39 protein-coding genes and 1 tRNA gene are annotated in these 57,671 nt (G+C 62.0%); 20 read left to right on the forward strand and 20 right to left on the reverse strand.

The features are described 5' to 3' along the window. Together recQ and AAFH49_RS11995 are read right to left on the reverse strand one after the other, a co-directional pair. A partial coding sequence (gene recQ / locus AAFH49_RS11990; RefSeq protein WP_342298378.1) for a DNA helicase RecQ occupies nt 1-1,642 on the reverse strand: 1,642 nt, incomplete at its 3' end. A 57-nt stretch (nt 1,643-1,699) separates the two neighbouring features. Further along, nucleotides 1,700-2,878: a THUMP domain-containing class I SAM-dependent RNA methyltransferase gene (locus AAFH49_RS11995; RefSeq protein WP_342298380.1), complete on the reverse strand. Its 1,179-nt coding sequence runs from the start codon at nt 2,876-2,878 to the stop codon at nt 1,700-1,702. 127 nt (nt 2,879-3,005) lie between these two features. Here AAFH49_RS11995 and AAFH49_RS12000 point away from each other — a divergent pair, with 127 nt between their 5' ends. From AAFH49_RS12000 to AAFH49_RS12025, 6 genes are all read left to right on the forward strand, one after another. Continuing rightward, a complete protein-coding gene (locus tag AAFH49_RS12000) occupies nt 3,006-3,902 on the forward strand; it encodes an aspartyl protease family protein (RefSeq protein ID WP_342298381.1) in 897 nt (298 codons plus the stop codon). A 74-nt stretch (nt 3,903-3,976) separates the two neighbouring features. Then, on the forward strand, nt 3,977-5,380 hold the full coding sequence (locus AAFH49_RS12005; RefSeq protein ID WP_342298382.1) for a sugar MFS transporter: 1,404 nt from the start codon (nt 3,977-3,979) through the stop codon (nt 5,378-5,380). Nucleotides 5,381-5,428: 48 nt separating this feature from the next. Then, nucleotides 5,429-5,989, forward strand: a complete 561-nt coding sequence (locus AAFH49_RS12010; RefSeq protein WP_342298384.1) for a hypothetical protein — start codon at nt 5,429-5,431, stop codon at nt 5,987-5,989. Nucleotides 5,990-6,101: 112 nt separating this feature from the next. After that, nucleotides 6,102-7,142, forward strand: a complete 1,041-nt coding sequence (gene murB / locus AAFH49_RS12015) for a UDP-N-acetylmuramate dehydrogenase (protein ID WP_342298385.1) — start codon at nt 6,102-6,104, stop codon at nt 7,140-7,142. A 116-nt stretch (nt 7,143-7,258) separates the two neighbouring features. After that, nucleotides 7,259-8,260 carry a fibronectin type III domain-containing protein gene (locus tag AAFH49_RS12020; RefSeq protein WP_342298387.1) on the forward strand — a complete coding sequence of 334 codons (1,002 nt, stop codon included), beginning with the start codon at nt 7,259-7,261 and terminating at the stop codon, nt 8,258-8,260. A gap of 123 nt (nt 8,261-8,383) precedes the next feature. Continuing rightward, on the forward strand, nt 8,384-10,762 hold the full coding sequence (locus tag AAFH49_RS12025; RefSeq protein WP_342298388.1) for a phospholipase D-like domain-containing protein: 2,379 nt from the start codon (nt 8,384-8,386) through the stop codon (nt 10,760-10,762). 89 nt (nt 10,763-10,851) lie between these two features. Here the strand turns inward: AAFH49_RS12025 and AAFH49_RS12030 are convergent, their stop codons facing one another. Next, entirely contained in the window at nt 10,852-13,296 is a 2,445-nt protein-coding gene (locus AAFH49_RS12030) for an endonuclease MutS2 (protein ID WP_342298390.1), read from the reverse strand. A gap of 323 nt (nt 13,297-13,619) precedes the next feature. On the opposite strand from AAFH49_RS12030, the gene AAFH49_RS12035 reads away from it, so the two are divergent. Continuing rightward, complete coding sequence (locus AAFH49_RS12035; RefSeq protein ID WP_342298391.1) at nt 13,620-15,902, forward strand: pectate lyase family protein; 2,283 nt, start codon at nt 13,620-13,622, stop codon at nt 15,900-15,902. A 417-nt stretch (nt 15,903-16,319) separates the two neighbouring features. Continuing rightward, nucleotides 16,320-16,739: a hypothetical protein gene (locus AAFH49_RS12040; RefSeq protein ID WP_342298392.1), complete on the forward strand. Its 420-nt coding sequence runs from the start codon at nt 16,320-16,322 to the stop codon at nt 16,737-16,739. Nucleotides 16,740-17,022: 283 nt separating this feature from the next. On the opposite strand, the gene AAFH49_RS12045 is transcribed toward AAFH49_RS12040, so the two are convergent. The 3 genes from AAFH49_RS12045 to AAFH49_RS12055 form a co-directional block, all read right to left on the reverse strand. After that, the gene (locus AAFH49_RS12045) at nt 17,023-17,514 is read right to left on the reverse strand and encodes a hypothetical protein (protein ID WP_342298394.1); all 492 of its coding nucleotides are present in this window, start codon (nt 17,512-17,514) and stop codon (nt 17,023-17,025) included. 102 nt (nt 17,515-17,616) lie between these two features. Next, entirely contained in the window at nt 17,617-18,369 is a 753-nt protein-coding gene (locus AAFH49_RS12050) for a TIGR02757 family protein (protein ID WP_342298395.1), read from the reverse strand. A 151-nt stretch (nt 18,370-18,520) separates the two neighbouring features. After that, a complete protein-coding gene (locus tag AAFH49_RS12055; protein WP_342298397.1) occupies nt 18,521-19,462 on the reverse strand; it encodes a DPBB and LysM peptidoglycan-binding domain-containing protein in 942 nt (313 codons plus the stop codon). 189 nt (nt 19,463-19,651) lie between these two features. On the opposite strand from AAFH49_RS12055, the gene kdsB reads away from it, so the two are divergent. Continuing rightward, nucleotides 19,652-20,401: a 3-deoxy-manno-octulosonate cytidylyltransferase gene (gene kdsB / locus AAFH49_RS12060; RefSeq protein WP_342298399.1), complete on the forward strand. Its 750-nt coding sequence runs from the start codon at nt 19,652-19,654 to the stop codon at nt 20,399-20,401. On the opposite strand, the gene AAFH49_RS12065 is transcribed toward kdsB, so the two are convergent. The 4 genes from AAFH49_RS12065 to gap form a co-directional block, all read right to left on the reverse strand. After that, the gene (locus AAFH49_RS12065) at nt 20,398-20,838 is read right to left on the reverse strand and encodes a DUF1622 domain-containing protein (protein WP_342298401.1); all 441 of its coding nucleotides are present in this window, start codon (nt 20,836-20,838) and stop codon (nt 20,398-20,400) included. The two genes, kdsB and AAFH49_RS12065, sit on opposite strands and share 4 nt — an antisense overlap. 57 nt (nt 20,839-20,895) lie before the next feature. Beyond that, the gene (locus AAFH49_RS12070; protein WP_342298402.1) at nt 20,896-21,237 is read right to left on the reverse strand and encodes a translation initiation factor; all 342 of its coding nucleotides are present in this window, start codon (nt 21,235-21,237) and stop codon (nt 20,896-20,898) included. Nucleotides 21,238-21,264: 27 nt separating this feature from the next. Then, nucleotides 21,265-22,134, reverse strand: coding sequence for a diacylglycerol/lipid kinase family protein (locus AAFH49_RS12075; protein ID WP_342298404.1), 870 nt, complete (start codon nt 22,132-22,134; stop codon nt 21,265-21,267). A 188-nt stretch (nt 22,135-22,322) separates the two neighbouring features. Beyond that, the gene (gene gap / locus AAFH49_RS12080; protein WP_342298406.1) at nt 22,323-23,330 is read right to left on the reverse strand and encodes a type I glyceraldehyde-3-phosphate dehydrogenase; all 1,008 of its coding nucleotides are present in this window, start codon (nt 23,328-23,330) and stop codon (nt 22,323-22,325) included. 315 nt (nt 23,331-23,645) lie between these two features. Here gap and AAFH49_RS12085 point away from each other — a divergent pair. From AAFH49_RS12085 to bglX, 7 genes are all read left to right on the forward strand, one after another. Continuing rightward, nucleotides 23,646-23,717: transfer RNA gene (locus tag AAFH49_RS12085), tRNA-Glu, on the forward strand. A gap of 303 nt (nt 23,718-24,020) precedes the next feature. Further along, nucleotides 24,021-24,632: an RNA polymerase sigma-70 factor gene (locus AAFH49_RS12090; RefSeq protein ID WP_342298409.1), complete on the forward strand. Its 612-nt coding sequence runs from the start codon at nt 24,021-24,023 to the stop codon at nt 24,630-24,632. A gap of 140 nt (nt 24,633-24,772) precedes the next feature. Next, nucleotides 24,773-25,807: a FecR family protein gene (locus AAFH49_RS12095; RefSeq protein WP_342298411.1), complete on the forward strand. Its 1,035-nt coding sequence runs from the start codon at nt 24,773-24,775 to the stop codon at nt 25,805-25,807. 148 nt (nt 25,808-25,955) lie between these two features. Continuing rightward, on the forward strand, nt 25,956-29,297 hold the full coding sequence (locus tag AAFH49_RS12100) for a TonB-dependent receptor (protein ID WP_342298412.1): 3,342 nt from the start codon (nt 25,956-25,958) through the stop codon (nt 29,295-29,297). A 9-nt stretch (nt 29,298-29,306) separates the two neighbouring features. Next, nucleotides 29,307-30,839: a RagB/SusD family nutrient uptake outer membrane protein gene (locus tag AAFH49_RS12105; protein ID WP_342298415.1), complete on the forward strand. Its 1,533-nt coding sequence runs from the start codon at nt 29,307-29,309 to the stop codon at nt 30,837-30,839. 155 nt (nt 30,840-30,994) lie between these two features. Further along, nucleotides 30,995-32,359, forward strand: coding sequence for a glucoamylase family protein (locus tag AAFH49_RS12110; protein ID WP_342298417.1), 1,365 nt, complete (start codon nt 30,995-30,997; stop codon nt 32,357-32,359). 66 nt (nt 32,360-32,425) lie between these two features. Then, entirely contained in the window at nt 32,426-34,732 is a 2,307-nt protein-coding gene (gene bglX, locus AAFH49_RS12115; RefSeq protein WP_342298419.1) for a beta-glucosidase BglX, read from the forward strand. Here the strand turns inward: bglX and AAFH49_RS12120 are convergent. Then, nucleotides 34,729-35,337 carry an efflux RND transporter periplasmic adaptor subunit gene (locus AAFH49_RS12120; RefSeq protein WP_342298422.1) on the reverse strand — a complete coding sequence of 203 codons (609 nt, stop codon included), beginning with the start codon at nt 35,335-35,337 and terminating at the stop codon, nt 34,729-34,731. The two genes, bglX and AAFH49_RS12120, sit on opposite strands and share 4 nt — an antisense overlap. Before the next feature lie 107 nt (nt 35,338-35,444). Then, entirely contained in the window at nt 35,445-38,183 is a 2,739-nt protein-coding gene (locus tag AAFH49_RS12125) for an MGH1-like glycoside hydrolase domain-containing protein (RefSeq protein WP_342298423.1), read from the reverse strand. Between the two features lie 304 nt (nt 38,184-38,487). Between AAFH49_RS12125 and AAFH49_RS12130 the strand changes: the two genes are divergently transcribed. Continuing rightward, entirely contained in the window at nt 38,488-41,784 is a 3,297-nt protein-coding gene (locus AAFH49_RS12130) for a T9SS type A sorting domain-containing protein (protein WP_342298425.1), read from the forward strand. Between the two features lie 105 nt (nt 41,785-41,889). Here AAFH49_RS12130 and AAFH49_RS12135 read toward each other — a convergent pair whose 3' ends face one another. The 5 genes from AAFH49_RS12135 to galK form a co-directional block, all read right to left on the reverse strand. Beyond that, a complete protein-coding gene (locus tag AAFH49_RS12135) occupies nt 41,890-43,803 on the reverse strand; it encodes a DUF294 nucleotidyltransferase-like domain-containing protein (protein ID WP_342298427.1) in 1,914 nt (637 codons plus the stop codon). 165 nt (nt 43,804-43,968) lie between these two features. Then, on the reverse strand, nt 43,969-44,697 hold the full coding sequence (locus AAFH49_RS12140) for a 3'-5' exonuclease (RefSeq protein WP_342298429.1): 729 nt from the start codon (nt 44,695-44,697) through the stop codon (nt 43,969-43,971). A 26-nt stretch (nt 44,698-44,723) separates the two neighbouring features. After that, nucleotides 44,724-45,749 carry a LacI family DNA-binding transcriptional regulator gene (locus AAFH49_RS12145; protein WP_342298431.1) on the reverse strand — a complete coding sequence of 342 codons (1,026 nt, stop codon included), beginning with the start codon at nt 45,747-45,749 and terminating at the stop codon, nt 44,724-44,726. Between the two features lie 107 nt (nt 45,750-45,856). Further along, nucleotides 45,857-46,909 carry a UDP-glucose--hexose-1-phosphate uridylyltransferase gene (locus AAFH49_RS12150; protein ID WP_342298433.1) on the reverse strand — a complete coding sequence of 351 codons (1,053 nt, stop codon included), beginning with the start codon at nt 46,907-46,909 and terminating at the stop codon, nt 45,857-45,859. A gap of 151 nt (nt 46,910-47,060) precedes the next feature. Beyond that, nucleotides 47,061-48,227 carry a galactokinase gene (gene galK / locus AAFH49_RS12155; protein WP_342298435.1) on the reverse strand — a complete coding sequence of 389 codons (1,167 nt, stop codon included), beginning with the start codon at nt 48,225-48,227 and terminating at the stop codon, nt 47,061-47,063. 300 nt (nt 48,228-48,527) lie between these two features. Here galK and AAFH49_RS12160 point away from each other — a divergent pair, with 300 nt between their 5' ends. The 3 genes from AAFH49_RS12160 (at nt 48,528) to AAFH49_RS12170 (ending at nt 54,352) form a co-directional block, all read left to right on the forward strand. Further along, entirely contained in the window at nt 48,528-51,119 is a 2,592-nt protein-coding gene (locus tag AAFH49_RS12160) for a cellulase family glycosylhydrolase (RefSeq protein ID WP_342298437.1), read from the forward strand. A 149-nt stretch (nt 51,120-51,268) separates the two neighbouring features. Then, nucleotides 51,269-53,011 carry a glycosyl hydrolase 53 family protein gene (locus AAFH49_RS12165; RefSeq protein WP_342298438.1) on the forward strand — a complete coding sequence of 581 codons (1,743 nt, stop codon included), beginning with the start codon at nt 51,269-51,271 and terminating at the stop codon, nt 53,009-53,011. A 213-nt stretch (nt 53,012-53,224) separates the two neighbouring features. Further along, a complete protein-coding gene (locus AAFH49_RS12170; protein WP_342298439.1) occupies nt 53,225-54,352 on the forward strand; it encodes a T9SS type A sorting domain-containing protein in 1,128 nt (375 codons plus the stop codon). A 79-nt stretch (nt 54,353-54,431) separates the two neighbouring features. Here AAFH49_RS12170 and AAFH49_RS12175 read toward each other — a convergent pair whose 3' ends face one another. The 3 genes from AAFH49_RS12175 to AAFH49_RS12185 form a co-directional block, all read right to left on the reverse strand. Further along, complete coding sequence (locus AAFH49_RS12175) at nt 54,432-54,647, reverse strand: heavy-metal-associated domain-containing protein (protein WP_342298441.1); 216 nt, start codon at nt 54,645-54,647, stop codon at nt 54,432-54,434. Nucleotides 54,648-54,787: 140 nt separating this feature from the next. Next, complete coding sequence (locus AAFH49_RS12180) at nt 54,788-55,021, reverse strand: heavy metal-binding domain-containing protein (protein ID WP_342298442.1); 234 nt, start codon at nt 55,019-55,021, stop codon at nt 54,788-54,790. Nucleotides 55,022-55,131: 110 nt separating this feature from the next. Further along, entirely contained in the window at nt 55,132-57,618 is a 2,487-nt protein-coding gene (locus AAFH49_RS12185; protein ID WP_342298444.1) for a TonB-dependent receptor, read from the reverse strand. Between the last annotated feature and the right edge of the window lie 53 nt (nt 57,619-57,671).

Genomic DNA, 57,671 nt, shown 5'->3' on the forward strand with positions numbered 1-57,671 from the left:
GCTGAGCTTCGGGCGTGCCGAAGGCGGCTGCGGCAGTGGCATTGGCGGCTTTTTTGCCGGCGCGGGTGGGCTTCTCGGCCTTCTCGCTGGGCTGGAATTTCTTGAGCGGCAGCGTCAGCTCGCCTTTCAGCACCTGGTGGCCGCGCTCGGTGATTTTCAGAGCGTAGCCTTCCTCGTAGGCGATATAGAACAGGCCGTCGTTCAGCATCTGGTGGACGTAGCTGTACCAGTCGAGGTAGGGCAAATCCGAGCCCGCGCCGTATGTTTTAATCTGGTCGTAGCCGCCTTGCAGCACGGCTTGGTTGCGCATGCCGCGCAGGATATCAATTAGCAGATTAATAGCAACTTTCTCCCGGCTGCGGAATACGGCGGAGAGGGCTTTTTGGGCAATGAGCGTGCCGTCGAAAGTCGTGGGCGGGTTGCGGCAGATGTCGCAGTTGCCGCAGTCCTGCGGCAGATTTTCGGAGAAGTAGTTGAGCAGGATTTTGCGGCGGCAGCTGGCGGCTTCGGCAAACTGCTGCATGCGCTCCAGCTTGGCGGTGTTGAGCTGGGCCTGACGCGCGGGCACGTCCTTGGTCACCATCTCGCGCATCTGCATCACATCGGCGAAGCTGTAGAACAGGATGGCGGTGCTGGGTGCGCCGTCGCGCCCGGCGCGGCCGATTTCCTGGTAGTAGCCTTCGATATTTTTCGGCAAATTATAGTGCATCACCCAGCGCACGTTGCTCTTGTCAATGCCCATGCCGAAGGCAATGGTGGCCACAATCACCTGAATATCATCCTGCAAAAAGGCCTCCTGGGCCTTGCCGCGCTGCAAAGGCGTGAGGCCGGCGTGGTAGTGCGCGGCCTTGATGCCCTTGGCGATGAGCTTGGCCGAAATGGTTTCGCAGGTTTTGCGCGAGAGGCAGTAGATGATGCCGGGGTCCTGCGGGTGCCGGGCGATGTAGTCGATGACCGAGCCCACGCGGTCCTGGCCGGGGCGCACGTTGAGGTTGATATTGGGCCGGTCGAAGCTGGAGAGGAACACTTTGGGCTCGTGCAGGTTGAGCTGGGTGATGATGTCGCGCTTCGTCAGCCGGTCGGCCGTGGCCGTGAGGGCGATGATGGGCGTGTTGGGGAAATGGTTCCGCAGCTGGCCCAGTTGGGTGTATTCGGGTCGGAAATCGTGGCCCCAGCTCGAAATACAGTGCGCTTCATCAATAGCAAACAGGCTGATATTAACCCGCGTCAGAAACTGCATAAAGCCGTCACTCAGTAGCTTCTCGGGCGACACGTAGAGCAGCTTAAGGTAGCCGCCGGTGGCGGCGCGGGCGATGTCGTTGGCCTCGCTCTGGCCCACGCTGCTGTTGATGTAGGCGGCGGCTATGCCGTTGGCTTTCAAGGCCTCTACCTGGTCCTTCATCAACGCAATCAGTGGCGAAACCACGATGCAGGTACCTTCCGAAACCACGGCCGGAATCTGGAAGCAGACCGACTTGCCGCCGCCGGTGGGCATAAGCACTACGGTGTCTTTGCCGGCCAGGATGTGCTGGATGATGTCGCCCTGCATGGGGCGGAAATTGTCGTAGCCGTAGTACCGTTTCAGGGCCTGTTGAGCGGCGGGCAGCAGGTTGGGTGGGGCGGTAGTTAAGGTATCAGACATAATGCGGGAGGAATAACTGGTTAAAATAACGAGACGGGGCCGGAAGTTCCAAGCAGATTAGCTTTCGGCCGGAGCCTCGGATGATTTTGGCTCACGGCGTGAGCCCCGGTACAACTCATACTTCAGCAGCCGGCAGTCAATCGGCCCGTTAAACAGCGGCACCCGACGCGCCGGCTTCAGCCCGATGCTCTTCGCCGCTTCCAGATTCCCGGTGAAAACAAAGGCGTTATACCCCTGAAAATTTGCCTTCAGCGAATCCCCAATCGTCTTGTACAACGCCGCCATCTCGGCCTCCTCCCCTATCCGCTCGCCGTAGGGCGGGTTCATAATTACAATGCCGGGCTCCTCCTTAGCGGGGGCGGTGGCATCCTTCACATCGCGCACCGACAAACGGATGAAATCCTCCAAACCTGCGGCCGTAATATTCGCGGCGGCCATATCAATGGTTTTGGGGTCGAGGTCGGAGCCGGCGAGGTAGGCTTGCGGTTCGTCGAGGCGCTGGGCTTTGGCTTCTTCGCGCACCTGGTTCCACAGCTCGGGGTCGAAGTCGTACCAGTTTTCGAAGCCGAACTTGCCCTGGTGGAACAGGCCGGGCGCGATACGCTGGCTGATGAGGCCGGCCTCGGTGAGGATGGTGGCCGAGCCGCACATGGGGTCGATGAGGGGCTTTTTGCCATCCCAACCGGAGAGCATGACCAAGCCGGCGGCCAGCACCTCGTTCAGCGGGGCTTCGTTGGTGTGCTGGCGGTAGCCACGGCGGTGCAGCGAGTCGCCGGCCGCGTCGAGGCTGAGGATGACTTCATTTTCCGTCATGCGCAGGTGCAGGCGGATGTCGGGCTGGCGAGTGTCAATGCTGGGCCGCTCGCCGGTGCGGGCCCGGAACTGGTCCACGATGGCATCCTTGGTGAGCTGGGCCACGAAGAGCGAGTGCTCAAACGTGGAGCGGTTCACCACGGGCGTGATGGCGAACGTCTGGCCGGGACCGATGAAATCCTGCCAGTCGATGCGGCTTACTTCGCGGTAGAGTGCTTTTTCATCGGCGGCATAAAAGGCGGCGAAGGGGCGCAGCAGGCGCATGGACAGCCGGCTCCACAGAGCGGCTTCATACAGCAGGCGGTGGTCGCCGATGAACTCAACGGCGCGGGAGCCGACGTGGGTGATATCGGCCCCGAGGGCGTAGAGCTCGTCGGCGAGCAGTTCTTCCAGGCCGAACTGGGTGGTGGCGGTGAGATGCATAGTCCGGCAAAGGTCGGCAGGAATACGGGAGAAGGAACTACGATTTATTTCGTACTAAACGATATCAAATAGCTAATCCCAGCATACATTTACAGCACATCATCCGAAACTCCTTCCTCTCATCGAAATGAAAACCTTGATTTTCTGCATAATGCTGATTTGGCCGCTGATGCTGGCTGCTCAAACCAAACCGATTGCTACGATTCCGTTCGTACTTGAAAACAACGGCATATACATCTATTGCCAGGTCAACGCTGCCGACAGCCTGAAATTCCTTTTCGATACGGGTGCCAACGGCTCGGTGCTGAGCGAGGCCGCCGCCACCCGCATCAAACTACCGCGCACCGGTACCACGCGCAACGTCGGCTCGAACGGCACCAACACGGTGGGCCAGAGCGCGGGCAACGTCGTTCGCTTCGGCAGCCTCACCAAAAGCGACGTGCTGCTGGCCGTCATTCCGTACAAGGGCTTCAACTTCGACGGCGTATTTGGCACCGACTTTATGAAAGGCTACGTTATCGAGGTGGATTACCATAAGAAAGAGCTGCGGTTTTACGAGCCTGCGGGCTACCACAACGACCTGAGTGCCTACGCCCGCTGCAAGCTGCGCTTCGTAGATGATTACCCCACCATCACGAGCACCATCGTGGCCAACGGCCGCCGCTACACGGGCCGGTTTGGCCTCGACACGGGTGCCGACGACGTGCTGACCGTGGCCGCGCCCTTTGGCCGCAAGCACGGCCTGCCGGGCCGGCTCCCCCGGATTGGCACGGCCACATCGCAGGGCTCCGACGGCTCTACCTACGAGAGCGCTGTGGTACTGGCCCCGGAAATCCGCTTCGGCCAGAAGTGCTTCTACCGCGTGCCGGCTACCCTGCCGCAATCAACCAGCGGCGTCAACGCGACCGAAGACAAGGCCGGCTTCTGGGGCAACGGCTTTTTGAAGCGGTTTAACGCCGTGTGGGATTTCGACCGAAACTACCTCTACCTCAAGCCCAATAAAAACCTGTACACAGAGCTCTAGCCGGTGAGCCCAAGGCGAACCCAACGAGCCGGCCCCACTCAATGGCCGGCTTTTTTTGTACCTTCCGCCCTCATATGGCTACTCCTATTTCTGCTGCTGCGGCGGCCTCCACCACTGCTGCACCCGCCCGCTCCTACGCCGGCCCCATGGTGCTGATGACCACCCTGTTCTTCCTGTTCGGGGCCGTCACCAATTTCAACGACGTGCTGATGCCGTATTTGAAAGACGTGTGCCAACTCACCGATTTGCAGTCCTCGGCAGTGCAGTCGGCCTTTTTCGGCGCGTACTTTCTCATGTCGCTGCCGGCCGGCTGGGTCCTGAAAAAGCTGGGCTACCAGCGCGGCATCGTGGTGGGCCTGCTGGTGATGGCGGGCGGCGCGCTACTCTTCATCCCGGCGGCCGACTCGCGGGCATTTGCGCTGTTTCTCACGGCGCTGGCCACGCTGGGCGCAGGCATCACGCTGCTGCAGGTGGCAGCCAATCCTTACGTGAGCATCCTGGGGCCGGCGCGGGGCGCGGCGGCGCGGGTGAGCGTGGTGGGCGTGGCCAACAACTTCGGCGGAGCCCTTTCGCCGCTGGTGGGCGGGCTGGTGCTGTTCGGCGGCTCGGTGGCGCTCAAGGCCCGGCTGGCGGCGTTGCCGCTGACGGAGCGACTGGCCGAAGAATCGCAATTAGTAAAAGGCCCTTACATCGGCCTGGCCGTGTTTCTGGTGCTGCTGGCGGCGCTGTTTTTCTTCCTCGTGAAGCTGCCCGACATCGAAGGCATTCCTGAAGAAGCCGCCGAAGAAGCGCGGCCCATGGCAGCGGGGCGGACGTCGGCGCTGGCGTTTCCGCACCTAGTGCTGGGCATCGCGGCCATTTTCGTGTACGTGGGCGTGGAGGTCGGGCTGGGCTCCTTCCTCATTCGCTACGGCGAATCGCAGGGGATTCGGCAGCTTTCGGCCTTCACCCAAAGCCTGGTGCAGGGGCTGAACGTGGCCACCAACTACGCGCTGGTGCTGTTCGGCAAAGAGCCGTCGGCCATTGATACCACGGCCGGCTTCACCAAGGCGGTGGGCGCGGTGCTGGTGTCATCGTACTGGTTTGGCTCGCTCATCGGGCGCGTGGTAGGCATTCCGCTACTGCTCAAATTTCACAACCGCATGCTGCTGGTGGCGGTGTGCGCGGCCGGCACGGCGCTGGTGGGCGCGAGCATCCTGAGCACGGGCGAAACGGCCCTCTGGCTCATCGTGCTCTGCGGGCTGATGAACTCCATTATGTGGCCCGTGATTTTCCCGCTGGCCATCACTGGGCTGGGGCCGTTCACCAAGCAGGGCTCTTCTTATTTGATTATGGCCATTGTGGGCGGGGCGCTTATTCCGCCGCTCATGGGATTCATCGCCACGCATGGCGGCGGGCTGCGCGTAGCCTTTGTGGTGCCGGCGCTGTGCTACCTGTACCTCTTGTTTTATGCACTAAGTGGTTATCGGGTGCGTTAGCCCACCCGCCGGTGCCGTCATCACCATCTCCAAACCGGCCCTTGTTTCATGAAAAGAATCATCCCTGTTTCCGCGCTTTTTCTGGTGGTTTTATTGCTGGGCACCGCCAGCTGCAAGAAAGTTCTGGACCTGCTCACCTTCCAGATTAACGACTCCTCTACCTTCCAGCTGCCGGCTACTGGTCCGCTGCCCATCGGCACCACCGGGCCGGTTATTGCGCTGCCGGGCGTCACGGTCAACTCTACCGCCAACAGCACTTTCCAGAACAACAACACGGCGGCCGACTACGTGAAGGACGTGACCCTCGACCGCCTGGCCCTGACCGTAACCGACCCGGCCGACCAGAATTTTGACTTCGTAAAAAGCATCAGCATTTCGATTGCCTCGGATGCGGCCGGCACCAACAAAGTGCCGCTGGCTTCTCTCAACCCCGTGCCCACCGGCCAGACCACCATCGAGCTCACGCCCTCCGGCCAGAAGCTCGACACCTACCTGCGCAGCGGCACCTACACGCTGTTCACCACGGTAGAGATGACTCAGCTCGGCCTGAGCAAAGCCACCACTGTGCGCGCCGACTCGCGCTTCAACGTGAAGGCCGACCCGAAGTAGCACACTGTAGCGTGGACTCTGCGAGTCCGCGCTTTGCAGAACGTTCGCCCACACGCGGACTCGCAGAGTCCACGCTACAGTGTGCTGCGGCGCGGCCGCTACCTTTGCGGCCATGATGCCTACGCTCGAAGAAAACGTCTCCCTCCGCCCCTACAACACCTTTGGCCTCGATGTGCAGGCCCGCTACTTTGCCCGCTTCGCCTCGGCCGATGCGCTGCGCCAATTGCTGAAAATGCCCGAAGTTCAGGCCGCCGATAAGCTCATTCTCGGCGGGGGCTCCAACCTGCTCTTCACCCAGGATTTCCCCGGCGTGGTGCTAAAAAACGAGATTCGTGGGCTGGAAATCATTTCCGAAGACGGCGAAACCGGCACGGCACTCATCCGCGCCGGAGCCGGCGAGAGCTGGCACGGCCTGGTCGAATACGCCCTCGACCAGGGCCTGAGCGGCATCGAAAACCTCTCCCTAATTCCCGGCACGGTGGGCGCGGCCCCGCTCCAGAATATCGGGGCTTACGGGGCCGAGCTGCGCGACACCTTCGACCATCTGGAAGCCGTCGAAATTAATACTGGCGCGGGGCGCGTGTTCACTGCCGGCGAGTGCGGCTTCGGCTACCGCGAAAGTGTGTTCAAGAACGTGCTCAAAGGCCAGTTTGTGGTCACGGCCGTGGTGCTGCGCCTGCACCGCCAGGCCCGCCCCAACGTGCGCTACGGCGCCATCGCCGACACGCTGGCCGAGCTGGGCATCGAAGGCGAGCCCACCCCGCACGACGTGAGCCGCGCCGTGGTCCACATCCGCCGCAGCAAGCTGCCCGACCCGGCCGAAATCGGCAACGCCGGCTCTTTCTTCAAAAACCCCGAAATCTCCCAGGCCAAGTTCGACCATCTCAAAAGCGAGTATCCCGAGCTGCCCGGCTACCCCGTGCCCGGCGGCGTGAAGGTACCCGCCGGCTGGCTCATCGAGCGGGCCGGCTGGAAAGGGCTGCGGCGCGGCCCCGGCGCGGGCACTCACGGCGTGCACGCCCGCCAGGCCCTCGTGCTGGTGAACCACGGCGGGGCCACCGGCAGCGAAGTGCGCCAGCTGGCCGAAGAGATAATCTCGTCCGTCCGCCAGCAGTTCGGCATCGAGCTACACCCGGAAGTTAATATTTTGTGATTGAATAGCACACTGGTCAGCAATCTGTATATATTGCTAAGAATGCCGAATGATGCGTAATTTGTCCCATCATTTGCATCAGTCATTTCTTCGCCGGTCTGCTTATTCTTCAATTTATGAAACGCTCTTTTCTCCTGTTTGCCGCGGTGCTATCCGGCCCGGTCCTGGCGGTTGCGGCTCCCCTTCCCACGCCCCCGGTACTCACCCTGAAGGTGGCCCGCGCCATGGGCCCCGGCAGCACCGTCACGGTGCGGGCCGTGGTGCTGAACGGGGCCGAGATGGGCAACGTCCGCTACGTGCAGGACGGCGAGGCCGGCCTCGCGCTCTACGCCCAAGCTGCCAAGCTGCCCGGCTACGGCGAGCTGCAGGCCGGCGACAGCATCCAGGTTACGGGCCAGCTCAAGGCCTACAACGGCCTGCTGGAAATGGACCCCATTGCCTCGTTTCATAAGCTGGCTGGCGGCCAGCGGCTGCACCCGCTGCGCGTGCCCGTGGCCCAAGTCACGACCGCCTTTGCCGAGGCCAATGAGAGTCGCCTCATCGAAATCAAGGGCGTGACACGCCTGCTCACGCCCACCGGCACCCCGGCCGAGGCCCTGGTTGGCAACGCCAACTACCTCCTCGACGGCACGGCCGGCGCACTACTGCGCGTGGGCTCCACCAGCACCGGCCCCGAGGGCCTCATCGGGGCCACCGCCCCCAGCGGCGAGCCGTTCGACGTGCGCGGCATCATGAGCCAGTACTCGCCGGGCGGCACCGGCGGCTACCAGCTGCTGCCCCGCCTGGCCACCGACTTCGTGCGCGGCAGCGGCCTGCCCCGCCTCACCGAAGAGCCCGTGCCCGTGAACGTGAGCCCCACCGGCTTCACCGTCGTGTTCTCGACCCTGAACGCCGGCGACACCCGCGTGCGCTACGGCCTCGATGCCAAGCAGCTCAAGGAAAGCCGCGTCGATGATGCCCTTACCACCCACCACAGCCTCACCCTGAACGACCTGATTCCGGGCACCACTTACTACGTGGAAGTAAGCTCGCGCAATGCGGCGGGCACCGAAACGGCCACGCCCGTGCCGTTCATCACCACCGGCGGCAAGCGGGTGCGGGCGGGCGGCAAAAATTAAGTTTTCGCAGCCCGGCACTATTGGCGTCCAGCGGCGGTTCGTTTCGCTGAAATTCAGCATCTTTGTATTTCCGTCTCCCACCTAATCTTTAAAATTTAACCGTTTCGTAACTCTGTTTTTTTCATGAAGAAATTTACTCTGCTGGCGCTGCTGGCGGCGGCCACTTCCTGGCACACCGCATCGGCCCAAACTGCGATTACCATTGCGGCCGCCCGGGCCCTGGCCCCCACCACCAACGGCACCGCCGGCCCCACGGTCACGGTGCGCGGCATCGTGACGAACGGGGCCGAGCTGGGCTCCTCGGTCAGCATCATTCGCTACATTCAGGACGGCACGGCGGGTATCGGCGTGTACACCACGGGTGGCACCACGGGGCCACTGGTTTCGGCGCTGGTGCCCGGCGACAGCATTGAGGTAACGGGCGGCCTGAAAATGTTCCGCGGCCTGCTCGAAGTTGACCCCATCACCTCGCTGACCGTGCTGGCCGGCAACCGGCCCATTCCGGCCCCAGTGGTATTTTCGGCGGCCAACGCGGCCAACGCTTTCGCCGAGCAGTACGAAGGAATGCTGGTGCGCATCAACGGCCTGACGTCGATGACGACGGCGCCCACCACCTGCACCACGGCCGGCGTTTCGGTATCGGCTTTCAACGCTAATACCTCGTACCGCCTCAATGGTAACTGCAACTTCGTTACCTACGTGCCCACCAACTCGACGGGGGCCGACGGCCTGATTGGCAAGCCCAGCCCCACGGGCACGTTCGATGCCATTGGCGTGATGAGCCAGTATGCGCCCTCGGCTACGTCCATCACGGGCGGCTATCAGTTGCTCAACCGCAAGTACAGCGACTTCATTCAGGGCCTCACGCCCAACCTGACCACCAGCCCGGTTCCGACGAACATCACCACGACCTCGCTCACCATCAGCTTCAACACCCAGAACACGGGCAACACGCAGCTGGCCTACGCTACTTCGGCGGCGGGCCCTTTCACCACGTTGGCCGGCAATACGGCCCTCACCACGGCCCACAGCCAGGTGCTCACCGGCTTGTCGCCGGCTACTATCTACTACGTGCAGGCCGTTTCGGTAAACAGCGTAGGTCGTTCGGAGTCGCGTGTGGTACCCATGGTGACGGCTTCGCTGTCGTCGGGGGTTATCAAGAACTTCTATAATAATACGGTCGATGCTTCGCTGGCCCTGCCCGGCAACACGGCCGTGACCATGCTCAACGGCGCGGCTCCCGATACGCTGGTGCGTTACATCAACCGCGCCACCCAGACGCTGGACATTGCCATTTATAACTGGAACAACGCCACCATCCTGAACGCGGTAAACGCCGCCTTCACCCGGGGCGTGCGGGTTCGTGTGATTTACGAGGACGACAATGCCAACGTGAGCATCACCAGCCTGAATGCCGGCATTCGCCGCATTTCGCGCCCCAACACGGCCGGCAGCACCACCAGCAGCATCATGCACAACAAGTTTGTGATTGTGGATGCCAACAGCACCAACCCCAACGTGCCGTGGGTGTGGACGGGCTCGATGAACTGGACCGCGGCCCAGCTCACGACCGACCGTAACAACGTCATCGCCATTCAGGACCAGTCGCTGGCCCGCGTTTACACCATCGAGTTTGAGGAAATGTGGGGCTCGAACACGGCCACGCCCGGCACCAGCACCTTCGGCTCGCGCAAAACCGACAACACGCCCCACTTCCTGAACATCGGCGGCAAATCGGTGGAGTCGTACTTCTCGCCCACCGACAACGTGAACGGCCGCCTGCTCCAGGCCATTGCCTCGGCTGATAACGACCTGCACTTCGAGTCCATGCTCATCACCCGCGCCGACCTGGCCCGCGCCATTGCCGCTCAGGTTACCCAGCGCGGCATCGGCTCCTGCTCCGACGGCCTCGTGAACGACACCAGCGGCACGGCCGGCTACTCCTTCCGCCTCATGCAGGCCGGGCTGGGCACCCGCCTGCTCATCAAGCGCGCCGGTGCCGGCTTCGGCATCATGCACCACAAAACCCTGATTGTAGACGCCGGCGCCAGCCAGTCGGACCCCACGGTATTCGTCGGCTCGCACAACTGGACGCTTTCGGCTGATACCGAAAACGACGAAAACACCCTCGTGGTGCACGATGCCCGCATCACCAACCGCTACTACCAGGAGTACGCCGCCCGCATTGCCGAGCAAAACGTGGCCGGCGTAGTAGTCTGCCGCCTCGTACTGGCCACCAAAGCAGGCAGCATCCAGGCCAGCACCATGGAGGTGTATCCGAACCCCGCCCGTGGCAGCTTCCAGCTGCACTTGGCTAGCTCCTCGGCCCGCACCGCCACCATCGTGCTGCGCGATGTGACCGGCCGCGTGGTACTCACCAAAACCCAGTCCCTCACCGGCACCGACCTGAACATCGACGCTACGTCGCTGAAGTCGGGCCTGTACATGGTGCAGGTAACCACTCCCGAGGCCGTGCAAACGGGCCGCGTAGTAGTGGAATAACCTGAGCGAAACTGATGCAAAAAAGGCGGCTCCCGATTTGGGAGCCGCCTTTTTTTTATGGCCTGACTGTAATACTCTGAACGGTCATGCTACTTCAGCACCGCAATGGTCACGCCATCCCCGCCCCTATCGGCGTGCTCGTCGGCCACGCTGGCTACGGCACGTTGGGAGCGCAGGTAGTCGCGCACCACCTGGCGGAGTACGCCGTTGCCGCGCCCGTGGAGGAACTTGATTTCGGGCATTCCTAGCATCACGGCATCGTCTACGAAGCTCATGGTTTTGGTGAGGGCATCTTCGGCGCGCTCGCCGCGCAGGTCGAGGGTGGGGCTGAAGCCGGCCATGCGGTCGGTGATGTTCACGCCGTTGCCACCGCCGGAGCTGCCGCCGCTGAGCTTCGACTTGCTGGCTTTAGCGGCCTGCTCCCGCTCGCGGATTTCGGCTCGGCCCAGCTTTTCGAGTTGGCTGAGCTTGGTCAGGGTTTTCAGGCCACCGAACATGACTTCGGCGGTCTGGCCCTTCACGCTCACCACTTCGCCGTGGCCTTCCTGGCCGAAAAGGGCCACTTTATCGCCGGGCTTGAGGTCGCCGGCTTCGGCGCGCTCGCGGGTGGCTTTGGGCTTGGGCGGCTCGATTTGCAGCTCCTTCTTGACGAAATTATCGAGCTTTTCGCGGGCGGCTTTGTTGGTTTCCTTCTCGGCGTTGCCCCGCCGGATTTCGCCGATGGTGGCTTCGATTTGCTGATTGGTATTCACCAACAGCGCCTTGGCCTGCTGCTTGGCCGTGCGCAGGGTTTCGATTTTGGTATCCTCAATGTGCTGCTTGAGGTCCTGGTATTCCTGGGCGGCACGCTTGAGGCGCTTCTCAGCTTTGGCAGCTTCGGCGGTGCGGGTTTCGAGTTCGGTTTTCTCCTTTTCGAGGCCTTCGAGCAGGCGGTCGTAGCGGATTTTGTCCTTGCCTACCAACTGCGTGGCGCGCTCCACTACCTCCTTCGGCAGGCCGATTTTGCGGGCAATTTCGATGGCGAACGAAGAGCCCGGCTTACCCACTTCCAGCCGATAAAGCGGCTGGAGCTTCTCCGGGTCGTAGCGCATGGCCCCATTCACGAGGTGCGGGGTGCGCTCGGCGAAGTTCTTGAGGTTGGTGTAGTGCGTGGTAATGACGCCGTAGACGCGGGCTCGGTTCAGCTGGTCGAGCACGGCCTCGGCGATGGCGCCGCCCAGGCTGGGCTCGGTGCCGGTGCCGAACTCGTCAATCAGCACTAGGCTTTTCTTGCCGGCCAGCAGCATGAACTGCTTCATGGCCAACAGGTGCGACGAATAGGTACTCAGGTCGTTTTCCAGGCTCTGCTCGTCGCCGATATCCAGGAAAATATCCTCGAAAACGCCGGCTTCGGAGTTGTCGGCGCAGGGAATGAGCAGGCCCATTTGCAGCATGAACTGCACGAGGCCCACGGTTTTCAGGCTCACCGATTTGCCGCCGGCGTTGGGGCCGGAAATGACGAGGATGCGCTGCTCGTGGTTCAATTCCAGGTCCAGGGGCACCACTTCGCGGGGGTCGCCGTTGTCGCGCTTGTGCTGGGCGAAGGCCAGCTGGAGCAGCGGGTGGCGCACCTTCACCCATTTCAGCAGGGGCTTGTTGTGCAGCACGGGCAGGCGGCAATCGAGTGTGACGGCCAGCCGGGCTTTCGCCCTGATGAAGTCAATCAGCCCCAGATAAGAATACGCTTTGCGCAGGTCCGGGATGTGAGGCCGGAGCTGGTCGGTGAGCGCCGTAAGGATGCGAATCAGCTCGCGGTGATAGGCATTGTCAAGGTCCTTGATGTCGTTATTCAGCTCGAAAACAGCTTCCGGCTCAATGTACACGGTCTGGCCCGAGGCCGATTCGTCGTGAATCAGGCCCTTCACCTTGCGCTTGTGCTCCGCAATAACGGGCAGCACCAGCCGCCCGCCGCGTATCGTGGGCTCGGAGTCGCTGGGAATCCAGCCCTCGTTTTTGGCGTGGCGCAGGATGCCGGCAATCTGCTTGCGCAGCTGCCCCTGACGGGCAATGAGTTCCTGCCGAATCTGGCGCAGCAGCGGGCTCGCGTCGTCGCGCACGGCCCCTTCGTCGTCCACCACTTTATCCAAAGCAGCCAGCAGGTTGCGGTCGACCTGGATGCCAATGCCCAGCAGGCGCAGCGTGGGATATAGGCTGGGGTCGGCATCGGAGAAGAAGCTCAGGGCCTGCCGAATGGTACGCAGGCTCATCTTCACCTCGAAGAAGGCGGCCACGTCGAGGTACGCGCCCGGTAGGGCGGCGCGCTTGAGATGCACCTGAGCATCGTGGTAGTGCGAGGCCGGGAAATCGGCCCCGGAGCGCAGCAGGTAGGTGAATTCGTCGGCCTGTTGCAGCAGTTTCAGCAGGGGCTCGTGCTTGGGTTGGAACTCCATGCGGGCCACGTAGTGCCGGCCCAGGGCGGAAAGGCAATTGGCCTCAAGCTGCTCGCGCAGGGTGGTGAAGCCGATTTTTTGTTCGAAGTGTTGGGGTAACAGCAAGTAGGTAGTATTTCAGTAATTGGGTACGAAGGTAAACAGCCAAGCGGGCGGGAAGATTCGCGGACGGCAAGGTATTGGGCTCTGACGGCGGCGGACAGCAGCCCAACCCGGCCTTCCGCCCGCCCCAAACGCCTGATTGATGGGAAAATCCCGGCCCCGGCCCGCCAGTTTATCGCGTTCGGCAACGATGCCGGGAACGTTTGCGCAACTATACTCCGGCTTAGGCTTTGCTATATACTCATTTGCTGACGCTTAGCGGCTAGGTTTGTACATAACCTCTCACCGATGGCAGCCGCCATCACCCACCCAAAACCGCTCCGACTATGAAGCACTTGTTCTCTCTACTCTTCCTGCTGTTGCTGTCGCCGCTGGCCCTGCGCGCCCAGGCCCCGACCGTGCTGGAATCGTCCGGCTGGCTGGAAACCGCCTACGTGCGCTGGACGCCGGTTGCCAACGCGCAAAGCTATAATGTGTACTACACCGGCGGCGGCCTCGTCAACCAGAAGCTCGACGACCAGCTCATCCGCAACTACGGCACCTTTTACCGGGCCGATGCCCTGGGCCTCACGCCCGGCTCGTACACGCTCAAAGTGGCCCCCGTTATCGGCGGGGTGGAGGGCGCGGCCACCACTACCAGCGCCCTCACGGTGCTGGCCCAGGACCGCACCGGGTTTGCCTTCAGCAACGGCCGCGTGCCGGGTGCCTACAATGCCAACGGCACGGTAAAAACCAACGCCGTCATCCTCTACATTACCCAAAACACTAAGAATACCGTGTCGCTCAACGTGACCGGGGCCACCACCAATCCCTGCGTGGGCCTGCAAACCATCCTCGACGGCTTTAAGAAAGGCCGCGATGCCCGGCCGCTGCTCGTGCGCTTCATTGGGCAAATCACCGACCTGACCTACATGCTGGGCGGCGACATCGTCATCGAAAACAACAACCTGGCCTCCGGGGCCATCACCCTCGAAGGCGTGGGCAACGATGCCGTGGCCGATGGCTTCGGTATTCGCATCAAAGGCGCGTCCAACATTGAAATTCGCAACATCGGCACGATGAACACCGACAGCGATGAAGGCGACAATATTGGCCTGCAGCAGGACAATGACTACATCTGGGTGCACAATTGCGACTACTTCTACGGCCACGCGGGCAGTGCCGCCGACCAGGTGAAGGGCGACGGCGCGCTGGACTGCAAAAAGTCGACCTACGTCACGTTCTCCTACAACCACTTCTGGGATTCGGGCAAGTGCAACCTGCTCGGCTTGAGCGAAAACACCACCCAGGGCCTCTACATCACCTACCACCACAACTGGTACGACCATTCGGACTCGCGCCACCCCCGCGTGCGCTTCTACTCGGCCCACGTGTATAACAACTACTACGACGGCAACGCCAAGTACGGGTCCGGCTCGACGGAGGGCTCCTCGGTGTTCATGGAAGGCAATTACTTCCGCAATTGCAAGTACCCCATGCTGACTTCGATGCAGGGCACGGACGTGTTCAATCCTGTGACGATGACGAACAACTACACCACGCAGCCCATTTTCTCCAACGAGGACGGCGGCACCATCAAGGCCTTCGATAACTACATGACCGGGCAGACGCGCTTCGTGCCCTACGGTGCCACCGGCTACCCCAATTCCACGGTCGACTTTGATGCCTACGTGGTGACCACCCGGACCCAAACCGTGCCCGCCACCGTGCTGTCGGCCTACGGCCGCAACGCCTACAACAACTTCGACACCAACGCGGCCGTGATGTACACCTACACCCCGGACAGCCCCACGGCGGCCCGGACCAACACGATGCTGTACGCGGGCCGCGTGAAGGGCGGCGACTTCCAGTGGACGTTCAACAACGCGGTGGACGACGCTTCCTCGGCCGTGAATCTGCCGCTGCAAGCGGCACTGGTGGGCTACACCACCGGCTTGGTTTCGGTGCAGGGCGTGACGGTGGTAACCCCTCCCGGTGGCGGTGGTGGCGGCGGCACGGGCGGCGGCGGCGGCACCAATACGTCGGACATGCTGCACAATTTCACCCTGTCCGGCACTACCAGCACCTTCTACACCATCACCGGCAACCTCTCCACGTCGCAGGGCACGGTGGTCTACAACGGCCTGAACCTGACGCAATGCCTCAAGCTGGAGTCGACCACGAACGTGGCCTTCACCACCACGGCGACCGCCACGCTCACGCTGGTGTTCAACGATGCGTTCAGCGGCACGGTTAAAATCGACAACGTGAACCAGACGGTGGCCTCGGGCCGCCTCTCGATGAACATCGCCGCCGGTACCCACCAAATCACCAAAAACGTGACGGCGAACATCTACTACATGAGCACCGTGTATGCGGCCCCCCTGGCCACGCGCAACCCGCTGGATGGCCTCGCCATCAAGGTGTACCCCAACCCGGCCACCGATGAAGTGACCGTGGCCTGGAAGAGCAAGCAGCCTTTCTCGCTCTACAGCATCACGGGCAGCCTGGTGAAAACCGGCCTCACCAACCAGTCCTTCGACCTGAAAGACGTGAAGCCCGGCGTGTACCTCATCCGCCTGCGCGACGAAGACGGCTACCTGCGCACCAGCCAATTGCTCAAGCAATAGATTAGCGTCTCCCCCGATTGAAAAAGGCCCCGGCAGCACTGCTGGGGCCTTTTTTTGTGGCTGGCAACGGGCTCGCAGCTTTCGTTTCGCCCGGCGCGGAGCGATATAGCAGTAACTTATGCCCTGTAAGGCCGCAATCAGCGCAAATAAGGCAGATATTATGCTAAGGCAGACCGTATAAATACCCAGAGAGGCCTTACTAGCACTAAGCGGGGCTGCATACATGCTCAGGAGGGCCTCATCAGCACTAAGCGGGGCTGCATATGTGCTCAGGGGGACCTTACTACCACTAAGGGAGGCTGTATAGATGCTCAGGGGGGCCTTACCGGCACTAAGCGGGACTGCATGTGTGCTCAGGGGGGCCGTCATTGGAGTAGGTAAGGCATTGTTCTTACCTTGCGCACCTCCTTTACCCGCTTGACTGCCTTGCTTATGGAACCCGTGCCCACCCCTGATGCCGCCACCGGCTCCCTGGCCGCCCGCTTTGCCCAGCGCCTGGTGGTGCGCGACGCCCCGCCCCCACCGCCCAGCCAGGAGCCGGCCGCCATTCTGGCCCGCATTCAGGCGTGGCTCATTCCGCCCCAAGGCGTGCGCGATGCCCGTACCCACGGGCGCATGGCCCGCATGCTGGTGGCCCTCATGGAGCACCTCGAACTCAGCACCGAGCAGTTGCAAGCGGCGGCGGGCCTGGGCTGGCGCGCCGGCTCGCGCATGGCGCAGGAGTTGCTCACGCGCGGCCTCACCGAGCGCGAGCGGCGGGGCCGGTTCTTCTACCACCGCCTCACGCGGGCAGCTGAGGACGCGCTGCTGCTGGTGGTGGCCGGGCCGCAGGGCTGATGGCGCGGGGCTCCGTCCCGTGCCGACTATTGGGGGGCCTCCGGCCCCCGGCGACCGGACAAGGCGGGTGTGAATCGCGCAACGATTGCAGGCCGGAGGCCTGCGAATAGCGGGCACGGGCCGCAGGCCCGCGCCATCGGGGCTGTTTAGATTTCGCTTTACCCTGCCGGTTATATCGGCAAAGCGTGTCGTTCATTACCTACACTTCTCAGCCAATTACTCACTTATCGCTCACATATCTACCCTGCTGACGCGCGTCTGTGACGCACGCCAGCAGGGTTATTCAGGGTTTGACAGTATAAGGCAAGTTGAACTGGCCGTTGGTGATTTTTCGGCTATCGCATCCCAGCGTATAGATACCGCTGAAGGTCCCGCTAACGGTGTGGGTGCTCGTGTCCACGGACTTTACCACCACCTCAAGGTCGGGCGCGCTGTCGATGTAAAATCGGTACAGTTGTGTGCCCAATACGAGGCTGCGGCAATTCGTGGAGTAGTTGGTAATGGGTAGGGTATAGGCACTGCCCGCGCTCGCGCCTCGGTAGGTGCGGGGCGTTTCCACACCTTGCCGGTCCGTGACAGACAAAGAAATTTGGTGGTTGTCGGCAGTACTGGCATCAATGGTGAGCTGCTTCACCCCCAAGGCATTGGTTTCCACCACGGCCGTAGGTGAGCCAAACACCACCACCTGGCCATTGTCGCTAAGCTGGATGCTATTGGCAGGAATGGCTGGTTCGGCATCAGACTTTTTGGAACAGCCGACGACGACAAGACTCAAGGATAACAAAAGGGTAAGAGCACGGACCATGGCAGCGATGGGGAATAGGTGAATGAGTGACAAAGAAAGTACGCTGGGGTCACGAGGCCCCAGCGTTTGAGTTTACTTATCCACCCCCGCGCCAAACAGGGCGAAATCGTACTTCACCGGGTCGCTGGGGTCGAGTTTGCGGAGGTTGGCGGTGAGCTCTTCGGCGGCTTCCCAGTCCACGAGCTTGCGGGTGAGCAGGCCCAGGGGGCGGGCCTGGCGCTCGACGTGCAGGTCGATGGGCATGATGAGGTCGGCGGGCGAGAGGCGGGTCCAGAGGCCGAAATCGACGCCGTGCTCGTCGCGGCGCACCAGCCAGCGCAGGTACATATTCACCCGCTTGCAGGCCGATTTGCGGGCCGGCGTGGCCACGTGCTTGCGGGTGCGCTGGGGCGCATCGGGCAGGCTGAAGAAGTGCTGATGGAAGTTAATCAGCCGCTCGCGCTGCGTGTGCCCCACCAAAAACGCGGTTTCCAGCGTCTCGTGCTGCCCGTACCAATGGCGCAGGAAATGCACGAAATACAGCAAATCGGTATCGCAAAACGTGCGGTGGCAGAAGCCGAGCAGCTTCTTCAAGTCCTCGTCCTGGTGCTGGGTGATGAACTGGTGCGGGGCGTCGTCCATGCGGCGCAGCAGCTCGTTGCACTTGTTGATGATGGTGGGCCGCTGCCCCCAGGCCAGCAGCGCCGCAAACAGGGCCGCGATTTCCACATCCTGCCGCTGGGTGAAGCGGTGCGGGATTTGAATGGGGTCGTTTTTGATGAACTCGGGGCGGTTGTAGCGCAGGTATTGCGCATCGAGCTGGCGGCGGAGCTGGGCGATGTTCATAAAGGGGGATAGGAAAAACGCCTGTCATCCTGAGCGCAGCGAAGGACCTTATCACGCTCGCATTAGCCGTGCTTACGGCGAATCGTTCAGTCGTGATAAGGTCCTTCGCTGCGCTCAGGATGACAGGCGGATTGAATTGCGCTACGTTTCTCTACTGCGGAATGTAGTTCGTCTCCACCCGAAAGCGGGAGTCGGTGGTGCCGAGCTTCTGCACGGCGCGGGGCGAGAGGCGCACCAGGATGTTGTTGTTCTCGCCCGTATCGGGCAGCTTGCCGATGACGCGCACATACACCGAGAGGCCATTCATGGCGTTTTTCACCTGCATGATGGTGCCCACGGGGGCCGTTTTGTGCAGGGCGAGGTACTTATCGGTAATGCTCTTTTCGATGGGCGCACCGAGGCCCGACTCCACCACGCGGGCCAGCACTTCGCTGGCGCGGCTGGGGGTGCGGTCCTCCTTGTCGTCCTCGCGCTCGGGGCGTTCGGTTACGGTCGCAATCTGGGCGGGCTTGTCGGGGGCCGGGGCTTTGGCGGGCGTGGCGGGCACGGCTTCCACTTCTACCGGGCGCACCACGGGCGCGGGCTTGGGCGCGGCGGCCGTAGTAGCCGGAGCTTCGGCCGCGCCGGAAAGTATCAGTTGCTGGCCCACGCGCACGGTGCCGCCGGCGGGCAGCTTGTTGAGCCGAATCAGCTCATCGGGCGTGAGCTGAAACTTGCGGGCGATGCCGAACAGGGTTTCGCCTTTGGCCACGGTGTAGTGGGTGGGCACGGTTACGGGCGCGGCGGCTTTGTCGGGCGCAGCGGCGGCCGGGGCCTTACCAGCGGCGGGACGGGGCACGTACACAATCTGGCCCACGCCGAGGCCGTTTTTAATCTGCGGGTTGGCGGCATTGAGCTCAGCCAGCGTGACGTGGTAGCGGCGGGTGAGGGCGGTGAGGGTTTCGCCGGCCGCCACGCGGTGCTTCACGAAGCGCTGGCCGCCGCGCATTTCCTGGCCAATGGAGTCGGCGGGGGCACTTTTGGCGTGGCCGGGTTTGCCCGGACCGGGGCCGCCCAGGGCCAGCAGCGTCAGCAACGAAAGAATTACAGTCATATAAATAGCCTTCCAAAATTCACTTTGCCCCCGCCCGGGAGCGCCAGCCAAACAGCCAGCGGAGGCAAAATAACGCAATAACCGGTGGGAAATTGAGCCCGGCCGGTTTCAACACGGTCCCGTTCCGTTATTTGGGGCTTATTGGCGGGGCTTTTCCCGCCGCTGGCTATTCACTTCCTGCCCGCTGCTATGGTTCTCGGCCTCATTCCCGCTCGCTTCGCCTCCACCCGCCTGCCCGGCAAGCCACTCGTCGATTTGGGCGGCCAGAGCATGATTCAGCGGGTGGTGATGCAGGCCCGGCAGGCCAACTTGGCCCGCGTGGTGGTGGCCACCGATGATGAGCGCATCCTGCGCCACGTCCAAGATTTCGGGGGCGAGGCCGTGCTCACCCACCCCGACCACCCCAGCGGCACCGACCGCCTGTGGGAGGCCTTCCAGCAGCTCGGCAGCCCGCCTGAGGTGCATTGCATCGTCAATATTCAGGGCGATGAGCCGTTCATTCACCCCGCCCAAATCAACGCCCTGGCCGATTTATTTGCCGACCCAGCCACCGCGCCCGCCATCGCTACGCTGGTGAAGCCGGTGATTTCGGAGGAAGAATTATTCAGCCCGCACCTGCCCAAAGTGGTGCTCAGCCAGCAGGGCCACGCCCTGTATTTCAGCCGCCACCCCCTCCCCTACCAGCGCGGCCGCGAGCCCGCCGAGTGGCTGGCTCACCATCGCTACCTGCGCCACCTGGGCCTGTATGCCTACCAGCCGCAAGTGCTGGCACAGCTCACGCGCCTGCCCGTATCGCCCCTCGAAGCCGCCGAAAGCCTGGAACAATTGCGTTGGCTGGAAGCCGGCTTCCAGATTCGCTGCGCGGAGACGGAGCTGGATGCGTTCGGGATTGATACGCCGGAGGATGTGGAACGGGCGCTGGTCCGACTGCGAGGCTAGTCGACGCGCTCTGCTACGGGCTTTGCGGCGCTGGTTTGGTGGCGCTCATCCCGCATTTCGCGCGAGAGGAAGTAGTTGAGGGCAGTGCGGATGATGGCAATGGCCCCGAGCTTGCCCAACTGCTCCCAGGTCGGAGAAATGGCTGTGGAGAGGATATCCGCCCCGAGTTGAAACTCCAGCGCCAGCGCCAAGTAACGGGCCAGGGTCAGCCGGATAGCGGTGAAGTCGGCTGTCTGGCCCTTGCTTAATGCTTTCAGCAGCAACCAGCCCGCGCTGAGAATGCCTAGCGCGATGATAACCGCGCCCACCATTTCCACGCCCAGCTTCAGCCACAGCACCGCGTCGATGACCGTGCTTTCAGCGCGGCCATGCAAGGAAGTCACGTCGCGGGCCGCTTCGGGCAGAATGGATAGGAAACAGGTAAACAGCAATGGCATGAGCGCGGGAAAGGCAACAACGAGCAGGATACGGGCAGTGTCGGCCCAAGGCTGGAATTAGCCGCCGGCCTTTTTGGCCTTATAACCTTCCTTCAGCAGTACTTCCAGCACTTTATCGCGGAAATCGCCCTGCACCACTACTTCGCCGTCTTTGGCGCTGCCGCCCACGCCGCACTTGGTTTTGAGGAGTTTGCCAAGGGCCTGCAAATCCCCATCGGTACCCACAAAGCCGGTGACGAGCGTGACCTGCTTGCCACCGCGCTGCTTCTTGTCGAGTTGCACGCGCAGTTGCTGCTGTTGCGGTGGCAGCGTGGTAGCGGCGGCTGGCTCGTTGCTCTGGTAAGTGAAATCGGGATTGGTGGAATAAACCACGCCGGTGCGGTTGGATTTGTCTTTCATTGGAAATCGCCTATTGATAAAGGGGAATTAAACCGCCACGGCCAGGGCCAGGGGCATAAGCTCCACGTCGAATTCGGTGGCGTGGCCCAGGTAGTCCCCATCGACGTGGAAGCCGATGGGCGCGGCGGCCACCACCCGGGCACGGGGCACCCGGAAATACTCGGCCGCCTTGCTTTGGGGCAGCGTGCCGAGGGCCATGGCCAGGCTCACGCGGAAGGCGCGAAACACGGGCAGGGCATCAATCAGACAGACATCGAGCAGGCCGTCGCGCAGGTCGGCCAGGGGCGCGATGTAGGCATTGTTGCCGTATTGCGAGGCGTTGGCGAAGGCCAGCACGTAGCAATCAGTGGTAATTTCCTGGCTGTCGAGGTTGGCCTGCACCGCTACGGGGCGGTAGCGGCGGTACTCGCGCAGCGTTACCTGCAAATAGGTGCTCAGGCCCCGCGAGCCGGCTTGGGCAAAGTGCTGGCTCACGTGCGCATCGAACCCCAACCCGGCCGTGCAGAAGAACGGGTGGCCGTTTATCACGCCCACGTCCATGCGGCTGAAGTCGGGCGTGGCCAAGCGGCGCAGGGCGTCGGGCAGGCCCAGTGGCACCTTGAGGTGGCGGGCCAGGCCATTGCCCGAGCCCTGGGGGATAATGCCCAGGGCCGTTTCGGTGCCCAATAAGCCCCGGCCCACCTCGTTCACGGTGCCATCGCCGCCCACGGCCGCCACGACTGCAAAACCCTCGGCGGCGGCTTTTTGGGCCAGCTCCACGGCGTGGCCGGCGTACTCAGTCGGGCGGATTTCATAGTCCTCCTCCCGCGCGCCGAAGTACCGCGCAATCAGGGCGGGCATGTCGTGGCGCTGGCTGGGGCCGGCCTTGGGGTTCAGGATAAAGCAGGTTTTGGGCATGGAAGACGCCCAGCGCAGGCTTGGCGGAATATTAGGGGAAGCAGTTCGTATTCAGTAGTGCGCAATAAGAGTAAAATCAGCTGATTTATCACCCCCTGAATACCCATTACGCTACACTTACAAATAAAAACGCCGTCCGCCCCGCCACAAATGGCAAAGCGGACGGCGTTTATTTACGGGAGCAGCAATTAGCCGTTCATCTTCTCGCCGAGCTTCTGAATCAAATCAGCCGTGCGGGTCGAGTAGCCGGTTTCGTTGTCGTACCAGCCAATTACTTTGGCCAGCGTGCCGTTGGCCGAAGTCAGCTCCGAGTCGAAAATGCAGCTGTGGGGGTTGCCCACGATGTCGATGCTCACAATCGGGTCGGTGGTGTATTCGATGATGCCTTTCAGGGGGCCTTCAGCAGCAGCCTTCAAGGCGGCGTTGATTTGCTCCTTGGTCGCCTCCTTTTTCAGGATAACGGTCAGGTCGGTCATCGAGCCATCCGGCACGGGCACGCGCATGGCGAGGCCGTCGAGCTTGCCCTTCAGCGTGGGCAGCACCAGGCCCACGGCTTTGGCAGCACCGGTGCTGGTGGGGATGATGCTGTAGGCAGCGGCGCGGGCGCGGCGCAGGTCCTTGTGAGGGGCATCCTGCAGGTTCTGGTCCGATGTGTAGGCGTGCACCGTGGTGATGTAGCCTTTCTCGATGCCGAACGCGTCGTCCAACACTTTGGCCATGGGTGCCAGGCAGTTGGTGGTGCAGCTGGCGTTGCTGATGATGGTTTCCGAGCCGGTGAGGATGTCCTCGTTCACACCCAATACTACGGTGGGGATGTTGCCGGTGGCGGGAGCCGAAATAACTACTTTCTTGGCACCAGCGGTGATGTGCTGGCCAGCGCCGGCCTCGTCCACGAAGCGGCCGGTCGATTCCAGCACCACGTCAACACCCATTTTGCCCCAGGGCAGCAGCTTGGGGTCGCGCTCGGCGAGGGCGGCGATTTTGACGCCGTTTACGGTGAGGCTTTCCTCGTCGTAGCTCACGGTGCCGTCGAAGCGACCGTGTACGGAGTCGTACTTCAGCAGGTGGGCCAGCGTTTTGTTGTCGGTCAGGTCGTTGATAGCAACGATTTCCACGTTGTCGCGGCCGAGCAGCGACTTGAAGGTGAGGCGGCCGATGCGGCCGAAGCCGTTGATGGCGACTTTAATTTTTGCCATTGTAAAACAGGTGGGGATTAGTGGCCAGCCGCCACGCTGGCGGCCGGTTGAAACACGGGGCGAAGATAGCAGGCAGGCGCGGGTTAGCCCACATTCTTACTGCGACCATAAAGGAGTTCGATTCCCCTACGGATTACGGTGCGTTTGAGTGGGTGGTTATCCGGCTCGCACCGTTTCGACAAAGGGCAATTAGGACCCTGCGGAAATTTTTCAGCCTGAAAAACAGGGTACTTTGGTCTTAACAGCACTTTTTTTTCTGCCAGAACTTGCACGAAACGAAGCGCGCCGTACCTTTGCATCATCAAAACGAACAACGGTCCGTTCGTCTAGGGGTTAGGACAGTAGATTTTCATTCTACCAACAGGGGTTCGATTCCCCTACGGACTACAACAAAGGCCCTCAGCATATGCTGAGGGCCTTTTTTATTGCACTGTTTTTTTCTGGAACGCATATTTGGCCGCCGCTCTGCAAGAGCAAGATTGACCGACGACCGTGGCTGGTTTACGCGGCTGCACTCCAGTGGCAAAGCGTGCACTAACGCGTTCTAGTTGGCAGAAAAAACGCTAATATTCCGCCCGGTCCGGCTTTATCAAGCGCCACGATTATCGTTGAGGGCACTTAGCCCGTATCTGATGTTGCTGCTAGGGCAGCGCGGGCCTTCGGCTGCGCTGCCACGCTTATCTGCTGACGATGCAATCCACTGCTAACCAACTGTCCTTAAAGCCGAAACCCTGCGCCAGTTGGGACGATGCGGAATTGGTGCTGGCGTTGCGCGGTGGGAGCGAGCCAGCCTTTGCCGAGATATACCGCCGCTACGGCTTCGGCCTTATTGAACAGGCGTACCGCAAAGTGGGCTCGCGCGAGGCGGCTGAGGAAATCGTGCAGGATTTGTTTGCCGCGCTCTGGCACAAGCGGGAGGGGGTTGATATTCAGAAACTGCCGGAATACCTGGGCACGGCCGTGAAGTACCGCGTCATCAACCTCATCAAAACCAAGCTTATCCACGCGGGCTATCTGGCTTATTGCCACACTCAAAGCCCCCGGGCCGACCACCACACCGAGCAAGAGCTGGCCGCCACTGACCTGGCCGGTGCCCTGCGCCGGGGCCTGACCCGCCTACCAGCCCATACCCGGGAAATTTTTCAGCTCAGCCGCCTGGAGCACCAGACGGTGCCAGAAATTGCCGGCCGGCTCAAGCTTTCTACCAAAGCCGTGGAGTACCACATTACCCGCGCCCTGAAGCAGCTGCGCGTTTCGCTAAAAGATTTTTTGGTGGTGCTAGCGTTACTGATACTCAGCTAAGCACTTGCTTGTCAAATTAGTGTACCTTGAGTAGCTCAAGGCATTCGGGCAAACAGCTACCCGAATGAAAGAATTTTGCTGGCGGGTTTAGGGGTACGGGTTTGTTCATTGACTACTGTTTCAAGCACCACTTTTGAGGTATGGCCACCGACAAGTCCGAATTTCGCCAACTGTTGCAACGCTACCAGGAGGGCAACTGCACTCCGGAGGAAGTGCAGCGCATTGAGGCGTGGTACCGCCATCTCGGAGCCGAGCAGCAGTTCAACCTCTCCCCCACCGAGAAAGAGGCGCTGATGACTACGGTGTGGCAACGCATCAGCCGGCAAACGGCCCCGGGCACCGTGCCGCAGGTTGACCTGCCGGGTGGGTGGCAGTCGTGGCCCGCCAGTGTGCGCTGGGCGGCTGCGGCGGCACTGGTATTGGGCGCAAGCTTAGTAGGATTGCAGGTATCGCACATGCCAACAAAATGGGCTGCACTGACTAATCCTGCCCCCTCGGAGAAGGCAGAGTGGCAGGTTTACGCGAATACCTCAGCTTACGAAACCCACGTGGCCCTGCCCGACGGCAGCGCCGTGACGCTGGCCCCGGCTAGTACCCTGAGGTACCGGCGGGAACTGCGGGGCGGCCGCCGCGAGGCCTACCTCGCGGGTGCGGCTTTTTTCGATGTTTTTCATGACAAGAACCACCCGTTTTCGGTGTTTACCGATAAGGTGGTGACTACCGTGCTGGGCACCAGTTTCCGGGTGCAGGCGTATGCCGGGCCGTCCGATGTGCAGGTGCAGGTGCGCACCGGGGCCGTGCGGGTGAGCCAGCGCCGTACTCTGGCGGGCGCAGTCGCGGCCACTGTGGTGGTGCTGCCCAACCAGCAGGCCGTGTACTCGGCGGGCGGGCAGCAGCTGCGCCGCGAGCTGGTGGCGCAGCCAGCGCTGCTGGCCCCGCAATCATTCGTGTTCGAGGACCGGCCGGTGGCTGAGGTACTGGCGGCCCTGGAAAAGGCGTATGGCGTACGCATTGAGTATGATGCGGTGGCGGTGCGCAACTGCACGCTCAACCTGAGCCTGGGCAATGAGCCCTTGTTTGCGAAGCTCGATATCATCTGCGAAACCCTGGGCGCGACCTACGAAAAGGCCGGCGACCACCTCCGCTTCCACAGCCCGACCTGCCTGGCCGAGTAGCCTTTTTTATTGTCCGCAAAATCTGCCGCCTATGACTTCATCTCCCGCAATCGATTCCAGAGACACTGCCGGGCCTCAGCGATACAACAGCTTGTGCTGACCGCAGCCGGATAATCATTCAATAATTCCCACCAAAACAATTCACCTTATGTCCACTCCCTTACAATTCCCACCGCTGCTGAGGCGCTGCCAGCGCTTTGCGCTGGTGCCCGGGCTGGCGCTGTGCCTGCTTGCGAATGTTGGCCCGGCGCAGGCCTCGGCGGGGCAGCCCCTAATGGAGCAGCCCATTACGCTGCAGGCCCGCGGCGAGCGCATGGCCACCGTGCTCAGCAAGATTGAGACGCAGGCCAACGTGCATTTTCAGTACAGTCGGCAGCTCATCGGGGCCAGCCGGCGGGTGTCGGTTGATGCCGTGGGGCAGCCCCTGGCTCAATTGCTGAACCAGCTACTGGAGCCGCTGAAAATCAGCTACAAGGTGATTGACGACGGCATTATTCTACGGCCGGCACTGGCGGCTACTACGGAAGCCACGCGGGCCGATGCGACCGTAACGGGCCGCGTGGTGGACGAGAAAGGCGCGGGCCTACCCGGCGTGAACGTCGTCATCAAGGGTGGCACCAATGGCACCCAGACCGATATGGACGGCAAGTTTACGCTGGCTGTGCCCGATGGCTCTACGCTGGTATTCAGCTTCGTGGGATATACGGCCCAGGAAGTGGTGGTAGGTAGTCAGACGACCATCAACGTGGCGCTGGTGCCCGATACCAAGTCCCTGAGCGAAGTGGTCGTCGTCGGTTACGGCACCCAGCGCCGGCAGGACCTGACCGGAGCCGTGGCCCGCGTGGACGGAGCCGAAGTGGTGAACCAGCCCGTGCAAACGGCCACCCAAGCCCTGCAAGGCAAGGTGGCCGGCGTGCAAATCATCAGCGACGGCACGCCCAACGCCCAACCCAAAGTGCGCATTCGGGGTACGGGCACGCTGCTGGGCGGGGCCGAGCCACTGTACGTGGTGGACGGCGTGCAAACTACCGACATCCGCAACCTGAGCAATGCCGACATTGCCTCGATTGACGTGCTGAAAGATGCTTCGGCGGCCGCTATTTACGGCGTGCGCGGGGCCAACGGCGTTATCATCGTGACCACGAAGCAAGGCAAGCTGGGCAAGCCCGTGCTGAGCTACAGCGGCACGGCCGGCTTCAAGCAGGCGGCGCATCTGGTGAAAATGGCCGATGCCGGCCAGTACACGAGCTACATCAAGGACACCTCGCCCACCACGGTGCTGCCCAACTACGGGGCCTCGACTAACTGGTACGACGAAATTCTGAAGCGCGGCACTTACCAGAACCACAACCTGGCTGTGTCGGGCGCGACGGACAACGTGAAATACTACTTCTCGGGCAACCTGTTGCAGGACGATGGCACGGTCATCAACAACAAGTTCCAGCGCCTGACGGTGCGCTCCAACACCTCGTTCCGGCTTTCGGACGCGGTGACCATCAGCTCGCAGGCCTCGTTCAGCCACGCCGATACGCGGTCGGTGAACCTGGGCACGGCCTACAACAACGCCTACCGCGCCGCCCCGGTGATTCCGGCCAAAGTGGATGGCTTGTACGGTAATACCTCGGCCTTCGGCAACGTGGGCAACCCGGTGCTCGACATCGAGAAAAACGACAACAAAGCCCTCGACAACCGCTTGCAGGGCAACATTGGCATTGATGTGCGGCCCGTAGAGTGGCTCACGCTGCGCTCGGCCATTAACGTAGACTTGATTTCCAACAACAGCCGCACCTACGACTACCAGTACCGCAACGACAACAGCACCTTCTTGGCGGCGGGCGGCGGCCAGCAAAACCTGCGCAGCAACCTGGGCGTGAGCCAGCTCAACGGCTACCGCTACCTCTGGGAAAACACGGCCACCTTCCAGCGCACTTTTCATGAGGACCACAACCTGACCGTGCTGGCCGGCACCGTGACCGAGGAAGGCATGACCACGCCGCTCTCGGGCTCGCGCAAGGACGTGCCCGCCGACCCCAACCAGTGGTACCTGAATACCGGCGACCCGACGTCGGCCGTGAACAACGCCGTGGACCCCAACAACCCCGACCCCGGCCTGCCCTCGAAAGACCGCCGCATCTCCTTCCTGGGCCGTATCAACTACGCCTACAAGGGACGTTACCTGCTGACTACCAACCTGCGTCACGACGCTACGTCGAAGTTTAATTCGGACCGGCGCAACGGCTTTTTTCCGTCGCTGGGTTTGGGCTGGGTGATTTCGGAGGAGAGTTTTTTGAAGGAAAACAAGACCCTGAGCTTCCTGAAGCTGCGCGCCAGCTACGGCCAGCTTGGCAACGACCAGATTCCGGCCAGCTCCTACATCCTCACGGCCAACGCCAACATTCCCTACGTGTTCAACGGCCAGCCCGTGCTGGGCAACACCATCACCCAAATCAAGGACCGGAACCTGCGCTGGGAAACCACCACGGAATACGACGCGGCCCTGGAATTCGGCTTCCTGGATAACCGCCTGACCGGCGAGGTGACCTACTACGACAAGCGCACCACCGACGCGCTGATTCCCATCAAAATCCCGGGCTTTTTTGGCGACCCTGATAACCAACTCATCACCAACGCAGCCACCATCACCAACCGAGGGGTGGAGGCGGCCCTGAACTGGCGCGCCGCCATTGGCACCAGCACCGACTGGACCTACAACATCGGCGCAAACGTGACCTTCAACAAAAACCGCATTGCCAACCTCAACGGCGGCCAGGCCCTGCCCGGCGGGCCGAACGACGTGACCAAATCGGACAATGGCGTGGCCGCCGGCAGCTTCTTCCTGCTCGATGTCATTGGCGTGTACCAGACCGCCGACGAAATCAAAAGCTCGCCCAAATCAATCTACGGCACCGGCCCCAACGGCATCACAATCCCCGGCGACCTCAAATACGCCGACACCAACGGCGATGGCGTGATTGATGCCAAAGACCGCAGCTACTTCGGCTCGTACCAGCCACCGGTGTATTTCGGCATCAACGGCGGGCTGAATTTCCGCAACGTGGACTTCTCCTTCGTGTTTTCGGGCAACCTGAATAACAAGGTGTACAACGCCAAAAAGCAGGCCGTCAGCCAGGCCACCAACAACGTGGAAGCCAGCTTCGCGGCCGACCGCTGGACGACGGCGAACCCGTCCAACTCCAACCCCCGCGCCCTCACGCCCAGCATGCCCAACTCGACGTATTTCCTCGAATCGGGCTCCTTCCTGCGCCTCACCAACCTGGTGCTGGGCTACACCGTGCCCGGCACAGCCCTCGAAAAGGCCCACTTGACTTCGGTGCGCGTGTTCGCGGCCGCCCAAAACGTGTTCACGGCCACCAAGTATACCGGCTTCACGCCGGAGCTGGCCGGCGGGCCGCTCGACTCGGGCATCGAACTCAACACCTACCCCACCAGCCGCACCGTGACCCTGGGGCTGAACGTCAACTTCAAATAAGCTACGCCGATGAAACCTAATTTCTCCGCCTTTCCCCGCCGCGCCGGCACGGCCGCGCTGGCGCTCACCCTGGCCCTGGCCAGCGGCTGCAACGGCTTCCTCGACGTAGCGCCCCAGGGGCAGCTCAGCGAAGACGCCATCCGCAACGACCCGGGCATTGCCCAAAAGCTCGTCGATGGCGTGTATAATACCATGTACCTGGGCGGTTTCGGGCCGGATATTCACGGGCTGCAGTTCGTCATCCTCACCGACATTGCCTCGGACGATGCCGACAAGGGCAGCACCCCGACCGACTACAACGACGCCCTCACGATTGACAACTTCACGCTGACGCCCAGCAACGGCACCGTCAACAACGCCTGGACGGGCTACTACCAGGGCATTTCGCGCGCCAACCAGGCGCTGGATAAAATTGCCCTCACCACCGTGCCTGATGCCACCAAGAACAACCTGCTGGGCCAGGTGCGCTTCCTGCGCGGCTACTTTTACTTCAACATGGTGCGCCTGTTTGGCGGCGTGCCCAAGCTTGACCGGGTGCCGACGGCCTCCGAAATCGGCAGCCCCCAGCTCCAGCAGCGCGCTTCGGCAGCCGATATCTACGCCTTCATTATCAGCGACCTGCAATTTGCCGTCGATAACCTGCCCTTGAAGGGTGCTACCGAAACCGGCCGCGCCACCAAAGCCGCCGCTCAGGGCCTGCTGGCCAAGGTGTACCTCTACCAGAAGAACTACCAGAAAGCCTTCGACCTGACCGAAGAAATCGTGAAAGGCCGCTCGGGCACCTACGGCCTGTTCCGGCCCTACGCCGACATCTGGCGCACGGCCGGGGCCAATAGCGTGGAGTCCATTTTTGAGGTGCAGGCCGGCACCAATGCCTCCTGCGACAATTCGGCCGTAAACCTGTATACCGTGAGCCAGGGGCCGCGCGCGGGCGGCCTGCGCGGCTGGGCCGACCTGGGCTTCGGCTTCAATAATCCTACCACCGACCTGGCAAATGCCTACGAGCCTAACGACGTGCGCAAGAACGGCAGCATCATTTTCATCAAGCCCAAAGGCCCCACCGTGCTCTGGGACGGCTTCCGCGTGCCGGGCCAGGACTCGGTGGAGAACTCGCGCTACAGCTACAAAGCCTACCACAGCCGTACCAAAGAGGCCAACTGCGGCAACAACGACTACCTGCCTAAGAATATCCGGGTGCTGCGCTACGCCGAAATCCTGCTCATCCACGCCGAAGCGGCGGCCCAGCTCGGCAACGCCGGCGCGGCCCAGTCCGACCTCGACGCCGTGCGCAGCCGCGCCGGCCTCGCGCCCACGGCCCCCACGGTGGCCAACATCTGGAAAGAGCGCCGCGTGGAGCTGGCCCTGGAGCACGACCGGTTCTTCGACCTTGTGCGCCAGGAAAGCGTGACGCCGGGCCGCATCGTGCCCATTTTCGCAGCCCAGGGCAAGACGTTTGTGAAAGGCAAGCACGAGCTGTTTCCCATTCCACAGCCCCAGATTGACCTGAGCGGCGGCCTGTTGACGCAGAACCCGGGATACTAGGCCGTAGCCACGGAATTAAAAAGAATGGTCATGCTGAGCGCAGCCGAAGCATCTCTACCGCAGCAGTAATCAACGCTACCACAACGAAGCGGTAGAGATGCTTCGGCTGCGCTCAGCATGACGTTCTGTTATTTATGACGTTCAAAACCAAACGAATGAACGCAAAACCCTTGCTCCTCGCGCTGCTTCTGCTGCCCGGCGTCCTCCACGCCCAGCAAAAGCCCTCGCCCAAAAAGCCTGCCGCCCCCGCTGCCAAGTTCGACCCGCGCCAGCGCCCCCGCAACCTCACCGACGACCAGCTGCTGGACATGGTGCAGAAGCAAACCTTCCGCTATTTCTGGGATTTCGGCCACCCCGTTTCCGGTATGGCGCGCGAGCGCAGCAACGTGGCCTACGACTACGGCAACGAAGTGGTGACCACCGGCGGCACCGGCTTCGGCATCATGGCCATTGTGGTGGCCGCCGACCGCAAGTGGATTACCCGCGAGCAAGCCGCTACGCGCATCTACAAAATGGTGCGCTTCCTGGAAAAGGCCGACCAGTTCCACGGCGTATTTCCGCACTGGCTGAACGGGGAAACGGGCAAGGTCATCCGCTTTGGGGCGAAGGATGATGGCGGCGACATCGTGGAGACGTCTTTCCTGATGGAAGGCCTGATATGCGCCCGTCAGTACTTCACCGGCGAAAGCGGCGTGGAGCGCGACCTGCGCAACCATATTCTCTGGATGTGGGAGAATGTGGAGTGGAACTGGCAAACCCAGGGCGGCCAAAACGTTCTCTACTGGCACTGGAGCCCCAACAACGGCTGGAGCATGAACCACCAGATTCACGGCTGGAACGAGTGCCTGATAACCTACGTGCTGGCCGCATCCTCGCCCAAATACGCCATCGACAAGCCCGTGTATGACCAGGGCTGGGCCGTGGGGCCGGAGTTCAAAAACGGTAAGGAATACTACGGCATTAAGCTGCCGCTGGGGCCGGATTTTGGCGGCCCGCTGTTCTTCACGCACTACTCCTTTTTGGGCCTGAACCCGCACGGCCTCAAGGACCAATATGCCGACTACTGGCAGCAAAACCAGAACCACACGCTCATCAACTACCAGTACTGCGTCGAAAACCCCAAGCACTTCAAAGGCTACGGCCCCAACACCTGGGGCCTCACCGCCTCGGACAGCTACCAGGGCTACGCCGCCCACAACCCCAAGGAAGATTTGAGCGTGATTTCGCCCACCGCCGCGCTCTCGGCCTTCCCCTACACGCCCGAGCAATCCATGAAGGCGTTGAAGCATTTTTATTTTGACCTCGGCGATAAAATCTGGGGCGAATACGGCTTTGTCGACGGCTTCAGCGAAGAGCACAACTGGCAGGCCAAATCCTACCTGGCCATTGACCAAGGCCCGATTGTGGGCATGATTGAGAACTATCGGACCGGCCTTCTGTGGAAGCTATTTATGAGCTCGCCCGACGTGCAGCGAGGCTTGAGCAAGCTGGGTTTTGAAAGCCCAGCGCTGAAAAAGTAGCTTTTTGAATCCTCCTAGAACGTCACGCTCATACTGCTAAGAACACCCTTCACACTTCTCTTTCGCATGAAACGCTTCCCCCTGCTCCTCCTTGCCCTAGCCCTGGCTCCCACCGCCCACGCCCAGAAAAAGCCCGCGCCCGCCGCTGCCACTTCCGACCAGAAGATGAAGCAGTACATCGACGGCCTGATGGCGAAAATGACCCAGGAAGAGAAAATCGGCCAGCTCAACCTCGTGTCCGTGGGGTTTGATGTGACCGGGCCAGTGGTGAGCAAGGACGTGGACGCCAACATCCGCAAGGGGCTGGTGGGCGGCGTGTTCAATACCTACACGCCAATTGCCGTGCGCAAGCTCCAGGAAATGGCCTTGAAGGAGTCGCGGCTGCACATTCCGCTCATGTTTGGGTATGATGTAATTCACGGGCACCGCACCATTTTCCCGATTGCGCTGGGCCTGTCGGCGAGCTGGGATTTGAAGGCCATTGAGCAGAGTGCCCGCATCGCGGCCGAGGAAGCCTCGGCTGATGGGCTGGATTGGGTGTTTTCGCCGATGGTGGACATTGCCCGCGATGCCCGCTGGGGTCGCATTTCGGAAGGCGCCGGCGAAGACCCCTACCTCGGCTCGCGCATTGCCGAAGCCATGGTGCGCGGCTACCAGGGCCCAAACAACGACCTGACCAACCCCACCAGCGTCATGGCCTGCCTCAAGCACTTTGCCCTCTACGGAGCCGCGGAGGCCGGCCGCGAATACAACACCACCGACATGAGCAAGCAGCGCATGTACAACGAGTACCTGCCGCCCTACAAAGCCGCGGTGGACGCCGGCGTGGGCTCCGTCATGTCTTCCTTTAATGACGTGAACGGCACGCCCGCCACCGCCAACAAGTGGCTGATGACCGACCTGCTACGCAAGCAGTGGGGCTTCCAGGGCTTCGTGGCGACGGACTACACGGCCATCCCCGAGCTGGTTGAGCACGGCATGGGCAACGCCGAGCAAGTAGCTGCCCTGGCCCTGAACGCGGGTATCGACCAGGACATGGTGGGCGAGGAATTCCTGAAATACACGGCCAAAAACATCCAGTCCGGAGCCGTGAGCAAGGCCCAGCTTGATGCCGCCTGCCGCCGCATTCTGGAAGCCAAGTACAAGCTCGGCCTCTTCACCGACCCCTACCGCAAGGTGAGCGCCGAGCGCGCCACCAGCACCCTGATGAAACCCGAGTTCATCGCCGCCGCCCGCGACATTGCCCGCCGCAGCATGGTGCTGCTGAAGAACGAGCGTAGCGCCCTGCCGCTGAAGAAAACCGGCAGCATCGCCCTCATCGGCCCGCTGGCCAACCGGCAGCGTGACGTCATCGGCAGCTGGAGCGGGGCCGGCGACTGGCACCAGGCCGTATCCGTGGAGCAGGGCCTGCGCGCCGCCGCGCCCGGCCTCAAAATCACCTACGCCAAGGGCGCTAACATCGCCGACGACCAGCAGATGCTCGACCGCCTGCAAGCCCACGGCGGCGAGTTGGAGCTGGACAAACGCAGTTCCGAAGACATGATAAAAGAAGCCGTGCAGGTGGCCCAAAGCGCCGATGTAGTGGTGGCCGTGGTGGGCGAAAGCCAGGGCATGACCGGCGAGGCTGCCGCCCGCGCCGACATCGGCCTGCCCGGCCAGCAGCTGGCTTTGCTGAAGGCCCTGAAAGCCACTGGCAAGCCGCTGGTGCTGGTGCTGATGAACGGCCGCCCGCTGGCCCTGCCCTGGGAAAACCAGAACGCCGACGCCATCCTCGAAACGTGGTTTGCGGGCACGCAGGCCGGCAATGCCATTGCCGACGTGTTGTTTGGCGACTACAACCCGAGCGGCAAAATCACGGCCACTTTCCCCGTGACCGTGGGCCAGGAACCCATCTACTACAACCATAAAAACACCGGCCGGCCCTACGGCGGCGTGAAGCTCGACAAGTACAAGTCGCGCTACCTCGACGCGCCCAACGACCCGCTCTACCCCTTCGGCTTCGGCCTGAGCTACACCAGCTTCACCTACGGCAAGCCCACCGTGAGCAAAGCCACCATCGGCCCCGCCGAAACCCTGACCGTGAGCGTGACCGTGCAGAACACCGGACCGCTGGACGGCGAAGAAGTGGCCCAGCTCTACATCCGCGACCTGGTGGGCTCCATCTCGCGTCCGGTTTCAGAACTGAAAGGTTTCCAGAAAGTGATGCTGAAAAAAGGTGAGAGCAAAACCCTCACCTTCCGCCTCGCCCCCGACGCGCTGAAGTTCTACAACAACGACCTGAAATTCGTGGCCGAGCCCGGGGATTTCCAGGTGATGGTGGGCGGCAACTCGCGCGACGTGCAAACGGCGACCTTCAAGCTGGCGGCCAACTAGCGTTTCAGCTGCACGCTGGCCACTTCGCCCAGGCGCAGCGGGGACCGTGAGGGCAGCCGGATTTCGAGGGTGATGCCGCCGGTGGTGTCGGTGGCGGGCGCGGCCACGCCGGTTACCACGCGGGTGGGGCGGCTGGTGGCCCACACCCGCACCGAATCGCCGGGCTGGACGTGGGCGGCTTTTTTGGCCCTGATGCCCACCGGCACCACCAGGTAGCCCTGCTTCGAGATGGTGCTGACCACGGTGGTAGGCGTCACGTACTCGCCCACGGTCACCTGCCGCTCGCCCAGGAAACCATCGTGCGGGGCCGTCACGAAGTTGTAATCGGCCAGCTTGGCCATTACGGCCCCGCGGCGCATGTACTCGCCGGGGCTGAAGTACACGCTGCGGATGCGGCCGCGCTTGCGGGCCAGCACCGGCTCGGTGCCGCCGGCCCCCACGCGGCCCGTGAGCACAATAACCGTCGAATCGGGCACGATGGCGGCGGGCGCGGGGCCGGCGGCCAGGGCGGCTACTTCGTCGGTGGATTTCCACCACCAGCGGCGGCCTACCACGGCCCCGATAATTAACAACAAGGCCAAGCCAATAAGGAGTGGTTTTTTCATAAAACAGAATAACAGAATTCGCCGGCCGGCGCTCCGGCTCGGTTGGTCAGCATACGGCAAAAGCCACTGAGCAGCTAGCCACGGCAAGAATGTTGCGCCAGTTCCCGCTACTCCACCCGGCGCAGGCGCAGGTAGTCCAGCATGGCCTGGTTCACAGTGCCGTTCATGTTCTGGTTGGCGGGCTCATAGGCCAGAGTGAGGGCGATGGTGCCTTTTTCGAGGCGCACGAGAATGGGGTTCGAGAACCCCCAGTTGCTCCACTCGGCCACGCCGCGCTGGGGCAGCACCACGGTACCCAGCAGCTCGCCCCCGCGCCGTAGCGTGCGGATGGCGCACTGGTTATTGGTGTTGATGGGGCCGTTGCCGTTGGCGTAGCGGAAATCGAGGACGTACACGCCGCTTTCCGACACGGTGACGGGGATGGTGAGGGACGGATTTTTGGTGGTTGAGATTTCGACGAAGCCCTTGCCGGAGTAGCCTTTGTAGGGCTGGGTGGCTTTGGGGGCAATGGTTTCAAGCTGTACCTGGTGGGTGAACAGGCCGGGGCCAACGGCTAGTGGCTCGCTGGCGAAGGACTCGAAGCCGGCGGTACTCACCGCAATTACTTGGTATTCGCTGTTCCCGTTGGCATCGGGCAGGGCAAATTTCGGCTCGGTGGTGCGGCCCAGCGGCTGGCCGTCGCGCAGTATCTGGTAGGCCCGAATATTAGGCTGCGCTGCCCAGCGCAGCCCACCGTTAGCAAAAGTCACCACGGCGGTCTCCGGTGAAAAGTCATCGGCCACGCGGTTCACGGGCTGCGTGGCCGTGGCCTCGCTGCGGAGCACGATTTTAACCGCGTGTCGCCCGCTGAGGCTGGCCGGAATGGCGGCATCGGCCAGCGGCTGGCCATCGAGCGTAATGCTTTTGAGGACGTTGCCGAAACCCGTCATCTCCACATCGAGCACGGCCCGGCGGTACTTAAAGCCGGTGAGCCGCCGCGCCCCCGCAAACGCCTGCGCCACGAAGGGCCGGAACACCAGCCGCTCATCCTCGTACCGCAGCCCAAACAGCACCTTATACACCAGGCTCAGGCTGCCGGACAGGCTCCAGAGCATGTTGCTGGAGTTGATTTGGGTGCCCGCGTAGTCGCCGGTGCGGGCCACGAAATTCTCTTTGTTGGTCAGAAACAACGCCGCCGGCCGGTAGATGGCCGCCATGCTCTCGGTGAGCGACGCTTCGTTGCCAACCTGCGCCGCCGCCAGCGCCCAGAAGCTCTGCACAAAGGGCCACACGGCATCGTTATGGTACGGCGGGATGCCCGGAATCTGGGGATAAATGCACGGCACGCCGAAGGGCACGGTGGGGGTGCGTGCTACCACCTCCCGCGCCCGCTCGCCCTCGGCAATGCCGAAGAGAACGCACAGGGCCTCGCCCAATGCTTCGGCTTTCGGGGAGAGAATCAGCGAAGTGCGGCCGTAGAGGAACTGGCCGTAGTAGCCCTTATCGGCCTGCCAGAGGTGCTGGTTGATGGCAGCTTTGATGCCGGCGGCCTGGCGCTGGTGCTGCGCGGCGGTGCCGGGGTCGCCGAGGCGGGCGGCCATGCGGGCCAGCACGATGTTGGCCTGGTAGTGCACGGCGTTGGTGCCCAGGTTTTCACTCTGGTAAATGTCCACGGGCTGCATCCAGCGCGGGTAGGTCTGCTCGCGCCAGTCCAGGAACGACGACTCGCCGCGCACCAGGCCGGTGGCGGGGTCGTAGGCGTTCTGCACATCGTCGGCAATGCTTTGCTTGATGATGGGGTACACCTTGCGCAGCCAGGCCTCGTCGCCGGTGGCTTGGTACACCTCCCAGGCCGCCGTGGCCCAGATAATGCGGTCCGTCGAGCACGGGTAGGCCCCGCCCGTGCCGGTGTCCTGAATGATGCGGCCGGTGGGGCTCACCTTGCGCAGCAGGCTGTTCATGGCCACCTTCGGCTGCAAGCTGGCCTGCGCCAGGATGATGCTGTAGCTCACATCGCGGGTCCAGACGCCGGCCCACTCCTTGCCGGTGCGGAAGGTGCTGTCCGGCTCCACGGCGCGGCGGGCTTCCTCCAGGGCCAGGTTGTAGAGGGCATCGGCGAGGGGGTAGTCGGAGGCGTATTGTGGAAAATCGTCGGTGTTGATGGTCTTTTTCCAGCTCGCGGCGGTGGTTTTGGCGGCGGTAGGCTGGTTCAGGGTCAGCGTGGCTTCGTAGATGCCGTCGCCGTCCGGGTCCTTCATTTCCAGCTCCGTCTTGTTGGTCAGGTTGTCGAAATCCCAGCTCAGCGGCGCGGTGCCCCCGGCAATGTAGACGTGCTTGAAATCCTGCTGGTACAGCTTCTCCCCCTTGAACGTGGTGTAGAAGCCCTGCTTCTTAAACGCCGCCAGCACCGGCCGCAAATCCAGCCGGATGCGGACCGGCGTGTTGGGGGCCAGGTAAGTATCGGCGGCAGCCGGCGTAGCATCCACGTAGCGCTGCCCGAACACGATGGGCGGCGTTTCGATGGCCCCGCCGCCGGGCCGGGGCACGGCCACCAGCAGGTGGTTGAGGCCGGGTGCCATCTCGTTGTCCTTGCCGTTGATGCTGAACTTGAACTCGACGCGCGGGTTCTGCCGGTCGTTGGCCGGGCTCACGTAGTTCGACACCAGTTCGGTGACGGAGAGGGCGCGGGCCTCGTGCGGACCCTGCGTCACGTGGTCGCGGTAGAGGCTATAGGCCTCGGATTGCCAGATGGGAGTTTGCACGGCGGGTGTAATTGCGGTGGTAGGGGCAGTTGGCTTGGTGGTCTGGCAGGCGGTGAGCAGGCCGAGGGTGAGCAGGAAGCCGGTGGCGAGGATGGTGGGTTTCATTGGGAAGCAGGGCGGCGAAAGTGGCGGGAACGCGCAAATTACGGAGTCGCTGGTCCGCGCTGGTCGGGCTGAGCAGAGGCCGGCGAACAGGCAATGCTGGCGGGCCAATGCTGCCGCCCTGAACCCGCCAAAATCCGGGGCGAGCCAGCCCCTCCGCCGAGAGCCGGGTGGGCAAAAAGAACTTTCTGAACCCTTGGAAAGCCCGGGTTTCAAGGCTGACCTTTGTCGGGAATTTTCTGTATTCCATCCCATAATCAACCAAGTTTTTTCACCTTTTCAACCACATTTTTCCACGTCGTTTTTTATGATGCAGCTGCTACCACTGTACTTCAATATGCTAACAACGCGCCGCCTACGGCCTATTCTGGCCTTCTTACTGGCGCTACTGCTGGCCGGGCCGGCGCAGGCGCAGTTTGTGGTCGATGGCCGCGCTTCGGCCAGCGAAATCGGGCCGGGCAAATACCAGCTGGTGGGCTCCTACACCGGCCCCCACTCGGTGGCCGACCGGGGCCTGAAAAGCCTCTACGTGGCCCGCACCGCCACCACGCTCAACATCATGATGGTGGCCTCGCCCACCCTGGCCACCGACTACAGCTCGCTGGTGCTCTACCTGAACGCGGCGGGCCGCACGGGTGTGCCGGCTGGCACGCGGCTGGCGGGCAGCTCGCGCATCGAGTCGCCCCTCTACCATCGGCCCACCCTTGACCAGGAAACCGACTACGCGCTGCGCCTGACCACGTCAGCCACCGGCGTCAACCGCGACAGCGTGTATTACAGCTACGTCGACTACACCACCCCGGCCACCGTGGGCGGCCGTAACGTGGACAATTTCCTCGGCCCGGCCACCAACCAGGGCGGCCTGCTAGCCGTGGCCAGCGGCGGCCTGAACGGGGCGAAGTTCGCCTACTTCAACACCGCCAGCATTGCAGCCAACACCGCCACGGGTTGGGAAATGGAGATTCCGCTGACTGCCATTGGGGCGCAGGGCGGCACCCCGCTCGACCTTTTTGGCGCCTTCACTACTAGCGTGGGCGACTTCACCACCGATTTGTTTCCGCAGGTGGCCGGACTGAACACGCCACTGGGCACCGACCCGAACTTCGGCACCATCGCCGGCACGCAGTCCATCCGCGTCAATGCCCTTACCATCGACGGCCGCCTCGATGCCAACGAAATCGGGACCGGCACCCAGGGTCTCTACCAGTTGGTGGGCGAGTACACCACCCCGCACCCGGCGGGCTTCGGCGACTACGGCCTAACCAAGCTCTACATGGCCAATACCGCCACCAAGCTCTACCTGTTTGTGGTGGGCACGCTGGAAAATAACGGCAACACGTTTCAGCTCTACTTCAACGTGCCCGGCCTCACAGGCGTGCCCCGGGGCACGGCCCTGCCGGGCGGCAATCCCAACTCGGGCACCAGCTTCGAGCAGATGAAAGCCAAAATGGACCTGGAAACTGACCTCGGCCTGGCCCTGCAAGGCAGCACGCCCGGCTACACGGTACAGGTAGCACGCTACGCGGGCAGCGTGGTCGACCAGTATTCGCTCCCGAACCTCTCAACGGCCGGCGCACCCAGTACGCTGAATTCTACTGCCGTCACGCAGTTCGATGGCGCGCTGATAGCCTACCGCAACTCGCCCACGGGCTTTTTGTCGGGCAACCCCGGCAACTACGGCTGGGAAATGGAAATTGACCGCGCCGCCCTGGGCGTGCCGGCCACGCTGGCTAATGCCACCATCCAGGCCTTTCTGGTGCAGAACAACGGCAACGGCAACTACCTGTCATCGGACATGATTCCGGCCATCCCCGGCAATGGGGCCACCAACCTGGGCGTGTCCACGGGTCTTGATTTTAACCTATTGCCAGGCCGTCAGGCCCTAACCTACGCCTTCAACTGCCCCACGGCCGTGGCCGTGGCGTATGGCGCGGCCAGCTACTGCCAGTCCGGTACCAACCCCACGCCCAGCGTCACCGGCCCCACCGGCGGCAGTTTCAGCGCGGGCACCGGACTGAGCATCGACGCCGCTACGGGCAGCGTGAACGTGGCCACGTCCACGCCCGGCACCTACACCGTGAGCTACAACGCCGACATCGTGAACTGCCCGACGACGGTTTCGGCCCAGCTTACCATTGCCCGGCCGCCGGTGGCTACGTTCAGCTACGGCACCGCAGCCTACTGCGCCAATGCCGGCACCACGGCCGCTCCCACCCTGGGCACCAACGCCGCGGCAGGCACCTTCACTGCTTCTCCGGCTGGGCTGAACATCAACGCCAGCACCGGCATCGTGACTCTGACTGGCAGCCAGGCCGGCACCTACACCGTTACCAACACCATTGCCGCCGCGGGTGGCTGTGCGGCCGCCACGGCCACGGCCCAGGTGGTTATCAATGCCGCGCCCGTGGCAAGCATCACGGCCAGCGGGGCCACCACGTTTTGCGTGGGCGGAACGGTTACGCTCACGGCCAACGGTGGCAGCAGCTACCGCTGGAGCACCGGCGCTACCACGGCCAGCATCACGGTTTCGGCCAGCGGCTCGTATGGCGTGACAGCCACCAACGCGGCCGGCTGCTCGGCCGCCGCCGCTACCCCGGTTGCCGTGACGGTGAACCCGGCCACTACGGCCACATTCGCCTACGCAGGCCCGACCTACTGCCAGAGCGGCCCCGCCCCCACGCCCACGGTAACGGGCACGGCCGGCGGCACCTTCTCCGCCCCCACCGGCCTCAATCTGAACTTTACCACGGGCACCATAAACCCGGCTACCAGCACGCCCGGCACCTACACCGTGACGTACAGCGTGGGGGGCAGTTGCCCGTCGTCGGCTACGGCTTCGGTGACCATCACGGCCGCGCCGGTGGCTACGTTTGCTTACGCCAACGCCGCTTATTGCGTATCGGGCGGCAATGCAACGGCCGTGGTGCCGGCCAGCAGCACGGCGGGTACGTTCTCCTCCGCAAGCGGCCTGAACATTAACGCCACCACGGGAGCCATTGCCGTAGGCACCAGTACGCCCGGCACTTACACCGTCACCAACACCGTGGCCGCTGCCAGCGGCTGCGCGGCTACCTCAGCCACCGCCACGGTTACCATCAACGCCCGGCCCGCCACGCCTACGCTCTCGGTCCAGTATAACGGTTCGACCACTACGCTGACCTCGAGCGCGGCTACCGGCAACCAGTGGTACCTCAATAATGGGCTGATTCCCGGCGCTACCAGCCAGACCTACGTGGTGAATGGTACGCCGGCCCAGTTCGGCCCCTACACCGTGCAGACCACCAACGCCAACGGCTGCATCTCGCTGCCTTCGGCTCCGCTGGTGGTTACTTCCAGCCTGAAACCGTTGGCCGGCAGCTCGCTCAGCGTGTACCCCAACCCTACTCCGGATGGCAACTTCCGCGTGGAGCTCACCGGCTACCGCGCTGCCGCCGAGCTGACGGTGCTTAATGCCCTAGGCCAGGTGGTTTTCACTGCCACGGTTCCGGCCTCAGCCAGCACCGCCACACAGGCCGTCAATCTGACCCAGCTGACCTCAGGCGTGTACCTGCTGCGCGTGAAAACCGCCGGCAGCCTCGATACCCGCCGCGTAGTTAAAGACTAAGTACATCGGTTTTAATTATTAAAAAGGTCCTGACCAAAATGGTCAGGACCTTTTTTTGTGGCGATATCGGCCTGTTTCCTGCAAGATTCGGAAAGCAATTTGTCACTACCCTAACGACTTCGTGAAACCCACCTTAATCTTCAGCTGAAAATCGGCAATGACCTTGAAAATCTCCTTCAGCGTCACCTGCTCCACCTTCGTCAGCGTCTTCGGGTCGAGGTAATTATCGGGCGTCACGTTGTCGTTGATAATCTGGGCGGCCTGCTTTTTCAGGCGCACACCCATGAGGTAGTAGTAGGATTGCAGCAGCTCGTGGGCCTCGCGCTCGGTGAAGATGCCAAGGGCCTTGAGCGCCTCCAGCCGCTCGCCGGTATTGGTGGCGAAAATGCGGTGCTTGAGGGCGTACATCCGCACCAAATCGACGATGGGCGACATGGTTTTCTTCAGGTTGAACACCTTGTGCGCGCCGTGGGCAAAGGTGCGGATGTTGTTGAAAAACGTGAGTGGCGGCTCGTATTGCAGCGCATTTACGGCCATGTGGTGGAAGAAGCGCTCCACCGGCTTTTGCAGCTCCACGGCCAGGAAATCGTGCAACTCGTCCATGATGGCGGGGTCGCCGTAGATGTAGCGGCAGTCGAACGAGGCGGCGAACTGCATGCCGGTTTCGGGGTTCGAGTCGGTCATCCACGCCACGTAGTTGCGCTTCCAGTGCGAGAGCGAGTGCGTCCACTTCGGGTTTTTGGCCATGAAGCCCCCTTCGCAGTAGCTGAAGCCGATTTCGTTGAGCTGGTCGCTCACCATTTCGGCAAATTTCAGGAAGTAGTCGCGCACTAATTCGCGCTGCTCGTTGGCCTTGTCCTCGTAGATAATGGCATTGTCCTGGTCCGTGAGCAGGGTTTGCTCCTTGCGGCCCTCGCTGCCCAGCACCATGTACACGAACTTGGCCGGCGGCGGCCCCAGCTCGGCAATGGCGCCCTCAATCAGCTTCAACGCAATAGCATCCGACACCGTGGTGATAACCTGATTCACGATTTCGGGTTTCACGCCGCGATTCAGGAGCTGATATACCATTTCCGGCACCTGCTCCCAGCGGCGCTTTAGCTCGGGCACCGCCTGCGCCTGCTTCACCGACTGAATGAAGATGAACGGCGACTGCGCCTGGTCGTCGGTCAGCAGCTTGTTGCGGCTCAGGAAGCCCACGTACTCGCCATCGGTTTCGACCAGCAGATAGCGCGTCTTCGTTCTGAACATCAACAAAATAGCCTCATACACAAACGCCCGCGAACTGATGCTGACCACCGGCGCATCCACGATGGTTTCGACGGGCAGGTTGGCATCGGCGCAGGCAGCTACCACCTTGTCGCGCAGCGTGATATCCGTCACGTAGCCAATGATGTGGCCGTCCACATCGGCATTGGTGATGAAGTAGCAGCTGGTGCGGGCGGCGGCCATGCGCCGGGCCACTTCGTGGATGGGCGTGTAGGCGGCGCATACGTCGAGCGGGCGCAGCTCCAGCGTCTCGATGCGGCGCGAGAACAGCTGGTCCGAAGCCAGATAGCTGGAGCCGGAGCTGGTAGCGGGCCGCACAAAATGGGCGTATTCCTCGTTCAGCATCCGCTGCCCGTAGCGCGTGGTGAAGAAGTGGAAGAAGCTCTCGTAGCCCTGGCACAGCGCCAGAAACTCACGCCGATGCAGGAAGTATACACGGGTATGGCGCTTGGCCACCACCGTGCGCAGCGACTTCTTCTTATTGAGCAGCAGTGAAATACCGCCGTAGCACTCGCCGCGCCGGGTGAGCTCCACCACGCGCCGGTTCTGCTGGCTGTCGTAGAAAAACGTCTCGTATTCGCCCTCCACGATGATGTCGAGGCCCCGCAGCTTCGTCTCGTCCTGGTAGTAGATAACACCCTCGCGGGGGTGGCGCACTTCTTCCAGGCCCTCGGCCACTTCGGCCAGCACGTCTTCGGGCAGCCGGTCAAAGGGCTTCACGGTGCGGAGGAAATCGAGTTTTTCGCTCATGGGGCAGGGTGTCGAAGGGTTAACAGGCATTAGTTGGTAGTCAGCAAAATCAGCCCGTCATGCAGAGCGCAGCGAAGCATCTTTACCGCGTAGTGTACCAATCGATAGGATTAGTATCACGGTAAAGATGCTTCGCTACGCTCTGCATGACGTTCCTTAAATCTTTCACATCAGTAAAAACACCGACAGCAGCACCAGCGCCACGGCAGCCAGCAACAGCCACGGGGCCACACCGATGCGGAGCTTACGTCGCCGACGGCGCGCCAGTCGGGCCTGCGGCGTGGGCAGCCCGATGGGCACCTGCTGAGCAATAATTTCATCAGTAATCACGCCCTGCTCCCGCATTCGGAAGTAGCAGCGGGCCGTGGCACGGGCGTCCACTAAGGCATCATGTTCGCGCAATAACGGCTCCTGAAACAGGCGCTCGTGTAATTCGCCCAGCCGCAAAAAACCCTGGGTGCTGTGGCGCAGCAGTGGCCCCGTGGCCCGCATGGTACAAAACTGCGGTAGCTCCGGCAGCGGGTTTTTCAGGCCAGCCCGATGGAAACCCACGCCCAACATGTGGAAATCGAGCTGCATGAAGTGGGCCACAACCCTGGGCTTATAGTGCAGCAGGTCGCGCTGCAGACGTTGCATCACGGCGTGGCGCGAGCGGCCGTTGGCTTGCAAAAACTCCGCCGTGAGGCCATGGATTTTGCCCGACTCCGGGCTCATGTCGTAGTCGTTGGGGCGGATGTAGTGGTTTTCGGCCTTCACTTCCTGGCCATCGGGCGTGCACACCACCCAGGCCAGCTGCACGATGTGCGGCCAGTTGTCGCGGCTGGTGTATGGCTGCGTCCAGTCGCGCGGAATGCCCGTGGTTTCGGTATCGACGAACAGCAGGTAGTCCTTCACGGGCCGGGAGCCGGGCGCGGCGTTTGTTAGGGCTGCTGGTGCCAGAGCGACGACTCCCGCTTTATCAGCCGGGGCTGAATCACAATTTTGCGCGGGGCCTGCTCGTGCTCCTGCACCATTTCCAGCAGCAGGCGCATAGCGGCCAGGCCCATTTCCTCGCAGCACTGGTCCACCGACGTCAGGTTGGGCTCGGTGAGAGAGGTGAAGCTTTCGTTGCTGAAACCAGAAAGCGCAATGTCCTCGGGGATGCGCAGCTTGCGCTCCTTGAGTACGCGCATGGCCCCCACAATGGAAAAGTCGCTGGCCGAGAAAACGGCCTCGGGCGGCCTGGGCAGAGCCAGCAACTGCTCCATGCCGGCGCGGCCGTCGGCCTCCCACATCTCGCTGAACAGCACCAACTCTTCCTCAATCGGAATGCCGTACTCCTGCAAAGCCTGCCGGTAGCCACCGAAGCGGTTGATGTAAATGTTAAGGTGCTGCGGCCCGCCGAAGTGGGCAATGCGACGGCAGCCCTGCTCCAGCAAATGCTTGGTAGACTGGTAGCCGCCCTGGAAATCGTCGAGCTCCACGGCATTCACCTCCGGGCTGTCCAGAATGCGGTCGAAGAACACCAGCGGAATATCGCGCTTCTTAATCTTGTCGAAGTGCTTGTAATCGTGCGTGGTACGGGCCACCGACACCATGATGCCGTCGACCTGCGCGTTAATCATTGTGTCCACGTTCTTCTGTTCCTGGCCGTAGTCCTCGTTCGACTGGCACAGCAGTACGTTGAAGCCGGCACGGTTGGCCACGGCTTCAGCGCCCTTCATCACCTGCGAGAAGAAGTGACCATCAATGTGCGGCACGATGACGCCCAGCGTATTGCTGCGCCCCTTGCGCAGGGCGGCCGCCAGGTGATTGGGCTGATAATTAAGCTGTTCGGCCAGTTTCCACACGCGCTTGCGAGTGGCTTCGCTGATGCGCGAATGGCCGCTCAGCGCCCGCGAAACAGTAGAAACGGCCAGGTTGAGCTCCTTGGCAATGTCCGAAATAGAGGCGCGTTTTTGAGCCAAAGCGGAAATAAATTAGTGAGTGCGGGGCTAAATGTAACCTACCGCTCCCATAACAGCGATGAAGCGCGGAACGTTGGCCGCAATTATTATTCCCGGCGGTAGCAGGGCTACTGCGCTGCCTTGTAGTGAACTTCCGACTGCTCGCGCAGCCGCCCGGCGCTAAATTCGGGCGTGATGTCGCGCTGCGGGTCGCCCAGCATCTCGTAGCCCACCATGAACTTGCGCACCGTGGCCGAGCGCAGCAGCGGCGGGAAAAAGTGCATGTGCAGGTGCCATTCCGGGTGTTCCTGGCCATCAGTAGGCCGCTGGTGCAGGCCGGCCGAGTACGGGAACGAGATGCTAAACAGGTTGTCGTAGCGGATGGTGAGGCGGCGCAGAATGTCGGCCAGCGCGTCGCGCTCGTCGGGCGTGAGCTGGGTCACGTCCTGCACCGGGCGGCGGGCGATGACGATGGTTTCGAACGGCCACACCGCCCAGAAGGGCACCAGCACCACAAAATGCTCGTTTTCGATGACCACCCGCTCCTTTTGCTCCAGTTCGATTTTCAGGTAGTCGCTCAGCAGGGTACGGCCGTACTCTTGGAAATAGGCCAGCTGCTGCACCGTTTCCTTGGCGGGCTCGCCGGGCACGGTGCGCTGCGCCCAAATCTGGCCATGCGGGTGCGGGTTCGAGCAGCCCATCATCGGGCCCTTGTTCTCGAAAATCTGCACGTAGTTGATATCCGGCCGCGCTCCGAGGGTCGTAAATTCCTCCACCCAAAGGTCCACGACATTGCGGATGGCGGGTGTGGTCATCTGCGGCAACGTCAAATCGTGGCGCGGCGAGAAGCAGATGACGCGGCACACGCCCGACTCGGCCTCGGCCCGCAGCAGCCCGCCTTCGTTGATGCCGCCGGTGGGCACGTCGGGGGTCAGCGCGCCAAAATCGTTGTTGAAAACGAAGGTGTCGGTGTATTGCGGGTTCACCTCGCCGCCCACGCGCACGTTGCCGGGGCAGAGGTAGCAGGTGGGGTCGTAGGCGGGGCGCTGGTCCTGCTCGGTTTCTTCCTGCTGGCCCTGCCAGGGGCGTTTGGAGCGGTGCGGCGACACCAGCACCCACTCGCCCGAAAGGGCATTGAAACGGCGGTGCGGGTGTTCGGTGGAATCGAAAGTGGAGGACATGAGAACAGGCGTTTGAACGATTGTAGAGACACAACATTTTGCGTCTCGTCGTTGCTGATGTTGTTTAATTGTTTGTGAGAACGGCGCGGTTCCGGCCGTTCAACGCGGGTCGTTCAACGACGAGACGCAAAATATTGCGTCTCTACATCGTTCAAACAGCCACCGCCCCTACCCCGCCCACAATCGTGGTCTGGTAGGTTTCCAGCTTCATATCGAACTTCTCCTGATAAGCCGCGTTCACGCTGGCAATGAACTGCTCCACCTTATCAGGAGCCACCAAGTTGATGGTGCAGCCGCCGAAACCGCCGCCCATCATGCGCGAGCCGAACACGCCGGGCACTTTCTGGGCCGCTTCCACCAGTACGTCGAGCTCCACGCAGCTTACTTCGTAGTCGTCGCGCAGGCCGGCGTGGCTGGCGTACATCTCTTTGCCGAAGGCAGCCAGGTCGCCGGCTTCGAGGTGGCGGCAGGCCTCTACTACGCGGGTATTTTCCTGCACCACGTAGGCGCAGCGACGGAACACCGTGGGGCCGAGCTCGTCGCGGTGGGCTTCGAGCTGGGCCAGCGTGGCATCGCGCAAGGCCGCGATGTGGGGGTAATGCTGCTGGAGCACCGACACGCCACGCTCGCATTCCTGGCGGCGGGTGTTGTAGGCCGAGCTGGCCAGGCTATGCTTCACGCCCGAGTTGCAGAGCACGATGCGGCAGGCCGTGGTATCGAAGGGGAAATACTCGTAATCAAGTGAGCGGCAGTCGAGGCGCACCACATGGCCATCGCGCCCAAACAGGCTGGCAAACTGGTCCATGATGCCGCACTGCACGCCGGCGTAGGTGTGCTCGGCCAGCTGCGCGATGCGGGCCAGCTCCATTTTATCGAGGTTGGTGCCGAGGAAATGATTGAGCGCGAAGGCCAAACCACATTCCACGGCGGCCGACGACGACATGCCCGCGCCCATGGGCACTGTGCCGGCAAACACGCAGTCGAAGCCCGGCACGGCGTGGCCGCGCAGCTGGAACTGGGCTGCCACGCCCAGCAAATAATTGGCCCAATGCGTGGCGCTGGGGCTTATTTCGGCCGCATTGGCCAGCTCAAAATCCTCGCCCAAATCATGGGCTACGAGGCGGATTTTCTCGGTGCCGTTCAGGCCCACGGCGAAGCTCATTTCCTTATCCACGGCGGCCGGCAGCACGAAACCGGCGTTGTAGTCGGTGTGCTCGCCGATGAGGTTGACACGGCCGGGCGCGCGCACCAGCAGCGGCGCATAGCCAAAGCGTTGTTGAAAATCAGCCTGAACGGCCTGGATGAGCGGAGTGGGCATAGAAAATCAGGGAGGAAATAACCGGGCGGAAACCAAACGCAAACGGCGCTACGACACTACGCAACTTTGGGCCGGGTGGCCAATCCATCGCATTTGCGGGCCGAAAAGTACGGCAGAAGAGTTACATTTGCGCAATCGTTTGTCTTAAAATTAACATTCAGATTTCGCTAATTACGCTGGCTGTGACAACAAACCGTGGCGGTATGCAGCAGCTCACAATCGGAATTTAGATAAACGATGACCTGATTTCGACAGCCGCCGTTTCATCCCTATCCATTTCGCTTTTCCGGTTCTATAAGTATGCCCTTACGCTATTCATTTCTGCTGTTGCTCAGCTTCTTTTTTTCGACTTTCATTACTTCAACTGCTTGCGCTCAAAAGGCCGCCAGAGAGCCTTCGGGCGACGTTTTTGTGGATAAAAAAGGCGTATTGCGCTGGCAGAAAACCCAGCAGGAAGTGGCCCTGTTTGGCGTGAACTACACTGCACCGTTCGCCTACTCCTACCGGGCGCACCAGAAGCTGGGCGTGAACCTGGAGCAGGCCATCCGGCAGGACGTGTACCACCTCTCGCGGCTGGGCGTGGATGCGTTTCGGGTGCACGTCTGGGACGTGGAAGTCACGGACACTACCGGCAATCTGCTTGAAAATGAGCACCTGCGCTTGTTCGATTTTCTGGTGAATGAGCTAAAGCAGCGCGGCATCAAGCTCATCCTCACGCCCATTGCCTATTGGAACAACGGCTACCCCGAGAAAGACAGCGGTACCGGCTTTTCCAGCATCTATTCCAAAAGCGAGGCCTACACCAACCCGCGCGCCATCGCGGCCCAGGAGCGGTACCTGACGCAGTTTCTCAACCACCGCAACCCCTACACCAAAAACCTCAACCGCGAAGACCCGGATATTCTGGCCTTTGAGGTGTGCAACGAGCCGCGCTACCACCAGCCCGAGGCGCAGGTGACCAGCTTCGCTGACCGCATGGCCGCCGCCATCCGGGCCACAGGCTGCCGCAAACCGGTGTTCTACAACGTATCGGAAAACCCCGACGTGTACCAGGCCATCCTCAACGCCAAAGTCGATGGTCTGACCTATCAGTGGTACCCACAGGGCCTGGTGAGCAACCACACGCTGCGCGGCAATTTCCTGCCCTACGTGGACCAGTATCCCATTCCGTACCGCACAGATGCACGCTTTTTGAGCAAGGCGAAGATGGTGTACGAGTTCGAGTCGGCCGATATTATTCAGCCGGTGATGTACCCGTTTATGGCCCGTAGCTTCCGCGAGGCTGGTTTTCAGTGGGCCACCCAGTTTGCCTATGACCCGTTGGCCATTGCTTACGCCAACACCGAGTATCAGACCCATTATTTGAATCTAGCTTACACGCCGGCCAAAGCAATAAGCCTGCTCATCGCGGGCAAGGCGTTTCGGAGCGTGGGGCGCGGGCAGTCGTTTGGGCGATACCCGCAGGACTCGGTGTTTGGCAATTTCCACATCAGCTACCGGCTGGGACTGAGCGAACTGAACTCGCCCGAGGAATTCTATTACACTGCCAACACCAACACCGCGCCCCGGCAGCCGGCCAAGTTGCAGCACCTGGCGGGCGTGGGTTCCTCGCCGGCCGTGAGCTACGGCGGCACCGGCGCATATTTTCTGGATAAGCTGGCCCCCGGCGTGTGGCGCTTAGAAGTATTGCCCGATGCCGTAGCCATCCGCGACCCATTCGAGAAAGCCTCGCTGAGCAAGCCGGTGACGCAGATTTCGTGGAACGACCAGCCGCTACAAGTGTCGCTGAGTGAGCTCGGCCGCAGCTTTTCTATCAAAGGCCTGAATGAAGGCAACACTACCCAAACCCAGGCCGCCGATGGCCGCGCTACCGTGCGCCCCGGCGTGTACCTGCTGGCCGCGTCCGGCAAATCCACGGCCGCTTTCACGGCCCAAACGGCTTTCAAATACATCAAATTGGGTGAGTTCGTGGCCCCAAAACCTACCGACTTAGGCCCGCAGGTACGGCACACCGCGCCGGCCCAGGCTGCCGCCGGCCAGCCCCTCCGCATCAGTGCCACCATCAGCGGCCTCGCGCCCACGGACAGCGTGTTTCTCGTGGCCCAGCACTACTACGGCCAGACGCGCACCCTGCCCATGACCACCCGCAGCTACGCGGCACTGGAAGCTACCGTGCCGGCCGAGTTGCTCTATCCCGGCCAGCTCCGCTACTGGCTGGTGGTGAAAAAGGGCGGGCAAACCCTCACCTTCCCCGGCGGCTTCAGCGGCCAGCCGCGCGACTGGGACTTTGCCCACGCCGAGCATTACGAAGTGCCCATTGTGGCGGCCGGCGCGCCGCTACCCCTCTTCCAGGCCAGCCGCGACCAGGAGCGCATCGAAGCCCACGGCCTAGCCCCAATGACCTGGACCGACTATGTCACCCTGCCCGACGGCACCCTGGCCCTTCGCCTCGTGCAAGGCCCGCCCCGGCCCAACCAACCCGCCCAAGCCACCGGCCCGGCGGCCAGCCTGCGAGCATTTTTCGGCGATAAGCTGGCCGGGCACGCCACCGATTTGGCCGGCTTTAAGGAAGTGGTGGTGCGGGCGCGTAGCAGCCAGCCCGATGCCAAAATCAGCCTCACTCTGACCACGAAAGATGCCGTGGCCTACGCCGCGCCGCTGGCGCTGGGCGCGGAAGTGCGGGAAATCCGTCTGCCGCTCAGTGCCTTCCGGCCGGCGGCGCTGCTGCTGATGCCCCGGCCCTACCCCGGCTTCCTGCCCCTGCACTACCAGGCTCCCGGCGCGGGTAGCCTGAAAATTTCGGAAGCCGAAATGCTGCACCTGACTTGGGAGGCGGCCACTGTCACAGGCAGTCCGCTCAGTGTGGATGTGGAGTCGATTTCGCTGCAATAGCGGGCTTTATACCCAATTTCGCTTTCCCGCAGTGTTCGCAGTGTGAACTTCAATACACTTTTTGATACAGAATACTTTGAGTAAATATTTTTCCTATAAAACTCCGTAAAATCAGTTAGCCCATGCAACTGATATCTTCCCCCAGCCACATGATGAGACGTCTACAATCACTGTTGATAATGGGGTTGTTCCTCGGGCTGCCGCGCTACGCTACGGCCCAAACCACGCCCTTTGCCAAAGGGGCCGATGTGAGCTGGGTAACTCAGATGGAGGCGTCCAACTACCGTTTCTACAACGAGGCCGGTGCCCAGCAGGACCTGTTTCAACTGCTGCACGACCACGACATGAATACCATCCGGCTGCGGGTGTGGGTGAACCCGGCCGGCGGCTGGAACGGTAAAAACGACGTCATCGCCAAGGCCATCCGGGCGCACAACCTGGGTTTCCGGCTGCTGATTGACTTCCACTACAGCGACTCCTGGGCCGACCCCGGCCAGCAGACCAAGCCCGCCGCCTGGGCGGGCCACACCCTGGCCCAACTGCAAACCGATGTATACAACCACACCTACGACGTTCTCGACTCCCTGAAAGACAACAACATCGTGCCCGAATGGGTACAGGTGGGCAATGAAACCGACGACGGCATGCTCTGGCCTGAAGGCCGCGCCTCGGCTAACATGGCCAACTTCGCCAGCCTCGTCGACCGGGGCTACGCGGCCGTGAAAGCCGTGAACCCGACCAGCAAGGTCATCGTCCATATCTCCAACGGCTTCAACAACAGCCTGTTTCGCTATCTATTTGATGGCCTGCGGAATAACAATACCCGGTACGATGTCATCGGCATGTCGCTCTACCCCACAGCCGCCAACTGGCCCACGCTCACGGCCCAGTGCCTCACCAACATGAACGATATGGTGAGCCGCTACCCCGGCAAGGAGGTGATGGTGGTGGAAACCGGCATCGCCGCCAACGTGCCCATTCCCGCCCAGCAAATGCTGCTCGACCTGATGGCCAAAACCCGCGCCGTGCCCAACAACAAGGGCCTGGGCGTGCTCTACTGGGAGCCGCAGGCGTATAACTGGATGGGCTACGGCCTGGGCATCTGGGACAGCACCGGCCGGCCCACGGTGGCCATCAACGCCTTCCTCAACAACCCGCCCAGCCCCGGCCTGGTCTACAACCCCGGCTTCGAGTACACCGCCGCCACGCAAACGCCGCTGGGCTGGAACACCGCCTCCACCACTGATGCCGACGCTGACCTGACGCAGAACCCTGGCTACGCCAGCTCCTACCAGCTGGGCCACCAGAAGGCCACGGCCTACCAGGTACGCACCTACCAGCTGCTCGCCAACGTGCCCAACGGCACTTACACCCTGCGCGCCTGGGCCCAAAGCAGCGGCGGCCAAATCCAGTGCCAGCTCTACGCCAACGGCTTCGGCGGTACCGAGCTGGCCACCACCCTGCCCACCGTCGGCACCTGGACGCGGGTGCAGGTGAGCGGCATTGTGGTGAGCAACGGGCAGTGCGAAATCGGCCTGCGCTCGAATGCCCACGCCGGCGAAACCGCTAGCATTGATGACGTAGAATTCGTGTCTTCATCCGTAACTTCTTCTGCATCTGCCACTTTCAGCACAGGCTTCACGGCCCAAGTGTACCCGAACCCCGCCACGGGGGCCCGCACCGTAGACCTGGTGCTGGACCGCGACGAAACCGTGCAGCTCACGCTCTACACCCTCACGGGGCAGCTGGTGCGCACCCTGGCTCCAGCCCAGCGCCTGACGCGGGGCACTCATCAGCTTTCGACCGAGGCAACCGGCATTGCGCCCGGCACTTACCTGCTAAAAATCAGGCACGGCGACCAGACTGTGATGCGACAATACGTGCAGCTATAGCCGCCTACCTCTCTCACTGTTTCCCATCATTCATCCTTAAACCCATGCTCAGAAGGGCGGCTCCAGTGTGGAGCCGCCCTTTTTTGATGTTCACAACAATGCATTTTTTGTGATATGCAATGATAATTATGTATATCTTAATTAAAAATTCATTATTATGATTTAATTTTTATATATATTTATTAGACAGTTTAACCTTTTACCTCCCGCCTTATGAAACAGTTTTTTATGCTCGCCGCGACTGGTATCCTTACCATCGCCTCGCTCACTGCCAGCGCCCAGTTTACTGTAGACGGCAGGGCGACAGCTGCTGAAATTGGTGCCGGCATGGGCAAATACCAGTTGGCCGCCACCTATACCGGCACCCACCTCGAAGCCGACCGGGGCCTCCAGGCGCTCTATGTGGGCTACACTGCTACCACGCTGAATATCATGCTGGTGGGTTCGGTCGAGGCGGTTAACAGTACCACGGCATCGGGCGGGTACCGTTCCCTCATCGTGTACCTGAACACACCCGCCCGGCCGGGCGCACCGGCCGGCACGGCCCTGCCCGGGGGCAGCGACCCGCAGTCGCCGCTCAAGCACCACCCCACCATGGACAACCCAACGGACTATGGCTTTCGGGTGTCGGTAGGCCCCGCCTCGGCCACGGCTAATGATGTTTATTTCAGCCGGGTATCCTACGTGACCGGCACAGCCGTGACGCCTGGCACCGATACGTTCATTGCGGCCGGCACCAAGGCCGGCGGGCAGGCGGTGGCCCCCGGTACACTGGATTTGTCAGGCAGCAAATATGCCTACAACAGTACCGCCTCCCTCACCGCCAACACCACCAATTCCGGGTTTGAGCTGGAGATTCCATTATCATGCCTGGGCACTGCGACGGTGCCCATTACGACGGGCACTAACATTGAGCTGGTAGCGGCCTACACCGACGGCGACGGCGTTTTCTTTTCCGATGTGATTCCCCAGATTACCGGCCGCACCACCGTCCTGGGCAGCAACCCGGATTTTTCAGCCATTCCGGGCAATCAGTTTCTTACGGATGCTTTGGGCACGGGCGTGCTGGCCAGCCGCAGCGCCGTGGCCACTGGCTTTGACTTTCAGGTGTATCCCAACCCGGCATCGACCACGTCCACCATTGCCTACACCGTGCCGGCAGGCCGGCAGCCCGTGTCGCTGGCCGTGTACAACGCCCTGGGCCAGCGCGTGCGCTCGCTGGCCAACACCGAACAGGCCGGCAATCAGCAGTTTGCCCTGGGCAGCCTGCCCGCCGGAGCCTACCTCGTCAAGCTTCAAATCGGCGACCAGCTCACCAGCCGTAAGGTGGTAGTGCAATAGCGAAAGCAGCGCCGAAATGACCAAAAAAAGGCGACTCCGCATTGGAGTCGCCTTTTTTATTGGCTTTTGGCTTAATGAATTATGCGGCCAGCGGCTGAATTTCGAATCCGGCGTCCTGCACGGCTTTCACTACCTGGGCGGCGGTGGCCGTGGGCGAGCTCACGGTGAGGATTTTGTCGGCGTTGGCGGTGTCGACCTGCCAGTTGTTGGCCCCCACTTCCTGGTTGAGCGCGGGCGTGACGGCCTTGATGCAGCCGCCGCAGTTGATGGTGGTTTTGAAACGAAGCGTTGACATGGAATTGACCAGTGAAATAGATGGAAAGCGCCCGATGCCTGATGCGGCGGGCGACATCATAAAGTTACCATTGCCCGCGCCGCCGGCTGGCATAGAATTCCTGCGCAAAGCTGTAGAATTCTGGTGCTCGTAGCTTTTGACTACGATTTTTTAACCAAATCCATTTCGCAGGTGGGGCACTTACCGGGCTTGCTGCTTTGGCTGCCGGCGCAGCCCATTGGGCACTCGTAGCTTGCCTCGGCTACAGGCGTGGCGGCGGGCTTGGCAGCCGGCGCGGCGGTGGCAGCAGCGGGCTTCTGGCCTTCGCAGCTGCTCAGCAGCAGGGTGGCGGCGCACAGGGCAGCCGGCAGGAAGGCGGGAATTTTTGAGAACATAAAGGAAACGGAAAGAAGAAGCAATGAAACAACGTCCGCGCCAGTGGCGGCAGCCGAACGGCAAATTTAACGATGAAGGTTCCGGCTGGCCTACTCGCACCGGCGGCAGCTTAATCGAAGCCGCCGCCGCGGGTGTCGTCGGGCTGGTCGTCTTTGCGCTTGCTGCGGGAGCTTTCGCCGGCGTTGCCGAAGCGGTAAGTGAAGCCCAGGTACACGATGCGCGACTCGCGCTTGTTGCGGGCCAGCGACTCGAAACCGGGGCCGTAGGCGTTAAAATTGAATTGCAGGGTGTTGAAGATATCGGACACCCGCAACGAGATGCTGCCCTTGTCCTTGAGCACGCTTTGCTTGGCGGCAAAGTCGGCGTTGAACTGAGTGAGGCGCTGGCCCTGAGCTGATACCACCGGCGAGCGGTAGTTGGCCGACAGCTGCAAATCGAGCTTTTTGGTGGCCGACACCGTGGTATTGAGCCGACCCGTGTACACAATGTTGCTGTTGTTGAAATCCAGATTCGTCGGCACCGAGCCCTTGATGATGCGCCGGAACGCCGAGGCATTGGCACTCACTTTCCAGATGCTGGTGACCGGGGCCGAGGCCACTAGCTCCAAGCCGTAGTTGGTTTCCTGGCCCACGTTGAGGCGCGTGGTGTTCGTGACGAGGGCGTTGGTGACGGGGTCACGGAAAAACGGGTCGCGGATGTTGGTAATCGTGTTTTCTTCGAGCCGATAAAACGCCGTGGCGCTCACCGAGCTGCTGGCCCCGAAGTACCGTTGGTTGCCCAGTTCCAGCGAGTGCACGAACTCGGGGAACAGCAGCGGGTTGCCGGTGCGCAGGTTCAGCGGGTCCGAGCGGTCGGTGAAGGGGTTGAGCTCATCGGCCCCCGGCCGCTGCACGCGGCGCGAGTAGCTGAGCTGCACCCGGTTCTCCTTGCTCACATCGTAGGCCAGCACCGCGCTGGGAAACAGGCTGAGGTAGCTGCGCGTGAAGTGGGCGTTGGGCACGTCCGTCGACTGGTCGCCCCGGGTATTGGTCTGCTCCAGGCGCAGGCCCAGCTGGTAGCTGAACGCGCCGGCCGCGTTGGCATACGTGCCGTAGGCGGCCTGAATAAACTCGTGGTAGATGAAGCGGTTCGAGGGGTCGAAGGCCAGCGCGGGCAGGCTGGTGTACTTATAATCATTGTCGGAGCGGCGCGAAATGCTTTTGGCTCCCAGCTCGTAGCGGCCCTTCTCCCCCACCGGCATCACGTAGTCGATTTGGGCCGAGGCCAGGTCGTTCTGGGTATCAAATTGCTGGTGCTGGATGCCGGCGGTCTGGTCGCGGTAATTCACGTTCGAATTCACCCCGATGCTGTTTTGCACGGGCGTGTAGATGGCGTTGGCAGTCAGCTCGCGGCCCTTCTGGGCGGGCCAGAGGCGGCGGTAATCGATGCTGAAATCGGCTTGCCTGGCGGTGCCGGCGTTGGTGACGTAGCGGGTGCTGTTGCCCAGCGGCGGCGTGGCACCGGTTATCAGGTTGGTCTGGGTTGAGATGATATTTTCCTGGTTATCCTGGCTGTTGTAGCGCGGCTGCACGGTCAGGGTCAGCGTCTGGTCGGGCGTGAGGGCGTAGTCCAGGCCCAGGCGCACGGCGTGCGACGTACCCTGGAACACGCCGGTGCGGTCCTGGTTCAGCACCACGGTGGTATCGAGGCGGGTGGTGCGCTGGCGCACCGAGCCGTAGCCCGTGCGCCGGTCGTCGCGGAAATCGTAGGAGCCGAACACGTTGAACTTGCCCTTGTGGTAGTTCAGGCTCAGCGAGGTGTTGTACTTCTCGCCGGTGCCAGCGGTGGCATTGGCCTGGCCGTTCCAGCCGTCCTGGCGCTCCTTTTTCAGCACGATGTTGATGATGCCAGCGGAGCCTTCCGCGTCGTAGCGCGACGACGGGTTGGTCACCACTTCAATGTTCTGGATGGAGCTGGCCGGCAGCTGGTCCAGCGTGACGCCGGTGGGCTTGCCGTCCACCAGAATCCGCACGTTGGTCGAGCCGCGCAGGCTCACCGCGCCGCTTTGGTCCACGGTCACGGAGGGCACATTCTGGAGCACATCCACGGCGGTGCCGCCGGTGGCGGTCAGGTCCTTGGTTACGTCGATGACTTTTTTGTCGAGGTTGTCGGTCACGATGGCACGTTGGCCCTTCACTACCACTTCGGCCAGCTTGGTGGCGGCCACACGCAGCCGCAGCGGGCCCATTTCCAGCGCCGGCGCGGCAGCCGTAACGGCCACGGCCCGCTGCCCGGTGCGGTAGCCCACCACCGAGGCCCGCAGCACGTAATTGCCAAACGGCACTTTCTCGATGGCAAACGCGCCGGTTTCCAGCGTCTGCGCGCCGGCCACGAAACTGGAATCCGTGGCGCGTAGCAGCACCACGCCGGCAAAGGGCAGCGGCTCGTTATTGGCCGCGTCGAGCAGCTTGCCGCTCACGCTGCCGGTCTGCGCCTGCGCCGCCAGCGGGCCAGCCAGCCCGGCCACTAACAGCATCCCGCCCACCAATTGTTTCTGGACCAACCCAATGGGCCGGGCACTAAAAAACCGCACGAGGGCGGTGAGTAGAACGTTCATATCCCTAAAAATCATCCATCAACTGCGGCAAACGACACCATTCGCCCCTACTA

This window comes from Hymenobacter segetis (assembly GCF_038448715.1).
GTDB classification, from domain to species: Bacteria; Bacteroidota; Bacteroidia; order Cytophagales; family Hymenobacteraceae; genus Hymenobacter; species Hymenobacter segetis.

Excerpts from the sequence above, each read along its gene's own strand:
- AAFH49_RS12025 (WP_342298388.1), top strand. The coding sequence starts at position 8,384 with ATGAAGAAATTTACTCTGCTGGCGCTGCTGGCGGCGGCCACTTCCTGG.
- AAFH49_RS12000 (WP_342298381.1), top strand. The coding sequence starts at position 3,006 with ATGAAAACCTTGATTTTCTGCATAATGCTGATTTGGCCGCTGATGCTG.
- AAFH49_RS12180 (WP_342298442.1), bottom strand. The coding sequence starts at position 55,021 with ATGTTCTCAAAAATTCCCGCCTTCCTGCCGGCTGCCCTGTGCGCCGCC.
- AAFH49_RS12110 (WP_342298417.1), top strand. The coding sequence starts at position 30,995 with ATGAACGCAAAACCCTTGCTCCTCGCGCTGCTTCTGCTGCCCGGCGTC.
- AAFH49_RS12055 (WP_342298397.1), bottom strand. The coding sequence starts at position 19,462 with ATGACTGTAATTCTTTCGTTGCTGACGCTGCTGGCCCTGGGCGGCCCC.
- AAFH49_RS12050 (WP_342298395.1), bottom strand. The coding sequence starts at position 18,369 with ATGAACATCGCCCAGCTCCGCCGCCAGCTCGATGCGCAATACCTGCGC.
- gap (WP_342298406.1), bottom strand. The coding sequence starts at position 23,330 with ATGGCAAAAATTAAAGTCGCCATCAACGGCTTCGGCCGCATCGGCCGC.
- murB (WP_342298385.1), top strand. The coding sequence starts at position 6,102 with ATGATGCCTACGCTCGAAGAAAACGTCTCCCTCCGCCCCTACAACACC.
- AAFH49_RS12175 (WP_342298441.1), bottom strand. The coding sequence starts at position 54,647 with ATGTCAACGCTTCGTTTCAAAACCACCATCAACTGCGGCGGCTGCATC.
- AAFH49_RS12065 (WP_342298401.1), bottom strand. The coding sequence starts at position 20,838 with ATGCCATTGCTGTTTACCTGTTTCCTATCCATTCTGCCCGAAGCGGCC.
- AAFH49_RS12075 (WP_342298404.1), bottom strand. The coding sequence starts at position 22,134 with ATGCCCAAAACCTGCTTTATCCTGAACCCCAAGGCCGGCCCCAGCCAG.
- AAFH49_RS12165 (WP_342298438.1), top strand. The coding sequence starts at position 51,269 with ATGATGAGACGTCTACAATCACTGTTGATAATGGGGTTGTTCCTCGGG.
- AAFH49_RS12100 (WP_342298412.1), top strand. The coding sequence starts at position 25,956 with ATGTCCACTCCCTTACAATTCCCACCGCTGCTGAGGCGCTGCCAGCGC.
- AAFH49_RS12010 (WP_342298384.1), top strand. The coding sequence starts at position 5,429 with ATGAAAAGAATCATCCCTGTTTCCGCGCTTTTTCTGGTGGTTTTATTG.
- galK (WP_342298435.1), bottom strand. The coding sequence starts at position 48,227 with ATGCCCACTCCGCTCATCCAGGCCGTTCAGGCTGATTTTCAACAACGC.
- AAFH49_RS12125 (WP_342298423.1), bottom strand. The coding sequence starts at position 38,183 with ATGAAACCCACCATCCTCGCCACCGGCTTCCTGCTCACCCTCGGCCTG.
- AAFH49_RS12090 (WP_342298409.1), top strand. The coding sequence starts at position 24,021 with ATGCAATCCACTGCTAACCAACTGTCCTTAAAGCCGAAACCCTGCGCC.
- bglX (WP_342298419.1), top strand. The coding sequence starts at position 32,426 with ATGAAACGCTTCCCCCTGCTCCTCCTTGCCCTAGCCCTGGCTCCCACC.
- AAFH49_RS12170 (WP_342298439.1), top strand. The coding sequence starts at position 53,225 with ATGAAACAGTTTTTTATGCTCGCCGCGACTGGTATCCTTACCATCGCC.
- AAFH49_RS12135 (WP_342298427.1), bottom strand. The coding sequence starts at position 43,803 with ATGAGCGAAAAACTCGATTTCCTCCGCACCGTGAAGCCCTTTGACCGG.
- AAFH49_RS12005 (WP_342298382.1), top strand. The coding sequence starts at position 3,977 with ATGGCTACTCCTATTTCTGCTGCTGCGGCGGCCTCCACCACTGCTGCA.
- AAFH49_RS12095 (WP_342298411.1), top strand. The coding sequence starts at position 24,773 with ATGGCCACCGACAAGTCCGAATTTCGCCAACTGTTGCAACGCTACCAG.
- AAFH49_RS12035 (WP_342298391.1), top strand. The coding sequence starts at position 13,620 with ATGAAGCACTTGTTCTCTCTACTCTTCCTGCTGTTGCTGTCGCCGCTG.
- kdsB (WP_342298399.1), top strand. The coding sequence starts at position 19,652 with ATGGTTCTCGGCCTCATTCCCGCTCGCTTCGCCTCCACCCGCCTGCCC.
- AAFH49_RS12120 (WP_342298422.1), bottom strand. The coding sequence starts at position 35,337 with ATGAAAAAACCACTCCTTATTGGCTTGGCCTTGTTGTTAATTATCGGG.
- AAFH49_RS12150 (WP_342298433.1), bottom strand. The coding sequence starts at position 46,909 with ATGTCCTCCACTTTCGATTCCACCGAACACCCGCACCGCCGTTTCAAT.
- AAFH49_RS12160 (WP_342298437.1), top strand. The coding sequence starts at position 48,528 with ATGCCCTTACGCTATTCATTTCTGCTGTTGCTCAGCTTCTTTTTTTCG.
- AAFH49_RS12105 (WP_342298415.1), top strand. The coding sequence starts at position 29,307 with ATGAAACCTAATTTCTCCGCCTTTCCCCGCCGCGCCGGCACGGCCGCG.
- AAFH49_RS11995 (WP_342298380.1), bottom strand. The coding sequence starts at position 2,878 with ATGCATCTCACCGCCACCACCCAGTTCGGCCTGGAAGAACTGCTCGCC.
- AAFH49_RS12185 (WP_342298444.1), bottom strand. The coding sequence starts at position 57,618 with ATGAACGTTCTACTCACCGCCCTCGTGCGGTTTTTTAGTGCCCGGCCC.
- AAFH49_RS12020 (WP_342298387.1), top strand. The coding sequence starts at position 7,259 with ATGAAACGCTCTTTTCTCCTGTTTGCCGCGGTGCTATCCGGCCCGGTC.
- AAFH49_RS12130 (WP_342298425.1), top strand. The coding sequence starts at position 38,488 with ATGATGCAGCTGCTACCACTGTACTTCAATATGCTAACAACGCGCCGC.
- AAFH49_RS12070 (WP_342298402.1), bottom strand. The coding sequence starts at position 21,237 with ATGAAAGACAAATCCAACCGCACCGGCGTGGTTTATTCCACCAATCCC.